Source organism: Jiangella alkaliphila (assembly GCF_900105925.1).
In the GTDB taxonomy this organism is placed as follows: Bacteria; Actinomycetota; Actinomycetes; order Jiangellales; family Jiangellaceae; genus Jiangella; species Jiangella alkaliphila.
In genome coordinates this window covers 5,127,177-5,183,729 of record NZ_LT629791.1, presented here as the reverse complement: position 1 = coordinate 5,183,729, position 56,553 = coordinate 5,127,177, and the positions used below count along the sequence as shown (strand labels likewise).

52 protein-coding genes and 1 pseudogene (1 of these 53 cut by a window edge) are annotated in these 56,553 nt (G+C 70.4%); 26 read left to right on the top strand and 27 right to left on the bottom strand.

Annotated elements, in window-relative coordinates:
• From BLV05_RS23790 to BLV05_RS23770, 5 genes are all read right to left on the bottom strand, one after another.
• On the bottom strand, positions 1-78 hold the beginning of the coding sequence (locus BLV05_RS23790) for a hypothetical protein (protein ID WP_052762591.1). It extends 246 nt beyond the left edge of the window; the window shows 78 of its 324 coding nt (coding positions 1-78); the start codon lies at positions 76-78; the stop codon falls past the left edge of the window.
• A 15-nt stretch (positions 79-93) separates the two neighbouring features.
• Entirely contained in the window at positions 94-231 is a 138-nt protein-coding gene (locus BLV05_RS35985) for a hypothetical protein (RefSeq protein ID WP_157524291.1), read from the bottom strand.
• Positions 225-1,232: a hypothetical protein gene (locus BLV05_RS23785; RefSeq protein WP_157524289.1), complete on the bottom strand. Its 1,008-nt coding sequence runs from the start codon at positions 1,230-1,232 to the stop codon at positions 225-227. The genes BLV05_RS35985 and BLV05_RS23785 overlap by 7 nt, the downstream gene beginning before the upstream one ends.
• 594 nt (positions 1,233-1,826) lie before the next feature.
• The gene (locus BLV05_RS23775; protein ID WP_083421368.1) at positions 1,827-2,351 is read right to left on the bottom strand and encodes a hypothetical protein; all 525 of its coding nucleotides are present in this window, start codon (positions 2,349-2,351) and stop codon (positions 1,827-1,829) included.
• A gap of 2 nt (positions 2,352-2,353) precedes the next feature.
• Positions 2,354-2,758: a hypothetical protein gene (locus tag BLV05_RS23770; RefSeq protein WP_157524287.1), complete on the bottom strand. Its 405-nt coding sequence runs from the start codon at positions 2,756-2,758 to the stop codon at positions 2,354-2,356.
• Positions 2,759-2,937: 179 nt separating this feature from the next.
• Here BLV05_RS23770 and BLV05_RS23765 point away from each other — a divergent pair, with 179 nt between their 5' ends.
• The 5 genes from BLV05_RS23765 (at position 2,938) to BLV05_RS23750 (ending at position 7,336) form a co-directional block, all read left to right on the top strand.
• Positions 2,938-3,267 carry a GntR family transcriptional regulator gene (locus BLV05_RS23765; protein WP_046769586.1) on the top strand — a complete coding sequence of 110 codons (330 nt, stop codon included), beginning with the start codon at positions 2,938-2,940 and terminating at the stop codon, positions 3,265-3,267.
• 126 nt (positions 3,268-3,393) lie between these two features.
• Positions 3,394-4,608, top strand: a complete 1,215-nt coding sequence (locus BLV05_RS23760; protein WP_046769572.1) for a helix-turn-helix domain-containing protein — start codon at positions 3,394-3,396, stop codon at positions 4,606-4,608.
• The gene (locus tag BLV05_RS23755) at positions 4,605-5,174 is read left to right on the top strand and encodes a flavoprotein (protein ID WP_046769571.1); all 570 of its coding nucleotides are present in this window, start codon (positions 4,605-4,607) and stop codon (positions 5,172-5,174) included. The genes BLV05_RS23760 and BLV05_RS23755 overlap by 4 nt, the downstream gene beginning before the upstream one ends.
• 371 nt (positions 5,175-5,545) lie before the next feature.
• Complete coding sequence (locus BLV05_RS35980) at positions 5,546-6,751, top strand: hypothetical protein (protein ID WP_152690810.1); 1,206 nt, start codon at positions 5,546-5,548, stop codon at positions 6,749-6,751.
• Positions 6,752-6,760: 9 nt separating this feature from the next.
• On the top strand, positions 6,761-7,336 hold the full coding sequence (locus tag BLV05_RS23750; RefSeq protein ID WP_152690809.1) for a hypothetical protein: 576 nt from the start codon (positions 6,761-6,763) through the stop codon (positions 7,334-7,336).
• Positions 7,337-7,982: 646 nt separating this feature from the next.
• Here BLV05_RS23750 and BLV05_RS23745 read toward each other — a convergent pair.
• The 5 genes from BLV05_RS23745 to BLV05_RS23725 form a co-directional block, all read right to left on the bottom strand.
• Positions 7,983-8,273, bottom strand: a complete 291-nt coding sequence (locus tag BLV05_RS23745; RefSeq protein WP_197683286.1) for a hypothetical protein — start codon at positions 8,271-8,273, stop codon at positions 7,983-7,985.
• Complete coding sequence (locus tag BLV05_RS23740) at positions 8,270-8,542, bottom strand: hypothetical protein (protein ID WP_197683285.1); 273 nt, start codon at positions 8,540-8,542, stop codon at positions 8,270-8,272. Before BLV05_RS23740 ends, BLV05_RS23745 begins: the two co-directional genes overlap by 4 nt.
• A 91-nt stretch (positions 8,543-8,633) precedes the next feature.
• Positions 8,634-8,951 carry a hypothetical protein gene (locus tag BLV05_RS23735; protein WP_152690808.1) on the bottom strand — a complete coding sequence of 106 codons (318 nt, stop codon included), beginning with the start codon at positions 8,949-8,951 and terminating at the stop codon, positions 8,634-8,636.
• The gene (locus tag BLV05_RS23730; RefSeq protein ID WP_046769566.1) at positions 8,948-9,499 is read right to left on the bottom strand and encodes a hypothetical protein; all 552 of its coding nucleotides are present in this window, start codon (positions 9,497-9,499) and stop codon (positions 8,948-8,950) included. The genes BLV05_RS23735 and BLV05_RS23730 overlap by 4 nt, the downstream gene beginning before the upstream one ends.
• A 270-nt stretch (positions 9,500-9,769) precedes the next feature.
• On the bottom strand, positions 9,770-10,000 hold the full coding sequence (locus BLV05_RS23725; protein ID WP_267884875.1) for a tyrosine-type recombinase/integrase: 231 nt from the start codon (positions 9,998-10,000) through the stop codon (positions 9,770-9,772).
• 451 nt (positions 10,001-10,451) lie between these two features.
• Here BLV05_RS23725 and BLV05_RS23720 point away from each other — a divergent pair, with 451 nt between their 5' ends.
• The 4 genes from BLV05_RS23720 (at position 10,452) to BLV05_RS23700 (ending at position 16,487) form a co-directional block, all read left to right on the top strand.
• Positions 10,452-11,774, top strand: a complete 1,323-nt coding sequence (locus tag BLV05_RS23720; protein WP_046769564.1) for a DUF4241 domain-containing protein — start codon at positions 10,452-10,454, stop codon at positions 11,772-11,774.
• A gap of 631 nt (positions 11,775-12,405) precedes the next feature.
• Positions 12,406-15,237 (top strand): TrlF family AAA-like ATPase, encoded by a 2,832-nt coding sequence (locus BLV05_RS35975; protein ID WP_407717015.1) that lies wholly within the window; start codon positions 12,406-12,408, stop codon positions 15,235-15,237.
• A 399-nt stretch (positions 15,238-15,636) separates the two neighbouring features.
• Positions 15,637-16,020, top strand: a complete 384-nt coding sequence (locus BLV05_RS23705; protein ID WP_046769585.1) for a helix-turn-helix domain-containing protein — start codon at positions 15,637-15,639, stop codon at positions 16,018-16,020.
• Between the two features lie 23 nt (positions 16,021-16,043).
• Positions 16,044-16,487, top strand: coding sequence for a hypothetical protein (locus tag BLV05_RS23700; RefSeq protein WP_052762588.1), 444 nt, complete (start codon positions 16,044-16,046; stop codon positions 16,485-16,487).
• A gap of 31 nt (positions 16,488-16,518) precedes the next feature.
• Here the strand turns inward: BLV05_RS23700 and BLV05_RS23695 are convergent, their stop codons facing one another.
• Positions 16,519-17,751: a hypothetical protein gene (locus BLV05_RS23695; protein WP_046769561.1), complete on the bottom strand. Its 1,233-nt coding sequence runs from the start codon at positions 17,749-17,751 to the stop codon at positions 16,519-16,521.
• Entirely contained in the window at positions 17,748-18,272 is a 525-nt protein-coding gene (locus tag BLV05_RS23690; protein WP_046769560.1) for a SigE family RNA polymerase sigma factor, read from the bottom strand. The genes BLV05_RS23695 and BLV05_RS23690 overlap by 4 nt, the downstream gene beginning before the upstream one ends.
• Positions 18,273-18,543: 271 nt before the next feature.
• Here BLV05_RS23690 and BLV05_RS23685 point away from each other — a divergent pair, with 271 nt between their 5' ends.
• The 10 genes from BLV05_RS23685 (at position 18,544) to BLV05_RS23640 (ending at position 32,530) form a co-directional block, all read left to right on the top strand.
• Positions 18,544-19,299, top strand: coding sequence for an AfsR/SARP family transcriptional regulator (locus BLV05_RS23685; protein WP_046769559.1), 756 nt, complete (start codon positions 18,544-18,546; stop codon positions 19,297-19,299).
• A 101-nt stretch (positions 19,300-19,400) separates the two neighbouring features.
• On the top strand, positions 19,401-19,607 hold the full coding sequence (locus BLV05_RS23680; protein WP_152690806.1) for a hypothetical protein: 207 nt from the start codon (positions 19,401-19,403) through the stop codon (positions 19,605-19,607).
• 72 nt (positions 19,608-19,679) lie between these two features.
• Positions 19,680-22,307, top strand: a complete 2,628-nt coding sequence (locus tag BLV05_RS23675) for a hypothetical protein (RefSeq protein ID WP_152690805.1) — start codon at positions 19,680-19,682, stop codon at positions 22,305-22,307.
• Positions 22,300-23,565 (top strand): hypothetical protein, encoded by a 1,266-nt coding sequence (locus BLV05_RS23670; RefSeq protein WP_046769556.1) that lies wholly within the window; start codon positions 22,300-22,302, stop codon positions 23,563-23,565. Before BLV05_RS23675 ends, BLV05_RS23670 begins: the two co-directional genes overlap by 8 nt.
• Before the next feature lie 12 nt (positions 23,566-23,577).
• Complete coding sequence (locus BLV05_RS23665) at positions 23,578-23,898, top strand: hypothetical protein (RefSeq protein WP_046769555.1); 321 nt, start codon at positions 23,578-23,580, stop codon at positions 23,896-23,898.
• A gap of 2 nt (positions 23,899-23,900) precedes the next feature.
• The gene (locus BLV05_RS23660; protein ID WP_052762587.1) at positions 23,901-25,085 is read left to right on the top strand and encodes a hypothetical protein; all 1,185 of its coding nucleotides are present in this window, start codon (positions 23,901-23,903) and stop codon (positions 25,083-25,085) included.
• 98 nt (positions 25,086-25,183) lie between these two features.
• On the top strand, positions 25,184-27,403 hold the full coding sequence (locus BLV05_RS23655; protein ID WP_046769554.1) for a D-alanyl-D-alanine carboxypeptidase family protein: 2,220 nt from the start codon (positions 25,184-25,186) through the stop codon (positions 27,401-27,403).
• Between the two features lie 75 nt (positions 27,404-27,478).
• The gene (locus tag BLV05_RS23650; RefSeq protein WP_046769553.1) at positions 27,479-27,937 is read left to right on the top strand and encodes a cupin domain-containing protein; all 459 of its coding nucleotides are present in this window, start codon (positions 27,479-27,481) and stop codon (positions 27,935-27,937) included.
• Between the two features lie 47 nt (positions 27,938-27,984).
• On the top strand, positions 27,985-29,151 hold the full coding sequence (locus tag BLV05_RS23645) for a winged helix DNA-binding domain-containing protein (RefSeq protein WP_046769552.1): 1,167 nt from the start codon (positions 27,985-27,987) through the stop codon (positions 29,149-29,151).
• Between the two features lie 106 nt (positions 29,152-29,257).
• The gene (locus BLV05_RS23640; RefSeq protein WP_046769551.1) at positions 29,258-32,530 is read left to right on the top strand and encodes a family 78 glycoside hydrolase catalytic domain; all 3,273 of its coding nucleotides are present in this window, start codon (positions 29,258-29,260) and stop codon (positions 32,528-32,530) included.
• A 6-nt stretch (positions 32,531-32,536) separates the two neighbouring features.
• Here BLV05_RS23640 and BLV05_RS23635 read toward each other — a convergent pair whose 3' ends face one another.
• Positions 32,537-33,250: a DJ-1/PfpI family protein gene (locus tag BLV05_RS23635; protein ID WP_052762586.1), complete on the bottom strand. Its 714-nt coding sequence runs from the start codon at positions 33,248-33,250 to the stop codon at positions 32,537-32,539.
• Between the two features lie 389 nt (positions 33,251-33,639).
• On the opposite strand from BLV05_RS23635, the gene BLV05_RS23630 reads away from it, so the two are divergent.
• Positions 33,640-35,787, top strand: a complete 2,148-nt coding sequence (locus tag BLV05_RS23630) for a DEAD/DEAH box helicase (RefSeq protein WP_046769550.1) — start codon at positions 33,640-33,642, stop codon at positions 35,785-35,787.
• Between the two features lie 9 nt (positions 35,788-35,796).
• Here BLV05_RS23630 and BLV05_RS23625 read toward each other — a convergent pair whose 3' ends face one another.
• Positions 35,797-36,447 (bottom strand): PIG-L deacetylase family protein, encoded by a 651-nt coding sequence (locus tag BLV05_RS23625; RefSeq protein ID WP_046769549.1) that lies wholly within the window; start codon positions 36,445-36,447, stop codon positions 35,797-35,799.
• 70 nt (positions 36,448-36,517) lie between these two features.
• On the opposite strand from BLV05_RS23625, the gene BLV05_RS23620 reads away from it, so the two are divergent.
• On the top strand, positions 36,518-37,462 hold the full coding sequence (locus BLV05_RS23620; protein WP_197683283.1) for an SMP-30/gluconolactonase/LRE family protein: 945 nt from the start codon (positions 36,518-36,520) through the stop codon (positions 37,460-37,462).
• Between the two features lie 16 nt (positions 37,463-37,478).
• Here BLV05_RS23620 and BLV05_RS23615 read toward each other — a convergent pair whose 3' ends face one another.
• Both BLV05_RS23615 and BLV05_RS23610 read right to left on the bottom strand, forming a co-directional pair.
• Positions 37,479-38,030, bottom strand: a complete 552-nt coding sequence (locus BLV05_RS23615; protein WP_046769547.1) for a nucleosidase — start codon at positions 38,028-38,030, stop codon at positions 37,479-37,481.
• Positions 38,031-38,039: 9 nt separating this feature from the next.
• A complete protein-coding gene (locus BLV05_RS23610; RefSeq protein WP_046769546.1) occupies positions 38,040-38,687 on the bottom strand; it encodes a TetR/AcrR family transcriptional regulator in 648 nt (215 codons plus the stop codon).
• A gap of 62 nt (positions 38,688-38,749) precedes the next feature.
• Between BLV05_RS23610 and BLV05_RS23605 the strand changes: the two genes are divergently transcribed.
• Entirely contained in the window at positions 38,750-40,093 is a 1,344-nt protein-coding gene (locus BLV05_RS23605; RefSeq protein WP_052762585.1) for a glycosyltransferase, read from the top strand.
• 159 nt (positions 40,094-40,252) lie between these two features.
• Positions 40,253-42,055, top strand: coding sequence for a glycosyltransferase family 2 protein (locus BLV05_RS23600; RefSeq protein ID WP_052762584.1), 1,803 nt, complete (start codon positions 40,253-40,255; stop codon positions 42,053-42,055).
• On the opposite strand, the gene BLV05_RS23595 is transcribed toward BLV05_RS23600, so the two are convergent.
• Positions 42,009-42,851, bottom strand: coding sequence for an SDR family NAD(P)-dependent oxidoreductase (locus BLV05_RS23595; protein WP_046769545.1), 843 nt, complete (start codon positions 42,849-42,851; stop codon positions 42,009-42,011). The two genes, BLV05_RS23600 and BLV05_RS23595, sit on opposite strands and share 47 nt — an antisense overlap.
• 44 nt (positions 42,852-42,895) lie before the next feature.
• Between BLV05_RS23595 and BLV05_RS23590 the strand changes: the two genes are divergently transcribed.
• Positions 42,896-43,531 carry a nucleoside/nucleotide kinase family protein gene (locus BLV05_RS23590; protein ID WP_046769544.1) on the top strand — a complete coding sequence of 212 codons (636 nt, stop codon included), beginning with the start codon at positions 42,896-42,898 and terminating at the stop codon, positions 43,529-43,531.
• Between the two features lie 95 nt (positions 43,532-43,626).
• On the opposite strand, the gene BLV05_RS23585 is transcribed toward BLV05_RS23590, so the two are convergent.
• From BLV05_RS23585 to BLV05_RS23565, 5 genes and pseudogenes are all read right to left on the bottom strand, one after another.
• The gene (locus BLV05_RS23585; RefSeq protein WP_172860689.1) at positions 43,627-44,310 is read right to left on the bottom strand and encodes an IS5 family transposase; all 684 of its coding nucleotides are present in this window, start codon (positions 44,308-44,310) and stop codon (positions 43,627-43,629) included.
• Positions 44,311-44,356: 46 nt separating this feature from the next.
• Positions 44,357-45,586, bottom strand: a complete 1,230-nt coding sequence (locus BLV05_RS23580; RefSeq protein ID WP_083421479.1) for an IS256 family transposase — start codon at positions 45,584-45,586, stop codon at positions 44,357-44,359.
• 136 nt (positions 45,587-45,722) lie between these two features.
• Positions 45,723-45,911 (bottom strand): annotated as a pseudogene (locus tag BLV05_RS23575) (transposase); the annotation flags it as partial.
• A 576-nt stretch (positions 45,912-46,487) separates the two neighbouring features.
• Positions 46,488-48,320 (bottom strand): ABC transporter ATP-binding protein, encoded by a 1,833-nt coding sequence (locus tag BLV05_RS23570; RefSeq protein ID WP_046770139.1) that lies wholly within the window; start codon positions 48,318-48,320, stop codon positions 46,488-46,490.
• Complete coding sequence (locus tag BLV05_RS23565) at positions 48,320-50,104, bottom strand: ABC transporter ATP-binding protein (RefSeq protein ID WP_046770138.1); 1,785 nt, start codon at positions 50,102-50,104, stop codon at positions 48,320-48,322. The genes BLV05_RS23570 and BLV05_RS23565 overlap by 1 nt, the downstream gene beginning before the upstream one ends.
• Positions 50,105-50,198: 94 nt before the next feature.
• Between BLV05_RS23565 and BLV05_RS23560 the strand changes: the two genes are divergently transcribed.
• Entirely contained in the window at positions 50,199-50,582 is a 384-nt protein-coding gene (locus BLV05_RS23560) for a BlaI/MecI/CopY family transcriptional regulator (RefSeq protein ID WP_052762690.1), read from the top strand.
• Positions 50,579-51,478, top strand: coding sequence for a M56 family metallopeptidase (locus BLV05_RS23555; RefSeq protein WP_052762689.1), 900 nt, complete (start codon positions 50,579-50,581; stop codon positions 51,476-51,478). Before BLV05_RS23560 ends, BLV05_RS23555 begins: the two co-directional genes overlap by 4 nt.
• An 84-nt stretch (positions 51,479-51,562) precedes the next feature.
• On the opposite strand, the gene BLV05_RS23550 is transcribed toward BLV05_RS23555, so the two are convergent.
• The 5 genes from BLV05_RS23550 to BLV05_RS23530 all read right to left on the bottom strand — a co-directional run bounded on the left by BLV05_RS23550 (position 51,563) and on the right by BLV05_RS23530 (position 56,203).
• Complete coding sequence (locus BLV05_RS23550) at positions 51,563-53,068, bottom strand: CehA/McbA family metallohydrolase domain-containing protein (protein WP_046770136.1); 1,506 nt, start codon at positions 53,066-53,068, stop codon at positions 51,563-51,565.
• 110 nt (positions 53,069-53,178) lie between these two features.
• Positions 53,179-54,657 carry a glutamate--cysteine ligase family protein gene (locus tag BLV05_RS23545; protein ID WP_046770135.1) on the bottom strand — a complete coding sequence of 493 codons (1,479 nt, stop codon included), beginning with the start codon at positions 54,655-54,657 and terminating at the stop codon, positions 53,179-53,181.
• Positions 54,658-54,696: 39 nt separating this feature from the next.
• The gene (locus tag BLV05_RS23540) at positions 54,697-55,269 is read right to left on the bottom strand and encodes a hypothetical protein (protein ID WP_046770186.1); all 573 of its coding nucleotides are present in this window, start codon (positions 55,267-55,269) and stop codon (positions 54,697-54,699) included.
• Positions 55,266-55,667 carry a hypothetical protein gene (locus BLV05_RS23535; RefSeq protein WP_046770134.1) on the bottom strand — a complete coding sequence of 134 codons (402 nt, stop codon included), beginning with the start codon at positions 55,665-55,667 and terminating at the stop codon, positions 55,266-55,268. The genes BLV05_RS23540 and BLV05_RS23535 overlap by 4 nt, the downstream gene beginning before the upstream one ends.
• Positions 55,668-55,780: 113 nt before the next feature.
• Positions 55,781-56,203, bottom strand: a complete 423-nt coding sequence (locus tag BLV05_RS23530) for a VOC family protein (protein WP_046770133.1) — start codon at positions 56,201-56,203, stop codon at positions 55,781-55,783.
• Positions 56,204-56,553: the final 350 nt, after the last annotated feature.

Genomic DNA, 56,553 nt, shown 5'->3' with positions numbered 1-56,553 from the left:
CAGCACCATCTCGACCTCGGACGCGGTGTCCAACCTGAGCGCGACCTTGGTGGGGAACAGGTTGCGGGCATCGACCACGGACTTGCGGGGATCCTAGACGAACGCGAGCACCGAGACGCCGGCGGCGCGACCCTGAGATAGGACGACCTTGAGGGCCTTGTTGAACTGGTGCTTGAGCTTGGTGTCGTCCTGGTACTCCGTCAGGTAGGCCAGCTCGTCGATGATCAGCACGACGAACGGCTCATCGGGCGTGGGGGTGTGTTTGCGGCTGTGGCCCCGCAGCTGCTTCGAGCGTGCCCGGACCAGGTCGGCGGCCTCGACGACCAGCTGGACCATGTCGCCGGGCTCGTCGTCGGCGGTGAACCGGGAGAACAGCGCCCGGCCCATGGCCAGCTCGATGCCACCCTTCGGGTCGGCACCCACAGCTCGACGACACCGGACGGGACGGCAGGCGCGAGGGCACGCACGGTCGACCACAGCGCGGAGCCCTTCCCGGACCCGGTCGCGCCGGCCGTCAGCACGTGGCTGTAGAGCAGCCGCAGCCGATACGGGCTGGCGTCCTCGGTGAACCCGACCGGTAGCGCCTCGAACTCCACGTCCGTTGCGTCCAGCGTCATCGCCGGGATCGGGTCGGTGAGCATGTCGCCGGTACTGAACAGCAACGTCACCGTGCCGGGCTGGTCGGACCGGACCCGGACCTGCGTGGCGCCGAACGCGTGCGCCAGAGCGTCGGCGCGGTCGGCATAGTCGGCGGGCGACTGGCCGGCGAACAGGCGCACCACCACGGCATCGGCTGCGGGGTGGCCGATCACCCGCACCAGCTCGGGCGCGACCAGGCGGCCGAATGGACCAGCCACGGCGAGGCCGCACCCGGCGGCGACGGTGGGCCAGTGCTTGCGGTAGATGCGCCGGTACCGCCACCGTCCCCGCACCAGCGCGGCGACCCGCTCCGCAGACTCGGGGTGCGCGAGCCGCCACACCACCCAACCGACCGGCGGGAGTACGAACAGCAGGACCAGGCCACCGCCGCCGAGCACCGAGTAGGCGAGCAACAGGACGCAGCCGGCGGCGAACACCAGGGGGAGCTTGCGCAGCAGCATCAGCGGCGTCAGCGTCACCCAGCCCAATCCGCGCAGCAGCCGCCGGATCAGCGAGTCGTGATCGAACAGGTTCTGCACGAACGTCGCGAGGATCTTGACGTTCTTCGCGGTCAGCACGGGTCGGGGCGTCATCGAATCAGTCCTTGGGAAGCTGTCAGGGCCGCGTGCCGCAAGTGGGCGGCGGCATGGCAGAGGTCGCAGACGGTGTCACCGGTGCCCGGGTGGAACCACGCCTGAACGGCGGCCACCGAGCGGCCACAACCAGAGCACCTCACGAGTGCGGACATCAGGTCGTCGCCTTACCGGGTCGACGCCGGGTCGCGATCTTGCGCTTGGCCGGCGGCGCAGCAGGGGGGCAGGCGTCACAGACGGTGTCGGGCCGGGCCGAGTCGGTTCGGCCGCATGACGGACACGGGAACGAGTACGCGGCTTCGCCGGTGCGGAATGGCAGCACGCCGAACAAGACCGGCTGCCCGTTCACGAGCGATCACCACAACGAGTCACCGAGGCGTCGCGGACCATGTCGGACCGTTCGGCGCTGACCTCGTCGGCGCCAACCATGAGGACGGCCACGGTCAGCAGCTGCGCGAGGATGACGCCAAGGGCAGCGAGTGGGCGTCGCCAGGTCGTAGGGTTGGACACACCGATCCCCTCCATTCGGGGGTGTTGATTGGGGCCACCGGGGATGGGCGGTTTCCTAGGCCTTGACCCGTCCCCGGTGGGGTCTCATCGCGAGACGGCGCGAACCTCGCCGTTCGTCGCGTCGTTCACTGCGGCCAGCCGCACGATCAGCGCGTCATCGCTGGCCGCCGGATACATCGAGGCGGGGAGTTGGGCGTGCACGATCGCGAGCCAGTCCGCGAGCACGGCGGCGCCGCGCTGGTCGAACGACACGTCCAGCGGTGACCACCCCAAGCGACCGCCGAGGGTGGCGACCAGGCGGATCAGCCTCTTCTCACCGCCGGACATGACGCCGAACGCTCGGACGGGCGGTGCGGGCTGCGGACCCTGCGCGTGCCACTCCCAGAACGCCGCGTCCTCTGCCGGTGCCGGATGCCGGCGCTCGTACTCCACCCACGCGGCACCGTCGCCGTCGCTGTCGTTGACGGCCTGGGTGAGCACGTCGAGCCAGTCCTCACGCCGGTCGACCGGGCCGGCGATCCGTTCGACCAGCTGGCGAACCCACGGATGCCGGGCGGCGAGCCAGTCAGCGGCGAGGTAGGCGTCGGTGGGGATCTCGATGACGGTCATGGTCAGGCCGCCTTGTCGCCGCTGCCGGAGGTGGTCTTGCCGGCGTCCTTGCGCGGCGGCGTGTGCGACGCGATCCCGCCGGCCCGCCACGCCTCGACCAGCTGGCCGGCCTTCGTCGCCCGCGGCGACGCCATCAGGTCGCCGAACTCGATCGGGGAGTAGTCCGCGATCTCCGGCTTCGACGGTGCCGGCACCGTCACCAGTGCGCGAGCCGTCAGTTCCCTGTCGAAGGACATCGTCCGGTAGTTGACCTCGACCGCCCACAAGGGCATCCGTGTTTCCTCGTCGAGCGCCTGGCGCTCGGACTGCCGACGCCCGTCCGGGGTGTCCTCCCACTCGTGCACCGAGTTGACCACGCCGGTCGCCGTCATCATCTGCCGATTGCTGTCCACTGCATAGGTCGCCATGACCTCTCCTTTCGTAGCCGGGGACTCTCCCCGATCCCGCACTCGGAGGCGTGCGGGACGTCTTCAGAGTGCACTATGTCGACATAGTGCGTCAAGATGGCTTGTAGGTTATGGCCTTAAGGTGTTCAGACCGGCTGCACATAGTGCGGCAACAGGTCCGGATGACACGGAGGATGTCGATGTCGAGCGCACCCGCGTTCCGGCAACTCGCGGATGAGCTGCGCGCGCGGATTGCCTCGGGGGAGCTGTCGCCTGGAAGCCAGCTGCCGTCGATGACCCAGCTGCGCGCGCAGCATGGCGTGTCCAGCACCGTCGTGCGGGACGCGCTCAACGAGTTGCGCGGAGATGGGCTGATCGTCGGCCGCCAGGGCAAGGGCGTGTTCGTCGCCGACGACGTGAGCGCTGCGGCTCGTCGACCCGGCGACACCCAGGCCCGGCTTGATCGCCTTGAGGACGCCGTGCGGACCCTGACTGAACGGGTCGACGACCTCACGGCCGGCCGCGAGTGACCATGGGCAGGCGTGCTTCGTTCGCTGGTGGGGGCTGTCACACCACCAGCAGAACCCGCCCCGCAAGTGGACGCCCGGACAAACTGTCCGGGTACATGACTGACCTGCTGACCTATCGTTGACACCATGCGTGGAGCAGGGGACACCCTCAGCATCGGAGAACGCATCGCGTTCTACCGAGTGCGGCGCGGCCTGACCCAATCCGTGCTCGCGAACCTCGTGGGCCGCTCCGAGGATTGGCTCAGCAAGATCGAGCGCGGTGAGCGCGAGATCCGGCGACTCGACATCCTGGCCGAGCTGGCGCGTGCCCTGCGCGTCACCCTGGCCGACCTTATCGGCCAACCGGTCCTCGTCGAGGATGATCGTGAAAGCGACGACGTGCCTGCCATCCGCGATGCGCTGATGAGCCCACGCCGGCTCTCACAGTTGCTGTTCAACCAGACCGCCATCGCGCAGATCGACGTCACGCACACCGAGCGGCTGACGGTGACCGCTTGGGACGACTACCAGAACGGCGGCCTCGGCCGCACCGTCGCCGTCCTGCCTCAGCTGCTGGCGTCGGCTCAGGCGCTCGAAGCGGAGGGGACGCGGGCCGGTTGGCGGGTGTCTGCCAGAGTGCACCACCTGGCGGCCACGACGCTGAGCAAGATTGGTGAGGTCGACCTCGCCTGGATCGCGGCCGAGCGAGCGATGAGCGCAGCGGGCCAGTCCGAGGACCCGCTCGCCCTCGCCTCTGCCGCGCGCGCCGGTACTCACGCGCTCCTGTCGGTCGGTCGCTACGACGACGCCCTTCAAGTCGGAGACGCTGCCCGCAGCTGGCTGATGAGCACGGTCCGGGCCGGCGAGCCCGAAGCGCTCAGTCTGCTCGGCATGCTCGACTTACGCATGGCTGTGGCTGCTGCCCGACGGCAGGACCGCGCGACAACAACGGACCTCCTCGACCGAGCAACCGAGGCAGCGGCGCGGCTTGGCCACGACGCGAACCACTGGCAGACCGCGTTTGGTCCGACCAACGTCCACGTGCATCGCGTTTCGACAGCCTTGGACCTCGGTGACGTCGCCTACGTGGCCGAGCACGGCCCGCGGATCGACCCGAGCCCGCTTCCCATCGAGCGGCAGGTCTGTCATCGCATCGACGTGGCCCGTGCCTACAGCCACCTTGCCCAGGACGAGGAAGCCGTCGACGCCTTGCTGATGGCCGAGCAGCAGGCACCGCAGTTCGTTCGCCACAACCCGGCCGTCCGCGAGACCGTGCGCGCCATCTACCGACGATCGCCCGTCACCATGGGCGGCCGTCAGTCCGTCGTCATTCAGCTCGCTGAACGCTGCCGAGCCGTATGACCGGCCCCGTCCTCGGACTCATCGCCTGCGCTGCCGGCGGCATCGAAGACCTCCGGACCGAGCTGATCGAACCCATGCAGCGCGACGGCTGGACCGTCGCCGTCACCGTCACACCGACAGCGGCAACCTGGCTACGAGCATCGGGGGAGTTCGACAGGATCGAGGACACCACGGGCCAGCCTGTGCGCGATCGAGGCCGCTTGCCTAGCGAGGCGAGTCCGCATCCGCAGGTGGACTGCTATGCGGTTGTTCCTGCGACTGCGAACACTGTGGCCAAGCTCGCCCTCGGCATAGCCGATAACCACGCGCTCACGGGCGTGAGCGAGGCGATAGGCAACAGGGCACCGCCGATCGTCGTCTTCCCTCGAATCAACGCCGCGCACGCGGCGCACCCAGCGTGGCACGGATACATGAACACACTGGGCAGCGTCGGAGTCCGCCTTGTGGTAGGCGATGACGTCTGGCCACTGCATGCGCCGCGCAGCATGCCGGGGCGCCAGCTGCCATGGAGCAAGATACGGAACGCCATAGACGAGGAGACTCGAAGAGTGCGGGATTCCTGGTAAGTCCTTAGCCCAGCACGTTGGGGGCCGTCGCGCGTCGCGCCCTCACGCTCGCCGGTACTCCATTCGCACAAGGACCGGGTGGCGAACCGGGACTCCCACACAACATGTGCCTCACACGATCCATTGTGCCAATTTGTCGTGCATAGCCCACTGACAGCGCAACACCGTCGACGACGGCCGGGCACGCTGGGGCCAGCCGCATCGACGCTGAGCATTGCCACGTTCCTGCATGCCAGCGCGCTCCGGCATGTGACGCACGTCACATTCGCTTCTGCCTGCCTTCCGCTAGTATCAGGGCTAGCTAATAAGGCGACATACGCCTACATGGCGGATTGTCGCTATCTATTCGTGCGGGGCGAGGGGGCAATCTTATGAAAGCCATCGTTGCAGGTGCGCTTGTGATCATGCTAGCAGGCATTCTGCCCGCATCTCCAACCGAAGCCAGTGCGGACGCAGAGAGTACCGCGACACCGAATTCGTTGAAAGTGCGACTAGTTCGAGATGGGGTGCCGGTCGCTGGCGACGTAGTGGTTGACGTCTGGCCGACTCCCGAGGTCGAGAGCACTCTGCAGGACGGAGACGCGATCCCCACCCGGACCGTCGGCGTGCAGGCGACGGGATCGGACGGCGTGGTCGAAATCGTTCTGGATCCTGCCATTGCAGATTCGGACCAGGAACTAGACCTTGAAATTAATGTTGCTGACCACACATCGCAGGCCAGTTGGTTCCTCACTCTCAAGAACCATGGTGGCACAAGGTGGCTTCCGGCCAACTACATGCCGGGCCAGGAAAAGATTATCCTAATCCAGACGGTTGTGACCTTCGATCTGGCCACCGGTCTTGTGACAGATCCGTCCATGCCGCGAGATCAAATGGTCGACCTTGATGGAACGGAGTTGTCGGATTCAGCTGCACGTGCAGCCACCACGACCCAGACGCAACCCCGAAATTCGGGATTTGAACGGCGTATCGCCGCCGCGCGCGGCCTTGAGCCGAGGTGCCCTTACTATGTCGTTGCCAACCTCAACGGCTTAGCTGAGCGATTCGCAGTGTTGCAGGCTTGGTCCGGCGCCCCAGGGACGATCAACCAGGGTGTGGGAGTAGATCATACACTTGGCGTCGCGTTTCAGCCGACCAGCGGACAAGGTGCCTCATTTGGTGGATCTATCAAGATTTCGCACAATGCGTCAAGTTCAGTGGGTGGCTTTACCGCAGGAGGCTCAGCAATTCACAACAGGGTCAACTATAAAAAGTATAACGACTGGTGCAATTTGCGCTATGTGTACAAGCCAATTAGCATGCACTCCCTTCTGACGCACTGGATCGGAGTCGCCCGCAAGGCACACAATCCCCCTGGAGGCTGCACGCCATACACCAGTGGAACCCACCGGAAAGGCAGCGCCAAGAACGTTACGTTCACCGGAGGAATTGACGTCGGCCCCATCAGTGTTTCTGCTCAGTCGGGCTGGAATGTCGAAACAAACATGGCCTTTGTCGTGCGGCAACCGACCAATATCTGCGGCAACACCAGTTCAGGTTGGGTCAGCTCGCCACTGATCGACGTGCGCTCGCGGTAAACTAATTCCATGATGCCAGCCAAGAGCCTAGGGGTCTCGTTCATCGTTTACATTCTCCTGGCCGGATGCACCGGGGATGCTGGTCGGCGTGCGGACGAAACTCCGGACTCCGGCCAGCATCCAATGCTTGCCTCGGGAGACGACATGGGAGCGACATCCACGTTTTCTGATGTGGCCGAAGGAACGCCCTTCACCTACACGACGCTACCAGTGTGCGTCGATGGCGAGGGCACGATAGAGGTTACGACGGTGGCGCCCATTGACGATCAGAACATCACCATTAAGAGGTTCGCGGTAGTGGAATCTGCCGATGGGATCCTCGGCGCGGACTACGCGCCAATGGAGGAACTGGGTATAGATCCGGAAGTCACCGTCGTCACCCGACCATGCGATGAAGACAAGGGGCCCGCTCTGGTCGCGGTGGAGCTGGTCAGGACCGGCGCGACGACAGGGTGGTCGGATGGCTTCGAAGTCCACTACGAGGCTGGCGACAGTGAAGCCACAACGACCGTTCACGTCAAGGTTGTGCTGTGCGCGCCCGGTGACGAAATGACGCAGGATTGCTCAATCGCGCCAACACCGTAAGTACGCCGGACCACGGCGCCGCCTACCGCAACGGCGGCGCGGCAGGGGACCTATCGGAACGGGTCCGAACGAGCCACCGGGCCGACCCTCGCCAACCACCATCCCATCGCGACTCAACCACGAGCTGGTGCCGGTTCCACGGCCAGTTCCGGCCACAGGATGTGCCATGTCTCGTCACCGAACCCCCGGTCCGGTGACGCTGGGGTGGCGACTTGGCCCGTCGACGCGCGACCTTGGGTTGCTTTGTGTCGTGCGTGAGAACTTTCTGTACTCCGTCAAGGGCGGCGCGCAAGCGCGCCGCCGCGCACCCGGCCACGCGCCGGGCATGCGGCCTAGCGGCCGTTCCGGGCGCGTGACCGGGCGCGGCGCACGAGCGGCCGACACCGACTCGGGCAACGTGGATACGTCACCGAGCGCCGTCCCCCTCATCGCGGCCATTCTTTGGCCTCCACTCCGGGCGTCAAGGGCGTCAAGATCGTTCGCCAGGCGAGCCGGCATGTCGCCCTGAGTCGACGACGGGGCGAACCATCTTGACGTCGCTGCGCGATGGCGCAAGCGCCACCCTTGACCCCCTGCACTCCGGTCAACGATCGGCAGCTATGAGGTCGACGCCGCAGAGTGGGGACGGCTGGCGGTGGGACCGGGCCTACGAGGCTCGTTTGGTGTTGGCTCGGGAACCGTGGCGCTCGTGGGCGGATTGGCGGCTGACGCCGAGTGCGAGGCCGATGCGAGCCCAGGAACGGCCGTTTACGCGAGCTGTATGGACGGCGGCGCGAAGTCGTCGCTCCGCGAGGGCCACCTGGTCGGCGGCCTCGGCGATGGCCTTGAGGTCCGCGGTGTCTTCCGCCGGCGTGGTGGCGGGGTCGAGTCCGTCGAGCCATGCCTCGGCGTCGGCGGCTCGCTGGTCCTTGTCTGGCTTGTTGGTCATGTGCTTCACCGCCCCCAAGGCAAGTACGCGTAGAACTTCGGCCGGAGAGCCATCGCATGGATGATCACCGGATCGGTGTCCGGGTCGAGCACCACGACCTCCAACAGGCTGCCGTCGAGCCCGGCCCCGATGAGCAGAACACGGTCGCCCTGCCCAACTTCGGCGATCGCATGTCGCGCCGCGTGCACCATGTCCTCATCGGACACGCCGTGCTTGCGAGCGCTCTCCGCGATCACCACTCCACCGTCAGGATACCCTGACAGTCGCTTGTCGTCCACGAATGTCCTTCCTGCCACGCGAGCGGCCGGCTCTCGCCCGGCTCGACACTGAGCGAGCGAGAGCCAGCCGCCCCTTGCAAGGCGCTATCGATCAGCCGCGCCGGCCACGGGTCGTGCTGTCGAGCTCCGCAGCGCGTTCGGCTGCCTCGGTCAGCGCGGCCGCGATCTCCTGTACGGACGCAGCGGCGAACAGGTGGCCGGCCGTCGACGCCCACGGCGTGGTCACCGTCAGCTCCACGCACACCGACGCGCGCGGCTGGACGCGTTGCGCGAGGTTCACGCCGACCAGGCCGCCGCCACGAATCCCGCCGGGCACCGACGCCACGTACTTGCGATGCACCTTGTGCGTGCCGGCCTCGTCGCACCACTTCACCGAACATGCCGCATTGCGATCGACAGGCCCGGTCACGACTGGTACTCCTGCTCAGCGATGTACAGCTGTCGTACGTCCTCCAGCGACGAGCGCAGCTCCGCTAGGCGATCGGCCAACTCCGGGACGCCGGACAGCCTCTCCGCGTGCTCCTCGACCAGCGCCGCCGAGCGTTCCAACGTCTCTTTGTGCACTTCGAGGGCGAGCGCCAGGCCGGCACGGCGATCCAGCCGGCCACGGAACCCGATCACGAGTCCGCCCCAGCGGCGGTAGAGCCGGTCCAGGCGCTCGATGATCTGCTCGTCGGTCATGCCCGGCAGATACGCCCGAGCGTCCGACAGGATGATCGGGGTCCAGCCGGCCCGCTGAACGATGGTGCCGATGCGGTGCAGCTCGTCGGCCAACTCGTGCGCGCCGGCCGCGGTGAGACCGAACTGCGCGTACTCCTCGCTGCCCTCCGGTCGGATCGTCACATCGATGGTCGGGCCCTCCTCGTCGTGGTACGCGACGATCTCGCCGACGTGGGGATGCACGAACGGTGCGCGGGTGATGATCTCTCGCTTCTTCGACTTCGGTACGGTGACCATGGGTCTCCTCCTGCTACTACAGGTTGGGATCAAGTCCCCGACCGGTGTTCGCGCACCGGCCGGGGGCGATTACAGATGGCGCTGAGCGACGGACCAGAAACGGACCAACGGCGGACTCCACTCCGCACGCGACGCACGATTGCGCCTGGCTCGTCACACCGTGCTCAGCAGGCTGACCTGCGTGTTCGCAACAGCAGAGAGCTGGGGGTCAGGGGGTCGCAGGTTCAAATCCTGTCAGCCCGACCAATCCATCACCCTCGTTGACACAGGTCAGCGGGGGTTTTCGTGGCCGGCGCCGCCGCCGACCAGCCGCAGCCGGGGTGACCTTGGACCGGGGTTGGACCACCACGCCGAGAACGACTCCGCGGCGGCCTGTAACGCCGACAGATCCGGGTGCAGGTAGCGCGACGTCACGTCGGGCGACTGGTGGCCCGCGACCTTCTGCAACACGTCGAGCGAGATGCCGGCGTAGGGCATCCACGTCAACGCGGTGTGCCGCAGCCCGGCGGCCCAGGAACAGTCTGATGGCGGCGATCATCTCGGCGGCGACGAGGATGCCGACTGGGCGACCTCGCGGGGTGATGTGACGTGGGAGTGACATAGCCAATGCGGCGAGCAGCTGTCGCCGGGCACTGGAGGGCCAGAGGGTCCAGGCGGCGAATGTCATGGACAGGCGCAGCGCGCGCATTGCGGGATCAGGTACGTCGTGGCGGCGAGCGCCACGGAACGCTATTGGAGCTGCGGGCGGTGAGGCGGGTGAACGTGGTCGGTTCCAGGGCGAGACATTCGTGCGCGCACCTGGGTCTTTCGCGGCGGTATGACGCGTCCGCTGCCGCCGTGCGATGCCGTTTCCAAGCGGGCCGATGCGATTGATCGACGCGGGCCGCGGTGTCGACCATGAGGCTTGCCCGGATTCGGATGTGATGGGTGGCTGGTCTGTAACCTTCCGACCGTGACTGATGAGATCGTCGCCCGGGTAGAGGCGTTCGTTGCCGACTTCCACCAGAGTTGGGAGCGGTACGGCAGGCCACCGACCGGATCGTCGTTCGATCCGGCGGACTACGAACGGTGGGTTCGGGAGCTGTCCGTTCTCATCGACGTGCACGGTGTGCCTGGAGGTAGCACCGGCGCGGAGGGCGTGATGTCCTCGTCCCCGGCGCATGGTCCGGCCCTTGAGCGGATCACCACCGTCGAGGTGGACGGCGACGAGGCCACGGTGCGCTCGATAATCGACGTCGGCATCCTGCCCACCTACTACGAGTACCGGCTCGTGCGCCGAGGCAGTGAGTGGCGCATCGGTCAGATCCTGTCGTTCCTTGATCCACCCGGCTCGCTACTTGTCGATGACGCCGAGGCGGCGCGGCTCTTGGCCGGCTCGACCGAGGAGGCGCCGTTGTCGGACATCGATCCGGGTCTCGAGCTCGATCTCCCGGCCCTGTTCAGCGCCGGCCGTCAGGTCGTCTTCTTCGAAGAGCCGGCCACGATCGAGGTCACCGAACTGGGCGAGATCACCTGTCACCTGGGCGCGCTGACCGTCCGCGACTTCGGGTACGGAGACTCTGATCTCGAGCCTCTTGGCCGTCGCGTGCCGGCTGGCAGCTATCCGGTGGAGGTCGCTACCGTCGGACGGACCAACGTCGCTGTGCGCGTGCGTCTGTCCGAGCTGCCGCCAGTCAGCTGGCATCCCGCGACGCGCACGAACGGCTCCCATGTCGTGGGCGTCGATTACGGCAACGTCGCGATCCTCGATCTGGCCAGTCTGGTGCGCTGCGATGCGCAACACGTGGAGGAACTCTTTGAGGCCCAGGCCCAGCGGCTATCGAATGCACCCGGGACCGTCTTCAGCCTGAATGGAGAGACGAATGACGCCGCCATGGTGACCAGCGGCTACGGCGACGGCGGTTACCCGTGTTACTGGGGTGTGGCGGCCGATGGCACGCTGGCGGCGCTCGTCGTGGACTTCCTGGTCCTGGTCGAGGCCAAGGTCTCCACGATCACCGTTCCCTGGCGGTCCGGCCCGGCCTCGGCGCCCGAACTCTCCGGGTGTGATCTCGCGATCACCGACGATGGGGGCTCGTTCACCGTCGAATATCGCGGCCGGAACATCGACAAGATCCGCGTACTGGCGCCCAACGGCGTCGTCCTCGTCGACGGATACCGCCTCGGACTCTCCGTGACCGGGGACTGGCACCGCCAGACGTGGCGGCCAGCCGCACCACCCCCATCCGGGTCTGTCCTCGAGGTGACCATGGACAACGGATACCGGCATACCTGAGCACAGGGCCCTCCACAAGCGGTGCAGCGTCGCTGGCCGCGTCGACCAGACCGTACGCGGCGATATGACGCGGTCGGACATGTCGTTCAGCGAACGCAAGCGAAAGCGCCGGGGTGAATTGAATCGGATTTCACACGGGAGCGATCGTGCATTCGCGTCGGTTCGCAGAGGGTTGTGTCGGGGGTATCTGCCACCCTGGGCTCTTATTGAAAGGAGTTGACGCATGCCTACCTACTGCGTGAACAGCACTGCCCAGTCGAACGGCGACCACGAGGTCCACGACGTCACGGCCAACAAGTGGTGCCTGCCGACGCCCGCCAACCGGGTGGACCTCGGGCACCACGGAACTTGCTCCGCGGCTGTGCGGGCCGCCAAGAACCACTTCAGGCAGGTGAACGGCTGCCGTTGGTGCGCCCCGGGCTGCCACACGAGCTAGCTGTCACGGGCCGCGGCGGCCAGAGTCACCACGGGCTCCAATCCGGATCCGAGCCAGCCGTACACGCGGCGAAGTGACGCGCGTCGGACTCATTGGATTGCACTAGTCTCCCGCCGACGAGCAACGTGGCAGCTACGGTATGGCGACAATGCGAGTGGATGGCGTGAGGCGAGTTGAATTGGGGGCGGTTGTCCGATGACACGATGGTGGAAGTGCGACTTGCAGATCTCCACGCCGTGGTCGCCGGACTTCACCGGCGAGCCGGGGTGGGACCTTGAGACGGGAGCAGGGCGCGAGGCTGCCGCGGATGTGTACATGGCCCGCGCCCGCGAGGTCGGCCTTGAAGTCGTGGTGCTGGCTGCGCACAACACTGCCGACGGTGCAGAGCTGCTCGTTCGGGCCGGCGCAAAGCATGATGTCGTCGTCTTCCCCGGATTTGAACTTACGAGCGGCCCTGGTGCAGACGGCATTCACGTCGTCGTCTTCGGTGGACCCGAGACGACCGAGGCCGAGCTAACTGCGCTCCTCACTGGCTGCTGCGGTTTTGATCACGACAATCCTCCATTCGATCCAACTGACCCAACGCGACCGATGCCATCACCATTTACCTTGCCTCAGATTCTAGACAAGCTGCCTGAGCGTTACCTCGTCGTTGCACCTCACGTCTTCGGAGACAACGGGCTGACGAATGGCAACACCGCCAAGGGATCGATTCGCTGGAAGGCCATCCATCATGCTCGCCTTGGCGCGATCGACGTCGGTGACCCAGGAACCATCGATAATCAAGCCTCCTGGCGAGCACGATTCACACGCCGCGAACTGACCGACTACCCCTGTCTCGCCGACCTTCCTTTCGTGTCGACCAGTGACGCTTACGCGCTGCAGGACCTTGGTGGGCGGTACACCTGGATCCGCATGGAGACACCGACGATCGAGGCGCTGCGTCAGGCGTTTCTCGACCATAGCGCGCGAATAGCTTGCGATTGGGATCCCCGCTTCGCTCCGGCGGATCGATCGCCCAACGATGTCTCTCACGCCTGGGTTCAATCCATTCATCTCGCCAACCTGTCTACCGCGAACGAGCCGCTCCAAGCGGCTCTTGATCCTCATCTCAACGTCATCATCGGAGGAAGAGGTTCGGGCAAGTCGACTCTGGTCTCAGGGTTGCGGCTCCTGTACGGCAACATCGAGTCGCTTCCACCAGCTACTCGGGAGGATGCTGAGCAACTGCGCGACACCGTCTTCTCTCAGGCGGCAGTCACTGGGACGCACCACCTTGCACACAGCGGCGAGGTCCAGAGCAGTACTTGGACGATGGCGTCCGGATCCACGACGATACGACGGGACTCTCGTCAAACCCCGACCGACTTCCGCGTTCGTGTGGTGGGCCAGAAGGAGCTGTTCGAGCGTGCGGCCAGTTCAAAGGACAATCCGTTCGTCACGTCTCGGAACCTGCTCGTGCTCGTCGATGACGCATTGGCAGGCCAAGACATTCAGTCGGGAGATCGGGCTGCTTTCGACGCCGCACTCGACGAGGCCCGGACTTCATGGGTTGGGGCAGCACGACGTCTGTACGGCGAGCGCGCAGCCGTGTCGCAACTGGCTGCCGTTGAGGAGCGGGTTTCGGAGCTGCGTCGGCAAGTCGATGCCTTTGACAGTGAAGCGAGTCGAGCCCGCCGAATGCGAAACGACGCCCTTCTCGAAGAGTCGCGCCTGGTAACCCAGGAGCATCTGGGGCTCCTCCGTGGCCTGGACGCCATCCAGACAGAGGCGTCGAGTGCCACGGCGCCAAATACGCTCCCTGACACCACCGACCGCTCCGGCGGTGCGTCTGCATTGCTCAGACGACTTGGTGAGTTGAGGGAGGAGATCGCTGGCACGCTGCGGTCCGCGCTAGATGCCGCAAGATCGACCGTCGAATCGCTCTATGCCGAGAGTCCTGACTTCGCCGAATGGCGCAGCTCTGTTGGCGGAGCCGCAGCGGACGCAGAACAGCTGGTCCGAGAGTTGGCGGAGCTCGGCCTCGATCCCGACGCATACGGTCGAATTCGGGCCCAACTCGCGGTGCAAGAGGCGACCGAACGTGATCTTCAGTCAAGGCGCTCCGCCTTGCCAGAACTCGAAGCAGATGCAGGCGCGGCCTGGCGAGCAGTCCTTGCGCTTGTCGATCAGCGCCGCGTCGATCGGACGGCTCTACTGCGGCAGGTCCAAGCCAGGAGTCAAACTCTGCGCTTTACCATTCGAACCCTGGCCGATACCGCGTCGTGGGTTGAGCAAACTCGAGTCCTGCTCAACCTTCGATCCGACGGTTTCCTCGAGGACGTGCCAGCCCTCGCGTCGTGGATCTGGGAAGACGAAGAGCATCGCGATCACCGCGTGGATGCGTGGCGGATGGCGTGCATCTCAGGAGACTTCTCGGGCCTCGCCTCAAGAGCAGCAATGCGACCTGCCTGGGCCAGTCGGTTGAGCGACGTCGACCCCTTGATCCGGACACGCTTGGCAGCCGAACTGCCAGATGACGAAGTCTGCATGCGCTTCCTTCGTGACGACGGCGATGCCGACAGAGATGAGGATTGGCAGCCCCTGACGACCGGCTCACCTGGGCAGCGCAGTGCCGCGATGCTGGGCTTCGTCCTCCACTATGGTGAAGAGCCGCTCGTTCTGGACCAGCCTGAGGATGATCTGGACACCGAATGGATCAGCGAGCTCATCGTGCGCCAACTTAGGCGAAGTCGATGGGCGCGACAGCTGATCGTCGTTACCCACAACGCGAACATTCCGGTCAATGCGGACGCCGAACGCGTGATTGTTCTTGAGAACGAGAGTGGTTCCCTCAAGATTCGATCCACAGCGATGGGCGATGCCGGCCAAGTCGAGCACTGCGGCCCCATCGAGAACCAGCTCGTGCGGACGGACATTCAGAAGATCATGGAGGGCGGCGTTGACGCTTTCGTGCGACGTGAGCGGCGGTACAACAATGAGCTCAACTCCTACCGGATCGCGATGGAGCGCGTGAACCCTTCTTGACGCGTCCTCCACGCGCAACTGACCCTTCGTGCATTTATCGTGTGCAGGATCCGCTCCAGCCACTCTCGCCCTCGAGATTGAAGCAGCGTCCATGAATAGACAGGCGAGGTCGCGTCACGCGCCGGGTCCGTGCTTGTGTGGCGCGCGACACGGCCTCGATCACGTCATTCTGGGCGGAACGACGCGATGTCCTGGCAGTGTTGCGCCGGCTTCGCGCTGATCCCATGACCGTCCGGTCATCCGAAGGATCGACGGCCGGGTCCGAGTGTGGGGGCGCGGTGCTGGTGCCACTGGCGACGACGGTGGCGCCGGAGCCTGCCGATGTCGATCAGTTCGTCGCACAACCCAGGCGGTACAGTTGTTGCAGATGGAGCAAGTAGAGCAGATGGAGGGGTGCTGATGACGGAGATGCTCGCTCGTGACGTAGCGGCGGTCCATCGTGCTCTGGATGCCGGCGGTGACGAGGTGCAGGTTTCCCTCTCGCGGGAGACGGCCGAGTTGCTCGCGCGTGTGGTTGATGCGCGTGCCCGCGGCCAGCAGGTTCTCCTCACGCGTGGGCACGCCGAGGTCACCCCGAGCGAGGCCGCTGAGCTGCTGGGGATGTCACGGCCGCAGGTCCGCAAGCTGATGGACCAAGGCGTGCTCGACTTCCGTATGGTCGGCGCCCATCACCGCGTCCGAGTCTCTTCGATCCGGGCGTTCCTTGACGCCGAGCGTCCGCGCCGTTGGGCAGCCTTGGGGGAGCTTGCCGATCTGCAGGACGAGCTGGGCCTCACCGAGTAACCGAGGATCTCGACCTGCCCGGAATGGTCCGGGCCGTCCTCGTCGACGCCAACGTTCTGTACTCGCGCGCGCTGCGTGACTATCTGCTCGATGCCGCTGATGAGGAGATCATCGCCATCGCGTGGAGCCGGGAGATCCTCGATGAAGTGCCTGATGATGACGACCGCCATGTACTGGCCGCTGCCATCGCTGCAGAGGCAACAATCCTGTGCACGGCAAACACGAAAGACTTCCCGGAGGACGTAGCGGCCCCGCTCGGGTTCGAAGTGATGACACCCGATGCGCTGTTGAGTCTTCTGATCGCCGAGTACCCGGCCCAGATGCTCACCGTACACACGACCTCCGTTGCTCGGCTGCGCGGCGCCACCGACGCATCGACCATCGCGGCCCTGCAGCGTGCTGGCGCGCCGGTTGCCGCCGCCAGGATGGTGCCCCTGCTGGAGGCGGCCGGCCTAGCTCTCGACTGAGACCGCGCCCTCCACGGGGCAGCGGGACGGGCTACATCCCCTCGACCGGCGGGTACCGGTCGTCGCCGAGGAAGGGCACGGCCTGCATGGCCGCGACGTTTGCCCTGACGACGGCTTCCTCCAGCTCCGGGCTTCCCGCGTCGGTCCGGACGAGAAGGAAGCCGCGGTGGCCGAGTGTGCCGCCCGAGCCGGAACCAGCGGCGGAGCCGCCGTCCCCGACAGAGGCCACAGCACCGGGGAACGTGATGCACTCGTCGTAGTGCTCCACGCACATCGGCTGGTAGAGGCGGTCGCGCTGCCAGACGGCGACGTCGACCCGGGTCCCGTCGGCGGTGGCGTAGGCGGCCGACACCAGACCGGTCTGGACCTGGACGCCCTCGACGGTCTCGGTCACGTCGCCGTCGACCGGGGTGACCACCGTCAGCGGTCCGAACGACTCCTCGAGGGCGGCCTTGATGTCGGGCCAGGCATCGTCGGCCGTTGCCCGCAGGTCCACACCGCTGACCAGCTCGGCCGGCGTGTGCTGCGCCCCGACGGACCAGACGGCGTCGGCGATGCGGTCCGCCTCGTCGGCGGTCAGCGGGGTCTCGGTCTCGATCGGCATGCCGTTGTCGTCGACCTCGTCGCCCTCGTAGTGGACGCCCCAGCGCAGCGCGACCGCCGCCGGGCCACCGTCCAGGACGAGCTGGGTGTTCAGCCCGTCATCGCCGATCGCGCGCCAGCGGCCCTCGTCGTCGCTGCCCTGCTCGCAGTTCGCCCACCGGCTGGACGGGACGAGCGGCAGCACCGGTTCCGTGCACGGGCGGAAGTCGGGCAGGTCGGGCCGGGAGTTCTGCATCCAGACGCTGAGGCTGAACCGGACGTCGCCGCGCTCCAAGCTCAGATACAGGTTCGGTCCCGGCCCGGAGTCGTAGACGTAGGAGTTCTCCACCAACCGCACGTCGCTGGGCAGGACGTCGTCGACGGCTTCCCACATTGCCAGCTTGAGCGGATCGTCGGCCACCTCGGGCGAGACCACGGCGTCGGCGCGCGAGCCGCCGGTGGTGGGTGCCTGCGCCACCTCGGCGTCGACCACCGAGATCGGCGACGACGGCAGCACCAGCGCGGCCGCGACCGCGGCTGCCACCAGCACGCCGCCGCCGGCCCGGCGCCGCAGCGCCCGCGCCCGGCGGGCCCGGCCGCGTGCCACGCGCTCGGCCACGGGTACGTCCTGCGCCGGCTCGCCGGCCAGCGCGTCCTCGAACAGGGTCTTGAGGTCGTTCATCGCTGCTCCTCGATGGTGGCCAGCATCTGTGGACCCAGTACGTCGCGCAGCTGTTGCAGGCCGCGCGACGTCTGACTCTTGACGTTGCCGGTGCTGCATCCGAGCAGGTCCGCGACCTGCTCCACCGACTGGTCCTCCCAGAACCGCAGCACCAACACCGCCCGCCTTCCGGCCGGCAGACCGGCCAAGGCAGCCAGCAGCTGACCGCGGGCGCCCGGATCGGTGCCGTCGGCGGGATCGCCCGCCCCGGCCTGCTCCGGAACCACGTCGACCGAGCGCTCGCGCCGCCAGGGCCGGCGGGTGCTGTCGATATAGGCGTTGAGAAGCGTCTTGCGTGCGTAGGCTTCGGCATTTTCGCAGCGAAGGACCCGGCGCCAGGCCACGTACAGCTTGGCCAGCGTCTCCTGCACCAGGTCCTCGGCCAGGTGCCAGTCACCGGTCAGCAGGAATGCGGTCCGAAGCAGCGCCCGCTGCCGCCCGCCGACGAACTCGCCGTACGACGCCTCGTCGATCGCCAGCATGGGCCGCCTCCGTGGTACGCGGTTACGAGCTTCTCACCCCGCCAACGGAGCGCCGCGTCGAACGGGTTGCTTCCCTGGCACCTGGGTGGGCAACCCCGGGAAGGAATTCGCCCACTGCTCGCGGCGCCACAGCACTGGGCGTCGGAGCTCGTCGGTACGAGAATCATGATGAGGGGCGGTGGCTCGGTGATGCGCCGGTGACGCATCGGTGACGGCTGAAGATCGATGCTGTCCGCTCCCGGGCGCACCTTGTGGGGGGACGTGATCGGTGATGTCCGTGGCGGTGCTTCGGCGCGACGTCGGCAGGGCGAGCGGGCGGCTCGAGCGCAGCCTCCGTCTACTGGCGGAGTTCCAGTTGGTCGTCGATGGGCGAGTGGTGACGCTTCCGCACAGCGTGGAGCGCGTCCTCGCGTTCTTGGGGATCAGCCGCGCGCCGATCAGCAGGGCACAGCTGGCGGGCACGCTCTGGCCGGAGGTCGCCGATCACCGCGCCAACGGCGACCTGCGCTCGGCACTGTGGCGTCTGCGGCGTATCGCCGGGGTGGTGGACGCCGAGAACCATCGGCTCACGCTGGCGGCGGACGTCGGAGTGGACGTCGCGGAGATGGCCGACCTCTCGAGTTCGCTGCTCGACGAGCCGGAACCCGGAGAGCTCGGCCGCGTGCCGGAGCTCGTCCGGGCGTCATCCCTGTTACCGGGCTGGGACGAGGAGTGGCTCGTCGTGGAGCGCGAGCGATACCGGATGACCCGGCTGCGCGCACTCGAGCGGTCCGCGACCGAGCTCCTCGCCGCCGCGGACTACACGAGCGCGCTCATCGCCGCCTCGGCCGCGGCCGAATCCGAGCCGTTCCGTGAGACGGCGCATCGGCTGGTGATCCAGATCCACCTGGCCGAAGGGAACCACGCTCAGGCCGTCAAGGTCTTCCGTGCCTACCGGGAGCTCGTCGGTGACGAGCTCGGCATCGAACCGTCCCCGCTGATGTGCGACCTCGTCGCGCCGCTCACCGGCATGACCGCGATCCGCTGACCACCTGGCGCGATGACGGTCCCTTGACGGCGGCGTGACGCCGGACCGCGCAGGCTGCGATGGTGCCCTACCAGCGCGAAGATCGAGTCGGACTGCTCGTCGTGAGGGCGTTCGTCGAGACCACCCCACGGCACCGGCTGCTGGTCAGAGTCCTCGACGTCGGCTTGTCGGGGGAGGACCGCGAGATCGCGGTCGTCGACTCGCGGGATGCCCTGGTGCGAGCGATCGGCCAGTGGCTCGACGCGCTGGTCACCATGACGGACGGCAGGAGCGACGCGCCATGCCGGTTCGACGACGGTGATCGGTGACGGCGCGGTGATGCCGTCGTGACGATCACGTGGCGACCACCGTCGCAGACTGAGCCGGCGAAGGAGGCGACCGTGGCAGCAGCATTCGAGTCGACCGGAGTGGCCGCGCAGTCCCGGGCTCCCATGTCGGCGCCCGAGACGCCGTTTCTCGAGGTACCGACCGCCGGCTGGACGGTGTCGCCCGTCGACCCGCCGGCCGGGGAAGCGCCGTTCCTGCCCGAGGCGCCGTTCCTCAGCGAGTACGCGTCGGGCGATGAAGTGGTCCGGCCCGAGGAGCCGCTGCTGCGCGAACTCCTCGACGAGCTGTATGACGAGGAGTTCGACGAAGCGGTGGCCGATCTGGTCGCCGAGGCCGAGACCTATGTCGCCGAGCTGGGACTCGGCGAGTCCGAGACTGACCAGGTCCGGGCCGAGCAGCTGCTCGAGGCGTGGATCGAGCCGCTGCGGCGCGAGTCCCAAGCCACGCTCGCCGGCCTGGCGGAGGCGCTGGAGGCCGAGGAACCGCAGCTGCTGACGCCCGACCGGCTGGACGCCGCCTTCGCCCGCTTCGAGCCGCGCGCCGGCGAGCACGGCCCGGCCTTCGAGGGCTTCCTGAAGTCGCTGGTGAACAAGGCGAAGAAGATCGCCGGCAAGGCGATCAAGGCGGCGAAGTCGGGCATCGCCGCGGTGTCGAAGATCATGCCCATCGGGATCGTCCTGCGGAAGCTGGCCGCCCTCGCCCGGCCGCTGCTCACCCGGGTGCTGAAGGTCGCGCTCGACAAGCTCCCGGTCGAGTACCGCGACCCCGCGAAGCAGTTGGCCCGCCGCTTCCTCGGTGTCACCGTCGCGGAGTCGCTCGACGAGGCCGACGAGGCCGACGAGGGAGAGCTCGAGGACTCCCTGGAGGCCGAGCAGCCCGCGACAGCGGATCTTCGGCAGCTCCAGGACTTGTTCGACGCCGAGGCGGCAGCGCTCCTCTTCGCGCCGTCGGAGCGGGAACAGGACCTCTACCTGGCCGAGGCGTCCACCGCGAGCGCCGTCGTCGCGCCGTCGCCGCTGGCCGCCCTCGACGCGGCACGGACGCGATTCGTGACCGGGCTGGCTCGCCTCGACGAGGCTGCCGACCCGACCCCGCTCGTGGAGAACTTCCTGCCCGCCGTCCTGCCGGCGCTCCGGCTGGGACTCAAGCTCGCCGGTCGGCCACGCGTCGTACGGTTCCTCGCCCAGTACATCGGCCGGCTGATCGCCCCATACGTCGGTCCGTCCGTCTCACCCGGACTCTCGCGCGCGATCGTCGACGCCGGTCTTCGGGCGATGTCGCTGGAGACGGAGAGCGAGACGAGCGAACGTGCGGGCACGGTAGCGGCCGAGGCGTTCGCGGCGCTGGTGGAGGACACGGTCGCGCGCGTGGCACAGCTCGACGAAGCCGAGCTGGCTGACGACCGCTTGGTCGAGGAGGCCGCCTACACGGCTTTCCAGGAATCCGCCGCGGCCACGTTCCCCGCGGAGGCCCTGGCGCCGGACAACGAGTACCTGGAGGCCGGCCGGTCGCGGGGAACCTGGGTGTCGATGCCGCGCGGCGGGCCGTGGCGCTATCGCAAGTACAGCGCCGTCCCGAACGTCGTGATCCACCCGGCAGCGGCCCGGGCGCTGACCACGTTCGGCGGCCGGTCGCTCAGCGCGTTCCTCCGCGATCGCGTCGGCCGTCGCGGACCGATCCGCGCGCGGGTGCACCTCTACCAGGCGGTGCCCGGATCGTCGTTGGCCCGCATCGCCCGCGCCGAGCGGAACGTCGCGGGCCTGGGGACGTCGACGGCGGATGCGCGGTCCCGGTTCCACCCGCTGACGCCGATGGCGGCGGCCGCGCTGCTGGGCGAGCCCGGGCTCGGCCGCGAGGTGTCGGAGGTGTTCGCCGACGGTGCCGGACCGCTCGCGATCGGCCAGCGGCTCTACTACCTCGAGGTGCCCGCGGCCACGGGCACACCGGCCGCGACCGGGACCGATGGTGGTGCCGCTGCCGGAGCTGCCGGTGCTGCCGGGGCCGCCGCCGACGGCGCCGCGGATGCGGCGACCGGTTCGGGTGTCGCCGCCGGAGCGGCCGCCGCGCAGCCGCGCTCGAGCGACGCGCGCGCCGTCGTCGACCCTGGCGGCGCGGCCGTGAGCGTGACGATCTACGTCAGCGAGGCCGACGCACAGGGGATCGCGGTGCGGCTGCGCCGCCGGGAGCCGCTCGGCGCGAGCCTGGCAGCGCTCCGCCGGATCTACGGTCCCGCGATCGGGCGGGCGGCGGGTACTGGGCGCGCGCAGCGGGTTCGGGTCCGGTCCGAGGCGGAGGCCGGCGAAGCGGCCGGTGACGAGGTCGCGACCGAGGATTACGTCCGCCGTTCGATGCGCGGCGCTCGGTCCGCTTACGCCGGCCGCCGCCGAGTGGCCAGGCCGCTGCTCGCTCGTCGACGGGTCTACGGCGCCCGCCGTCGGCGTCCTCGATTCGTCCGGCGCCGGTTGCTCGTGTCGTGGATCGGCCGAGCCCTCGCGGCGGAGCTCGACCGGAGCCGCGACGCGTTCCTCCAGGCGGCCGACGCCGATGCGGACGGTGTCACCATCGTCGTCCGCCTGCGACCGCCGGTCGGCCGTGCCCTGACGACACGGGCGGTCCAGTCTGCCGCCGCCGCGCCGGGGCCGGCTCAGGTGGAGATCCATCCGGGACCACCTCGTGGCTGACGACCTCGCCGCCGTCCGCTTGCAGGTCGCCCGTCAGGTGGCGCACTGGAGGGCGGCGGTGCTCGCGCTGGCGGACCTGGACAACTTCGCGTCGCCGGAGGCGTGGCGCCGGCTCGAGCGGTACCTCGGCCAGGCGCTGCGGGCCAACCTGAGCGGGGCGGTCGACCGCCTCGCGCGCGACGGCGACGTGCTGGCGGCGGAGCTGCGGGCCGCCGAGACCGCGGACGAGCTGGAGGCGGTCCGGCGGCATGTCGTGCGGTTCCGGCGGCGGTTCCTGCGCGTCGAGACCGGCCTCGAGTTCTACGGCGGGGCCGTGAACGACCGCTCGTCGCCACGGCTCGGCGCGCTGCTCGCCGCCTGCGACGTGTTGGCGAACCGGGCCCTCGAGTCCGTGCTGACGCCGCTCGGCCGGCCGGTCCCGCCCGTACTCACGTACCTGGACAAGGGCCTGGGCGCCTCGATCCTCCGGGCTGGGCTGCGGCTCTGGGATGGCCGGACGTTGAGCGCGGCGGCAGCCATCAAGCTGACCCGGCACAACCTCAACGGCAGGCCCACCGCGTTGCTGCACGAGGCCGGCCACCAGATCGGTTTCACGCTGGGATGGAACGACGAACTCGCCGACGAGTTGCGCCGCGAGCTGCGGGACGACCCCGAGCTGGCGGGCGCGTGGAGCGGCTGGAGCTCCGAGGTCGTGGGGGACTGCATCGCCTTCGTCCATGCCGGCTACGCGGCCGTCGCGGCGCTGCACGACGTGATCGCCGGCGAGGCCGTCAACGTCTATGCGCTGCGCCCGTTCGACCCGCATCCGATCGCCCACCTGCGAGTCCTGCTCGGCACGGCGATGGCCACCCGGTTCTTCGGCGAAGGACCGTGGACCGGGCTGGCCCGCGCCTGGCTCATCGCCCATCCCGTCGGCCGTGCGCCGGCGGACGTCCGCCCCCTCATCGAGCGGTCGGTGCCGCGTCTGCCGCGGATCGCCGAGGTCTGCCTGCTCGCCCCGATGCGGGCGTTCGGCGGGCGCCCGCTGACGGCGCTCGTCGACCCGTCGCGCGTCCGGCCGGACGCGCTCGTGGCGTTGGCGCGGGACGCGGGAGCGTCGCTCGGCGTCTCGTCGCACTGGCTCTGGAGCGAGAGCCTCCGGCTGCTCGCCCTGTCCGGATATCGAGCGGCGACGGAGCCCGACCGGGCACCGGAGATCGCCGCGGAGTTCGAGGCCTGGATGCTGCGGCTCGGCCGCGGCGTCCAGTTGGCCGCCTAGGAGGTACGCACCGTGAACGAGCAGTCCAAGCGTAAGGCGCAGGCCCCGGAGGCCGACCAGGTCCGCGGGGAGGGTCATGGGCTCCGCGACCTGCTGGGATTCGACGGCGGCCTGCAGGCCGACCCCGTCCTGACACAGCGCATCACGAACCTCGAGATCGCCCTGCACGGGACCACGGTGAGCGGCCGTCGGCGTCGGCTCAACTGGAGCGGCATCAACGAGACCGGCGTCGTCTTCACGTCGATCGAGGACGCGTTGACGAAATCGGCGCCGCCGGACCGGCCGGACACGGACCTGCCGGACGGCCACGACCCGTCGTACTCAGGAGGCTAGTCATGTTCCTCGCGCTCGCCCACCGCGCGACCGGCGCGGCCGAGGCCAACGCCCAGCAGCTGCTCTCGCTGGACGCGGCGACCGTCTCCTACCTCATGGAGGCGGCCTGGTCGCACGGCGGACCGGGACTCCTGACCGGGGTGGGCGGTCCCAAGATCGCGGCGCCGCCTCCCGCTCCGGTCGGGATCACCTTGGCAGGCGCGAGGCTCAGCCGGGTCTGGACGCCGGTGTGGGATCACCTCATCTACGCCTACATGATCGAGAACACGCGCGTGTACGAGATCATGGGCCGCGTCATCGCCGAGTACACCCAGGGCGAACGGCTCGGCATCCTCCGCACCGACGCCGCCTACCAGTGGCTGCGCACCACCGAGGAACTGTTCTACAAGGACGCCTCGCCGCTGCAGCCGTACAACCTGGTCAGCCGGGTCCGCCCGGACATCGCCGCGACCCGGCGCAACGCGTACTACCGCATGTTCGGCATGGACCTGAACCACGGACGCGACGGCGCACCCGCGTACCCGTACATCAAGCCGCCAGTGGCGAACCGGGAGTTCGTCACGACGTTCGAGGAGTTCCTGCGGCAGGTGTGGCGCGCGATCGAGAACGCGCGGAACTTCCTGGCGGGCAACCCGACCGACTTCGCGGCGATCCAGGACCTCGCGGACCGGCTGGAGAACATGCTCACTGCTCGCCGCGGTGGCGGTCCGGACCGGCCCAACCTCTCCCGCGAGGAGTTCCTGGCGGTGGCCCTGTTCGCCTGGCTGCACCTCACGCTGGCCTTCGACACCGCGATCGTCCAGGAGCTCGCCGCGGCCGGCCCGAGCCCGGAGGAGCGGCTGCGCCAGATCGGCGAGCGGGTGGGGCTGCCCGCGCACGGCCGGTCGCACAGTTATTTCCTCCTCGCGCCGCGCGTGTCCACCCTGCTCGTCGCGATCGAGCGTGGCGACTTCAACGATCCAACCGGTGCCCGGACGCTGGCGGCACCGGGCCCGGTCCGAGACCTGGTCTCAGAGATCATCCACCACTGGTCGCAGGTCAGCGGCCGCAGCCTCAAGGCGATGCCGGTCGCCTCCGATGCGGCCATGCCCGTCGCGGTGTCCGGGGGAACCATGCCCGGGCCTGCGCCGTCGGCGGTCGCCGCACCCGCGGCGAGCAACGGCAAGGTCGCGGCGGAGCTGTCGTGACCACGCCGTCCGTCGACCACTGGGCCTTCCAGGTCGACAGTCCCTTCCGTGCTCCGGCGGAGCTCCGCGAACTCGCTGGACGGGCTCCCGTGCCTGGAATGGAGCTGACGGTCGAGGAAGAGGCCGAGGAGTTCGAGGCGTACGACGCCTTCGAGCCCAGTTTCGAAGCCGACGCCTATGACGAGGCCGAGTCGGCCGAGGACCGCCTGCTCGAGGAGGCCCCGGCCGGCGAGCATCCGCTGGCCGCTGTGTTCACGCTGCCACGGCTCGCCTTCGACGCCATGGCCAGGGGCGGGTGGGCGACCGCGGTCGCCACCGCGGCCGGCGCCGGGCTGCGTGACGTCAACCAGCTGACGAACATGGTCTTCTGGTTCCGGCACCCACAGCTGATCGGACAGAAGCTCCGCCCCGACCAGCGCGACCTCGCCCGCGAGTGGCTGCGGATCCGGGACGAGGTCGTCCGGCCCGCCCTCGCGGGTGACCAGCGTCCCGCCCCGACGCCGTCACCGTCGCCAGCAGCACCGCTGACACCGTCGGCCGGAGGGAGGACGTCGATCCCGCCCGACGGGCTGGAGTGGTTCGGCCCGCCCGGCCAGAAGACGCCCGAGCTGATGGCGTTCATGCGCAAGGTCTACGACCTGCACGTGCGGCGGTCACGGGGAAACTTCGTCGACACGCTGCCGAGGTCGGCGCTCGACGATGTCGAGGACGGACACAAGGCGCGCAAGGACGCCGCCGCCAAGGCTCGCGAGCTGCTCGCCGCAGCACGTGCCAAGCTCGCGGCCGAAGGACGCAGCGGCGAGATCCGGATCGGCGTGCTCAGCGGCTACCGGTCCGCCGACCGGCAGTTCGCCATCTGGCAGGGCCAGACGACCAAGGGCAGGGGCGGCTTCCCGCACTACTACGCGAAGACCCGCGAGGCCCGGCGCAGCGCGAAGTACGGCGGCGAGCACAGTGACGCGGCCGCCGCCTACCTGGCGCAGTACATGGGCCAGTATGTAGCCGCGCCCGGGTACAGCAACCACCAGGACGGGCTGGCTCTCGATCTCGGGATCGGCGCGGCGACCGGCCGGCTGGGCCGGCTGTCCGAGCGGTCGTGGCTCTACAAGTGGCTGAAGGACAACGCCCACATCTACCGGTTCAAGCCGCTGGCCAGTGAGGCCTGGCACTGGACGTTCCAGCCCGCGGGCGGCAGCCAGCAGGAGGCCGTGCAGGGGTCGTCGGAGGCGCCTGCGTCGTCCGCCATCCCGGCCGGCCGGCTGGAGGTCGACCGGCTCCCGCTGCTGGCCGCCCATCGCGGCCAGGCGCCGGACCTGGTCCTGCGCTGGAACGACATGCCGGCGGTCCCGGCCGAGATCGACGTCGCCGTACACCTGCACGGCTACTCGTGGGCGAAGATGACCCTTCCCCAGCACATGGAGGTCTGGTCCGGGCTCGACCTCGCCGCCGTCGACGGCGCCAGCGGCACCGGGCGGACGCGGCCGACGCTGACGGTCCTGCCGCGCGGCCACTTCACCGGGGTCAAGTCCGGCCGGATCTACCGGTACACGTTCCCGGCGCTGGTCACCGAGGACGGGCTGCCCGCACTCGTGCGGGCGGCCCTGGACCGGTTCGCCGCCCGGGTGGGCGGCACGCCGCCGAAGGTGGGCCGGCTCATCCTCACCGCCCACTCCGGCGGCGGTGCGCCGCTGATGCAGATCCTCCGGCGGCACGACCCGCACGAGGTCCACGTCTTCGACGGCCTCTACCAGGACGCGAGCGCTCTCGCCGACTGGGCCCGGCGCCACATCAGAGCGGATCGGGCGACAGTCCAGGCTGGCGGCGCGCCGGCGGGTGCGATGCGGGTGTTCGCCGGACCCTCCACGAAGGGCTACAGCCTTCGCCTGCACGGGGCGATCGCGGCCGAGCTCAGGGCCGCACCACCGTCCGTCCAGGCCCGCTACCGCGTCGAACTGAGCCGCCTCGGTCATTGGCAGATCGCGCGCCAGTACGGCTGGCGCATGCTCGCCGACCCGTCCGCCGACGTGCCCGACTCGGCCCGACCGGCGCCCGCCCGCGGCGCGCCGGCCGGCGAGCTCGAGCTGGACACGACGGAGATGCCCTTCCTTCCACAGGAGGCCGAGGAGTTCGGGGAGGACGAGGACTGGGCGTCCGCCGATGAGGAGACGGAGCTCGAGACCGAGGGTGCGGCCGGATTCGGCGAACCCGAGTTCGAGGAGCCGCGGTTCCAGGGCGCGGAAGGCGAGGAGCCCGGGTCCGGCGAGGCCTGGGGCACCGGCCTGGAGGAGCTCGAGCCCACGAGCGGCGAGTGGCCCTAGGCTTTGCGTCGACGCCTGGGGCCTAGGGCCTGCTCGTGTGCGGCGTGGAGCCGGAAGGACGAGCGGAGGACGGCGATGACCCACGAACACGCTGCGCCTTCGGAGCGGCCGGAGCTGGCCGCGACCCTCGACCTGGCGCCGCACCCGGAGGGCGGCTGGTTCCGAGAAACCTGGCGTTCCGGCGTCGAGTTCGAGCCGCCCGGCTACGGGTCGCCTCGGCCGTCCGCGACGGCGATCTACTACCTGTTGGTGCCGGGGGAGCGGTCGCGGTGGCACCGGGTTCGCTCTGCCGAGCTGTGGCTGTGGCACTCTGGCGGGCCGCTCGAGCTGCGGTTGGGCGGAGCTGGCCCGCGCCCAGCCCAAGAGGTCGACGTCGTCCTGCTCGGGCCGGATGTGGACCGAGGTGAGCGACCGCAGGCGATCGTTCCTGCTCGCACGTGGCAGACCGCTGAGCCGCTCGGCGCCGAGCCGGTTCTGGTCACCTGCATCGTCTCGCCGGGCTTCGACTACGCCGACTTCGAGATGCCGCAGTAGTCGTCAGAAGGTCAGAGCCTGTCCTAGATGCACGCGATGCTGGACGTATGACAGCCACCCCCGCATGGAGTGACGTGTCCGCCCGGCGCCTGGAGCGCAGCGCTCTCGCGGAGCCGTCCGCCACCGCGACCCCCGCCGAGCTGGTCCGGGCCGTGTGCGGTGCGCACGCCCAGGTCCTGTCGGCGGCGGAGCTCTCGGTCGGCCTCCGGGCCACGGCCCTGACCCGCAAGGACGTCAGGGCCGCGCTGTGGGACGAGCGCAGCCTGGTCAAGACGCACGGCCCGCGCGGCACGGTCCACCTGCTGCCGACGGCCGACCTGCCGCTGTGGATCGGCGCGCTGTCGACCATCCCGCAGCAGGCCACCCCGTTCCCGGAGCACGTCCGGCTGACCGACGAACAGACGGAACAGGTCGTCGAGGCGATCGGGACGGTGCTGGCCGACGCGGAGCTGACCATCGACGAGCTGAGCGAGGCGGTCGTCGAGGCGACCGGGACGTGGTCCGGCGACCTCGTCATGCCCGCGTTCCAGGTCATGTGGCCGCGCTGGCGGCAGGCGGTGACACTGGCATCGCACCGCGGCGTCCTGTGCTTCGGCCCGAACCGGGGCCGCAAGGTCACCTACACCAACCCGCACCGCTTCCTGACGCGCTTCGAGCCCGTCGACGGACCGGCGGCCCAGGCGTGGCTGCTGGAGCGCTACCTGCACGCCTACGGACCCGCCACCCCGCAGCACTTCGCCCAGTGGCTGAGCGCGCCGCGCGGCTGGGCCACCGACCTGTTCGGCGCGCTCGAGGCTCGTGGCCGCCTCGACCGGGTCGACGTCGAGGGCGGCGCGCCCGCGTGGGTCAACGCCGGCGACACCGTGTTCCCGGAGGGCACGCCGAGCGGCGTGCGGCTGCTGCCGTACTTCGACGCCTACGTCGTGGCCGCCCAGCCGCGGGACCGCCTCTACCAGGGCCGGGCCGCGCAGCGCGCCCTCAGCCCGAGCGGACAGGCGGGCAACTACCCGGTGCTGCTGGTCGACGGCGCGGTCGCCGGCGTCTGGCACCAGCGGCGCTCCGGCGCCAGGCTGGCCGTCACGGTCGAGCCGCTCGTGCCGCTCGACGCGGCCCGGCGCGCCGCCCTGGACGAGCAGGTCGAGCGTGTCGCCACGGTGCTGGAGGGCCGGCCGGAGCTGACCATCGGGACGGTCACGGCAGGCCCGCACGCCTGACCACGGACGCCGCCCGAACAATCGCAACTAAGGGTTGACCTTTCGCCGGGCCCCGCCTAAAGTCCAGGCCACCGGGGCCGCGTGAAACGATTCACCTGGAGGCGCCATGTCCGACCAGAGGCATCCGCTCAGCCGGCGCACGTTGATCAAGGGCGCGGCGGCCGGCGCCGGCGCGACGGCGTTCGGCGCCGCCCACGGCGCGGGACCGGCCGGAGCGGAGCCGCTGCCCGGCGGCGGACCGCTGCGGGTCGAGCGGACCACCGTCGAGTACGCCGAGCAGCTGCTGGGCACCGACGTCACGGCGCCCCGGCTGTCGTGGGTGCTGACGGCGACGGGGCACGGCGCGCGGCAGAGCGCCTACCAGGTGCGCGTCGCGTCGACGCCGAACCTGCTGGACCAGGGCGCTGACGTCTGGGACAGCGGCCGGGTGGAGTCGGCGCAGACCGTCGGCGTCGTCTACACCGGGCCGGCGCTGCTGCCGAAGACCCGCTACCACTGGCGGGTCCGGGTCTGGGACGCGTCCGGACGCCCGTCCGAGTGGAGCGAGCCGTCGTGGTGGGAGACCGCGATGTTGTCGCAGCCGTGGACGGCGAGCTGGATCGGCCACGCCCCCGTCGACGACGATCCGCCCGGCTTCGGCGGGACGTCCTGGATCTGGTTCCCGGGCGCCACGACGTCCGACGCGCCGGAGGGGCCGCGCTGGTTCCGCGCGGCGCTGGAGCTGCCCGCGGGCGAGGTCGAGCGCGCGCAGCTGGTCATGACGGCCGACGACGACTTCACCCTGTTCGTGAGCGGCGAGCAGGTCCTGCACGAGCCGGTGACCGTCGACGGCTGGCGGACCGCGCACCTCGCGGACGTCACCGCGCAGGTGCGGGCGTCCGGCGGGCGCGTCGTGCTGGCCGCCGTCGCGACGAACCGGCCGGGCGCGACGCTGAATCCGGCGGGCCTGCTGGGCCGGCTCCGGGTCGAGCTGGCCGGCGGCGGCGTCGCCGAGCTGGTGACGGGCGCGGGCTGGCGCAGCGCCGACACCGAACGGCCCGGCTGGACCGAGCCCGGCTACGACGACTCCGGCTGGCCGGCCGTCACCGTCCTGGCGCCGTACGGCAGCGGGCCGTGGGGCAGCGGCGTCACGCTCGCCCGCCCGGAGCGCCCGGCGCCGCTGCTGCGCCGCGAGTTCGCGCTCGACGCGCCGGTCGCGCGGGCGCGGCTGTACGTGTGCGGGCTGGCCTACCACGAGGTGCGCGTCAACGGGCAGCGCGTCGGCGACGCCGTCCTCGACCCCGGCTTCACCGACTACGACGACACCGTGCTCTACGTGACGCACGACGTCACCGGCCTGCTGGCCGAGGGCGCCAACGCCGTCGGGGTCGAGCTGGGCCGCGGCTTCTACGGCATGACCACGCCGAACGTCTGGAACTGGCACGTGCCGCCGTGGCACGGCGAGCCGCGGCTGCTGCTGCAGCTCGAGGTCGAGCACACCGACGGGTCCCGGACGGTGCTGGCCTCGGACGGGTCGTGGCGCATCGCCGACGGCCCGACGCTGGTGAACTCGCAGTACACGGGGGAGACCTACGACGCCCGGCGGGCCGTCGCGGGCTGGGCCGAGCCCGGGTTCGACGACTCCGGCTGGGCCGCCGCCACCGCGCTGGACGCGCCGTCGGGACGGCTGGCCGCCCAGCAGCACGAGCCGATCCGGATCACCGAGACCGTCCGCCCGGTGGGCGTGACCGACATCGGCGCCGGCCGCCACGTCGTCGACTTCGGCCGCACCACCGCCGGCTGGGTCCGGCTCTCCGTCGACGTCCCCGCGGGCACCTGGGTCAGCGTCGTGCACGGCGAGAAGCTGAACGACGACGGCAGCGTGAACGCCGTCACCGGGCACGTCCCCGGCGGGCGGTTCCAGCGCGACGAGTACGTCGCGGCCGGCGGCGGGCGCGAGACCTGGGAGCCGCGCTTCACCTACAAGGGCTTCCGCTACGTGCAGGTCGAGGGCCTGCCGTCGGTGCCCAAGGCGGACGACTTCCGCTGCCGGGTGCTGCACAACGACGTCGCCACCACCGGCACGTTCAGCTGCTCGGAGCCGATGTACGAGCAGATCGACGCGGCCATGCGGCGGACCGTCCTGAACAACCTTCACGGCATCCCCACCGACACGCCGATGTTCGAGAAGAACGGCTGGACCGGCGACGCCCACGTGGGCGCGCCGACCATGGCCTTCGCCTTCGACATGGCCCGGTCCTTCACCAAGTGGGCCGGCGACCTGTCCGACAGCCGCGCGGCCAGCGGCCAGGTGCCGGTGATCGTGCCGAGCGGCGGCTGGGGCTACACCGACCTCGCGCCGTCGCCGGAGTGGACGACGGTGTACCCGTTCCTGGTCCGCGAGCTGTACCGGTGGTACGGCGACCTCCGGCTGGTCGAGACCCACTTCGCGGCCGTCACCGACTACGTCGACTGGGAGATCGGCCGGCGGGTCGGCGGCCTCGCGCCGACCGCGCTGGGCGACTGGGTCGCGCCGGGCTACCAGGGCACGCCGCCGGAGGACCCGCGGCTCACCGCGACGTCGTACCTGCACCGAGGGCTGCTCGCCACCGCCGACTTGGCCGACCTGCTCGGCCACGACGGCGACGCCGCGCGGTACCGGGCGGTCGCGGCCGAGTCCCGCGACGCGCTCAACGCGACGTTCCTGGACACCGCCGCCGGGCACTACCGCACCGCCCGCGACCCCGGCTACCGGCAGACGTCCAACGCGATCCCGCTGGCCTTCGGCCTGGTCCCGGCCGAGGTGGAGGCGTCCGTCGTCGCCAGCCTGGTCGCCGACATCGAGCGGCGCGGCAACCACCTGAACACCGGCTGCCTCGGCACCAGCGTGCTGCTGCCGGTGCCCAGCCGGTACGGGCACGCGGACGTCGCCCACGCCATCGCGACACAGACGACGTATCCCAGCTGGGGCTACTGGCTGGCCAACGGCGCGGACACGATGTGGGAGATGTGGGAGCTGAACTCGCGCTCCCGCGACCACTACTTCCTCGGCACCGTCTCGCAGTGGTTCTACGAGAACGTCGCCGGGCTGCGTCCGGGCGACAACGGCTACCAGCGCTTCGTCGTCCGCCCGGACGGAAGGGCGGGCGTGCGGTGGGTGCGGTCGGAGCTGCGGACGGTGCGCGGGCGCGTCGGCGTCTCGTGGGCCGACGCCGGCCGGGCGTTCCATCTCGACGTCGAGGTGCCGGTGGGCGCCGAGGCGGAGGTGCACGTGCCGGCCTCCGGGCCCGACGCCGTGCACGTCACGCCCGCGGCCGGCGCCGGGCTGGTCCGCACCGAGCCCGGCTATGCCGTCTTCACGGTCGGCCACGGCCAGTGGCGGTTCGCGTCGCGGCCGTGACGCCGCTCAGCGCTCGTCGGTGCGCCGGTCGCCGAAGGGGGTGATCACCCCGAGGTCGAGCGGGTCGAGGTCGTCGAGCGCCCGGTCCAGCGGCGTGGGCTCCGGTGGCGCCGAGTGCTGCCCGCGGACCGCGCCGCCGATGCGGGCCCAGAGGCTGCGGTGCTCGGGCCGGACCCGCTCCTGGCGTGCGGTCGCGGCGCCGGCGGTGATGCCGGCGATCAGCTCGGCCCCGCCGTAGTGGCCCGCGACGACCAGGGCGGCGCGGAAGGCGGTCGGGCCGCCGGAGCAGGTGATGATCCGGCCGTCGACGACCAGCGGCTCGGCGGACGGGTGGGCTCCGTAGTGTTCGAGGAGAGGGCCGGCCAGCCAGTGGGTCACCGCGGTGGCGTCGTCGAGCAGGCCGGCCGCCGCCAGCAGCGTCGACCCGGTCGAGCTCGCGAGCAGCCAGCGCGGCGACACCCGGCGCAGCCAGGCGGCGATCTCGGGATGCCGGTCGGTCCCGACGCCGCCGGGTACGGCGACCACCTGGGGCGCGTTGACCTGGTCGAAGGTGGCGTCGATGAGCTGGACGCCGCCCGGGCCCGCGACCTGGCCGAGCGCGGTGCCGATGGTCACAGTGCGGAAGCCGGGGAGCTGGGACAGCACGTAGCGGAAGATCTCCGCCTCGTCGGCGGAGACACCCTGGTAGGCGACGATCGCGGTCGTCGAAGTGGCTTCCATCGGGCAGCTCCTCGCCAGTGTCCACTTTAGCCGGTCCGGGAATACGACGGGTGCCGCCGCGGCTTGACCATTATGGAGAAGTCGCAACGCCGTGCACCGTCTTGCACGTATTGCGGCTCGATGAGCGGTACTCTGTAGAGAGCTGTGCCGCAGTGGGACCCGTCGAACGGGTCTCTCCGCCGCGGTCAGCGACGAGGGAACCGGCCACTGGTCGGCACGTTCGCACCGCGACAGTAGGCGCCAGGCTCGCCGGATCTGCAGGCCGAGCAGCGTCATTGGGGGAGAGCAACAACGCGCCGCGACAACGGCGCCCGGCCCGCCGCCCGAAGGCGTGGCCGTCCCCATCGCTGTCGCGCACCGCGGACGTGGCACCACCAGAGGAGGAACATTTGGCGAGAGACGCCAGGCGCCGGCCAGGCGCCAGCCGGACCGCGAACCGCACCCGTCGGCGCGCCCGGGCCCAGGACGACGAGGGCATCATGTCGGTGCTCGCCCGCGCCGTGCGCGAGGTCGAGGGCAGCATCCAGCGCGGCTCGCTGAAGCCGTCGGTACGCACCAAGTTCCAGGTCATCGCCCTGCTGGTGCGCGAAGAGCGCGCCCAGGTCAAGGCCGAGGAGTCGCGCAGCGAGGCCTACCGTGCCGAGCAGCTCAAGCGGCTCGACGGCATCGCGACGATCCTCGCGAAGGTCGCGGTCCAGGACGCGACGCTGCTCGGCCTGCTGGCCGAGGACGCGCCGGTCACCGACGCCGCCAGGGCGCTGCGGCGCGAGATGATGCTGGCCGCCGGGCGGACGCCGCCCGTCGAGGAGGTCCCGGCCGCTGCGCCGGCCGCCGCCACCGCGGCGAAGCGGCAGGTCGTGCCGCAGGCCGTCATCTCGCGGCAGCTGGCCAACCCGTTCCTCGCCCCCGACTACGACTCCGCCGCGATGCGCCCCGCGCCGAAGGCCGCCGCGCGGCCGCGCCGGCTGGTCAACTGGGAGCTGATCGGCCCGCTGCTCAGCTCGTTCGAGAACGCCACCGACGGCACCACCGCCTCCATGGCGCTGCCGCCCGCCGCCCCCGTCAAGACGCCGGACGGCCTCGAGCTGATGCCGCACCAGTCCCGGCTGGTCGCCGCCACCGAGGCCGGGCACCGGACCTTCCTGCTCGCCGACGAGCCGGGCCTCGGCAAGACCGCGCAGGCGCTGCTGGCCGCGCGGACCGCCGACGCGTATCCGCTGCTCGTCGTCGTCCCGAACGTGGTCAAGACGAACTGGGCGCGCGAGGCGAGCCTGTGGACGCCGGACCACCCGGCGACCGTCATCCACGGCGACGGCGACACCATCGACGGCTTCGCCGACATCATCGTCGTCAACTACGAGGTGCTCGACCGCCACGTCGGCTGGCTCGGCGACCTCGGCTTCCGCGGCATGGTCGTCGACGAGGCGCACTTCATCAAGAACAAGCGGTCGCAGCGCTCGCAGCACGTCCTGCAGCTGTCCGAGCAGCTCCGGTCCCGCGCCTTCCGCCCGCTGCTGATGGCGCTCACCGGCACGCCGCTGATCAACGACATCGACGACTTCCGCGCGATCTGGCAGTTCCTCGGCTGGATCGACGAGAAGAAGCCCGGCCGGGAGCTGATGGAGGCGCTGGAGGAGACCGGCCTGACGCCCGTCGACGCCGGGTTCTCCTCCGCCGCCCGCGGCTGCGTGATCGACCTCGGCATCGTGCGACGGCGCAAGTCCGACGTCGCCGCCGACATCCCCGCCCGCCGCGTCGCCGACCTCCCGGTCGAGCTGGACGACGCCGCCGGCCGTTCGATCCGCGCGGCCGAGCGCGAACTCGCCGACCGCCTGGTGGCGCGCTACCGGGCCGCCCTCGAGGCGCGCGGCGAGGCCGCGGCCGTCGGTGCGGCCGTCGACGCCGACCTCGTGCGCCGCGTCGCCGGCGCGGAGCTGGCCGACAAGTCGACGAAGACCGGCGAGAATGTGTTCAGCATGATCCGCCGCATCGGCCAGGCCAAGGCCGGGCTGGCCGCCGACTACGCCGCGCAGCTGGCCCGCAGCGTCGGCAAGGTGGTCTTCTTCGCCAAGCACATCGACGTCATGGACGCGGCCGAGGCGATCTTCGCCGAGCGCGGCCTGCGGTACGCGTCGATTCGCGGCGAGCAGACCACGCGCAAGCGGCAGCAGAACATCGACGCGTTCGTCAACGACCCCGACGTCGCGGTCGCGGTCTGCTCGCTGATGGCCGCCGGCGTCGGCATCAACCTGCAGGTCGCGTCGAACCTCGTGCTGGCCGAGCTGTCGTGGTCGGCGGCCGAGCAGACCCAGGCCATCGACCGCGTCCACCGCATCGGCCAGGCCGAGCCCGTCACGGCGTGGCGCATCATCGCCGCCCAGACCGTCGACACCCGCATCGCGGAGCTGATCGACGGCAAGGCGGGGCTGGCCGCCCGCGCGCTCGACGGCTCCGACGACGAGGTGTCGTCGGCGGCTGACGTGCAGCTCGAGGCGCTGGTCGCGCTGCTGACCGATGCTCTGACGACGGCCCGGTAGGCCGGGCGGTCAGGCGTTCCGGGCGAACACGGGGGTGGTGGTCCGCTCGCTGCGCAGCACGACCAGCCGCTCGCTGCGGTCCTGCTGCAGCTGCCAGCGGCGGCGCAGCGGGTCGTCGGGACCGAGGCCGGTGTGGCAGGCGGTGGCCGCGCGCTGCCGTTCGCGGTCCACGTCGACGACGAGGACCTGGCGGCCGCGGAAGGCCTGGCCCGGCCGCAGCGTCCACGCGTAGAGCGTGCTGCCCTGCTTGGACGCCGCGCGGTAGGCGGCCCGCATGGCGCGGACGTGGTCCGGGTGCGCGTCGTCGCCGGTCGCGTCGACGGTGAGCATGGCGTCGGCGCTCTGCCGGATCGTCAGGATCTCGTCGGCCAGCGCGTCCAGGCTGGTCAGCGCCAGCGTCCCCGGAGCGTGGTCGAGCATCGTGACGTCGTCGGCGCCGAGGTGCCGGGTGGCGCGGCCGAGGTCGCGGGCCCGGTCGATTCGCCGCCGCGGCCGTGGGTCGGGCGTGCGGCCGTGCGTGAGGCACAGGATGTGGACGGACGTCCCGGCGCAGGCGAACGCGGCGATGACGCCGCCCAGCGCGAACGTCGCATCGTAGGGATGCGCGCACACCACCATGAGGGTGCGGACGGCCGGCACCGGCCTCACGTACTTGCTCATGCTTCAGGATCGGGCCGTCCGATTCGTCACCGTAGGGCCGGAAAGACCGCGATCACGGGACCTTCGTCCCATGACGGTCCGCGGTGAGCTGCGCCGCTGGCGGCCGGGTGGCGCCGTCGGGCAAGGTGGGCGGCATCGCGAGACCCCGGAGGACGGAGGGCCGATGAAGGCCGAGCAGCTGACGGCGGACGTGTGCGAGCACGGCGAGGGCCCGGTCCATTCGCCCCGCTGGGTCGGACCGCGCTGGGTCGACATGCTGGCCGGCGAGGTGCTCGAGCTGAGCCCGTCCGGCGAGGTGGCCCGGCGCGACGTCGGCAGCAAGGTCGCCGCGGTCGTCCGGCCGCGGCGCGGCGCCGGCTGGCTGGTCGCGACGGAGCGCGCGGTCGCGCTGGCCGACGGCGACGACCTCGACGCGGCGCTGACCAACGGGCCGGAGCTGTGGACCGACACCGGCATCCGCTCGAACGAGGGCGGCTGCGCCCCTGACGGCGCGTTCTACCTGGGCACCATGGCCTACGACGAGACGCCGGGCGCGGGCACGGTGCACCGCATCGACCCGTCCGGCGCCGTGACGACGGCCTTCGGGAACGTCACGGTCTCCAACGGACTCGGCTGGTCGCCCGACGGCACCCGCGCCTACTACGTCGACACCGACACCGGGCGCATCGACGTCTTCGACTGGACCGCGGACAACGGGCTGACCGGACGGCGCGCCTGGGCCGACGTGCCGGGCGGGCCCGACGGCCTCACCGTCGACGCCGAGGGCGGCGTGTGGGTCGCCACGTACTGGACCGGCGAGGTGCGCCGCTACGACGCCGACGGCCGCCTCGACGCCGTCGTCGATCTCCCGGTGCGGCGGGCCACGGCGGTCGCGTTCACCGGCGCCGGCCTCGACCAGCTGATCGTGACGACGTCGCGGCTGGACCAGGACACCCCCGGGCCGGGCGACGGCGCGCTGTTCGGCATCGTCGAGCCCGGCGTGCGAGGGCTGCCGGTGCTGGAGTTCGGCGGCTGACACCGGTCGGTCGGCGTCAATCGGCCAGCTCGGTGCCCAGCCACGCGCCGAGCACCCGCGCGCTCGCGTCGACCACCGTGGGCCAGTCCATCGCCGACTCGTCCGCCGCGTCGGAGACGTGCTTGACCAGCCGCACCGGCACGCCCAGCCGCCGGCACGCGTACGCGACCGCGTAGCCCTCCATGTCGACCAGGTCGGCCCGCTGGGCCAGCTCGTCGCGCAGGCGCGAGTCGGCGACGAACCGGTCGCCGGTCGCGAGCGTGACGCCGTCGCCGACGGGCAGCTCGATCAGCTCTTCCGGGTCGAGACCCAGCGCCCGCACCAGGTCGGCGTCGAGATCGTGGTTGAGCACTCGGCGGGGCGTGAACAGGCCGGTCAGCCCGGGCCGCAGTGCGCCGGCGGTGCCGATGTTGACGACCACGAGGTCGTCCGGTGCACGTCCGGCCAGCGCCTGGGTGGTCGCGGTCGCCGCGGCGGTCTTGCCGATGCCGGTGATGACGACGGGCAGGCCGGCGGGGACGTAGCGTGCCTCGGCCTCGGTGGCGCTCACGATCAGGTAGCTGGTCACTGAAGGAACCTACGCGCGGGGGAGGACGGCGGCGCACATGGCCTCGCCGATCCACTGCTCGTAGTCGTCGCCGGACCAGCCGCGCACGCCGGTGAGCAGGTCCCACACCTCGATGCTGTTGAGGGTCCAGACGCGGTCGCGCGCGGCGTCGACCGTGAGGTCCGGCCGCAACGCGCCGAGCTCGTCGACCCGGCGGGCGACCATGCCGGTGCCGATCAGCCGCTCGCCGTTGATGGTCCGGACGTGCGCCGTCAGGTCCGGGTCGCCGGCGGCGGCGCCGGCGAGCGCGACGAGGACCAGCGGCCCGAGCCGTTCGTTCAGCTGCCGCCCGAGCGCGGCGTAGGCGCGCAGGAACCGCTCCGGGTCGGGGTCGGCGTACATCGCGATGACCTCGGGGCGCCGGGCCAGCGGGATGTCCTCGTCGTCGCCGCCCAGGACAACGTCGTGGGTGCGCTTGAGCAGCGCAGCCTTGCTGCCGAACGCGTTGTACACGGTCTGCGCCGACACGCCGGCGGCCGCCGCGACCGCCGCCATGGTCGTCGGGCCGTAGCCCTGCTCGACGAACAGCCGGTGCGCGGCGTCGACGATGCGCCGCTGCGTCAGCCGGGCCTGCTCGGCGCGGAGCGTGCTGGTGTACGTCCGCCTCTCATTATTCATTTGACTCTCTCTAAAATGAAGTTATTCTGACTACATCGAAAGGCTACCCCGGGGGACACACCATGGCCACCTTCCTGATCGCGTCGATCGCGGTCGAGGCACACACCACCAACCCGCTGCCCATCGCGGCGCGGCTGATCGAGCGCGGGCACACCGTGCTCTGGTACGCCGGGCGGGCGTTCCACGAACGCATCGCCCGCACCGGCGCCACGCCGCTGCCGTACGTCGACGCGCCCGACTTCAGCGGGCAGGACATCGACGAGTTCTTCCCGCAGTTCCGCGGCAAGTCGGGACCGAAGATGATCGGCGAGGCATTCGACCAGATCTTCGTCGGCCACGCGCCGCAGCGGGTCGCCGACCTGCGCCGCATCGTCGCCGCGCACCCCGTCGACGCCATGCTCACCGAAGGGCTGAGCTACGGCGTCGGCATGGTGTCCGAGCTCGAGGACATCCCGTGGGCGACGTTCGCCGACGGACCGCTGCCGTACGAGGACGCCGACACGCCGCCGTTCGGCCCCGGCCTGCTGCCGATGCGCGGTCCGGCCGGCCGGCTGCGCAACCGGCTGGTCGCCGCCGCCGCCGACCGCCTGATCTTCCGCGCCGCCGAGCGGAGGTACGAGAGCATCCGCGCCGGCCTGGGGCTGCCGCGCGATCCGGGGTCGGCCCGGCTGGCCGGCGCCTCGTCGCTGCTGCACCTGCAGGCGTGCACGCCGTCGTTCGAGTACCCGCGCCGCGACCTGCCGCCGCAGATCCACTGGATCGGCGCGCTGCGGCCGGACCCGCGGCCGTGGCAGCCGCCGGTCTGGTGGGACGACCTCGGCGCCGACGGCCGGCCCGTCGTGCACGTGACGCAGGGCAGCCTGCGCCCCGACCTGACCGAACTGGTGCTGCCGGCGGTCCGTGGCCTGGCCGACGAGCCGGTGCAGGTGGTCGTGACGACGGGCGGCGCGTCGCGGGCCGACCTCGAGCAGGCGGCCGGAGCGGCGCTGCCGGCGAACTGCCTGGTCGTGCCGTGGATCCCGTACGACGAGCTGCTGGCCCGCGCCGACGTGTTCGTCACCAACGGCGGCTACACGGGCGTGACGCTGGCGCTCGCGCACGGCGTGCCGATCGTGCAGGCCGGCACCACGGAGGAGAAGGCCGAGAACGCCGCGCGCATCCAGTGGTCCGGCGTCGGGCTGCGGCTCGGCAAGACGCACCCGGCGCCCGCGAAGGTGCGTGCCGCCGTTCGCCGGGTGCTGGACGAGCCGTCGTTCCGGACGGCGGCGCGGCGGATCCAGGCCGAGATGGCCGAGCACGACGCCGCCAACGAGGCGGCCGGCCTGCTGGAGCGGCTGGCCCGCACCCGCCGCCCGGTGCACCGCGCCGACGCGGCCGCGGGCGGTGACCTCCCGGTCACGGTCTGACCGCCGCCCTTTGCAATGAGCACCTATACGCACCGGTGCGTAGAGGTGCTCATTGCAAACGCGGCTCGCATGAGAGGGTTCTCAGCCCACTCGAATGGCCGGCTCATCCGGTGTGTCGATCGTTGAGGCGTCGCGCCCCGACGAGAGGAACGCCTCCCGATGCCTGCCGGACCGCTGCCCGGAACGCCGACCCTTGCCCCCGGAGCCGCGACTGCGCCGCCTCCACCACCGCTGCCCGCGCCACGGCACCAGCACGAGCCGCGGCGGGTCCGGCAGGCCGGGTTCCCATGGTGGCTGCCGAACGTCGGGGTCGCGGCCGCGGCCGCGACGCTGTTCGCCGTCGTCGTCGGCACCGGGGTGCAGGGTCCGTCCGCCGGCACCACCGCCTGGTGGCTGCTGACCGCATCGATGCATCTGCCGGTGCTGCTCATCGCCGCGTTCCTGGCCGGTGGTGTGATCGAGCGGCTGGGCTACTTCTGGCGCGGCCGGGCGCCGGAGCGGCCCGGCCGGCTGCCGTACCGCTACCCGTCGGTGTGCGTGCAGCTGCCGATGTTCAACGAGCACGCCGTCGCCCGCCGGGCCATCGAGGCGGCCTGTGCACTGCGCTGGCCGAGCGACCGGCTCACCGTCCAGGTGCTCGACGACTCCACCGACGGCGACACGCGGGCGCTGGTCGACGCCGTCTGCGCGCGGCTGCGGTGGGAGACCGGCGTGGACGTTCGCGTGCTGCGGCGCCCGCACCGGCACGGCTACAAGGCCGGCGCGCTGGAGGCCGGGCGCCGGCTGACCGACGCCGAGTTCATCGCGATCTTCGACGCCGACTTCCTGCCGCCGCGCGACTACCTGCTCCGCGCGATCCCGCACTTCTTCCGTCCCGACGGCGTCCCGGACCACGGGCTCGCGCTGGTGCAGGCGCAGTGGGGACACCTCAATCACGACGAGTCGGCGCTGACGAGGGCGCAGTCACTGTGGGTCGACGACCACCACACGCTGCAGATGTCGTGGCGCTCGGCGATGTGGCGGTTCGTCAACTTCACCGGCACCGCCGGCGTGTGGCGGGCCGCGTCCGTCGAGGCAGCCGGCGGGTGGCGCGCGGCCAGCCTGGTCGAGGACTGCGAGCTCAGCTTCCGGCACCTGTTCGCCGGCTACCGCACCAAGTTCGTCAAGGAGATCGTCGCGCCGGCCGAGCTGCCCGCCACCTACACCGCGTACAAGGCGCAGCAGAAGCGGTGGACCCAGGGCTGGGTGCAGGTGCAGCGGCTGCACCTGGGGACGCTGCTGTTCCGGCACCGCGCGTCGCTCGCCCGCCGGGCGCATCTCGTCTACCACATGTGCACGACCTGGCAGTGGCCGCTGTGGGCGGTGTGGATCACGGTGCTGCCGGCGCTGATCCACTCCGGGCTGTGGTTCGGCGCGCTCGGCGCCGGCGCGGGCCTCGCGCTCTACGTGCTGCCGAGCCTGCTGTGGCTGACGCTGGTGACGAGCCTGGCGTCGGCCGAGACCCGGCACACCTACCCGGAGCGGACCACGCCGTCGGTGTTCCGGCGCCGGTTCACGCGGATCGTGCCGTACCTCGTCGTCAACACCGGCATGCTTCCGCACCAGTTCAGCGCGTTCACCGAGGGCCTGTTCGGGCCGCTGCACAGCGAGTTCGAGCGGACGCCGAAGGCCGGCGAGGCGGGCCGCGCGGCCACCGAGCGGCGGCGGGACCGCGTCAAGGTGCATTGGCCGTACGTGGCGGCCGAGCTGTTCTGCGTCGCCTACCAGCTGGCCTGGGCCGGGGTGTTCCTGGCCGAAGGGCTGTGGTGGTGCGCGCTGGGCGCCGGTTACGTGGCGGTGTGCGTGGCGTCGCTGCTGGTCAGGTACGGCGACCACGCCGGGAAGGTGCTGTTCGTGCTGGACGCGCCGCGGCGGCTCACGCGCTCGCGGCGGGCAGAACGGGCGCCAGCACCCGCAGCGTGATGCCGTCGAGCAGCTCCTGGGCGACCGGGTCCAGCGCGATCGGGTTCGGCGTGGCCGGGCGCCGCTCGTCGTAGTACGTGCCGTTGTCGTCGTCGCGCTGGGCGACGGCGAGCAGGTTGGCGGCCGCGTGCTCCGGGGTGTCGCCGCCGATGGAGAACATCGCGTGCAGCAGCTCGGTGGCGATGACGCCCGGGTGCACGCTGACGAACTCGATGGTGGGCCGCGGCCGGCGCCCGGCGAGCCGGCAGGTCCACGTCACCAGCGCCAGCTTCGACCGCGCGTACGCCGACGCGGGGGAGTAGCCCGACCTGGCCAGCTCGAGATCGTCCAGCCCCAGCTCGGCCGAGAAGTGGGTGGCCGACGCGACGTTGACGATGCGCCCGGCGCGGCCGGCGCCGATGACGTCGAACAGCAGCGTGGTCAGCGCGACCGGCGCGAAGTAGTTCGTCTGCAGCGTCGCCTCGTGGCCGTCGGCGGTCAGCGTGCGCGTCCGCGGCCCGGGCCGGGCGGCGTTGTTGATCAGCAGGTCGACGCCGTCGGGGCAGGCCGCCCGCACGCCCGCCGCCAGCTCGGCGACCTCGTCCAGCACGCCGTAGTCGGCGGACAGGTAGACGACCTCGCCGGTCGAGCCGAGCGCGGCGTCCAGCTCTTCGACCAGGCCGGCCGTCTCGGCGGCCGGCTGCGGGCCGTGCACCACCAGCCGCCGGGGCCGTGCGGCCGCCAGCTCCAGCGCCGTCGCCCGCCCGATGCCCGACGTCGCGCCGGTGAGCACGATGGTCGATCCCGCCAGCCGCATGCGGTCACAGTAGGGCACGGGTCGGACGGTGGCAGCATGGTCTCGTGCGGGTGCAGCCGGTGACCGAGGACGTGCTGGTGGACCGCATCGTCGGGCTCGTCCTGGCGGCTTCGGTCGCGGTGGCGGCCGGCGCCGTCCGGCTGGTGGTCGACGGTCACCCGGCGGCGCATCCGGAGCGGCTGGCCGACGCGCTGGTGGAACCGCTGCGGTCGGCGGGCCGGCCGGTCGCGCGGATCCGCGTCCGCGACTTCCTGCGGCCGCGGTCGCTGCGGCTGGAGCAGGGCGCGCACGACCCGGACGCGCTGCTGGACGACTGGATCGACGCCGCCGCGCTGAACCGTGAGGTGCTGGAGCCGGTCGGGCCCGGCGGCTCCGGCCGCTACCTGCCGAGCCTGCGCGACCCCGACACCGACCGCCCTACCCGCGCCGCCTACGTCGACGCGCCGCCCGGGCTGGTCCTGGTCCTGGACGGCGCCCTGACGCTGGGCCGCTGGCTGGACCTCGATCTCGCTGTTCACTTGGCGCTGCGGCCGGCCACACTGCGCCGGCTCACCCCGCCGGAGGATTCGTGGACGCTGCCGGCGTACGAGCGCTACGCCGCCGAGACCGTCCCGGAGACCCTCGCCGACCTCGTCGTCCGCGCCGACGACCCGCGGCACCCGGCCCTGGTGGTCGGCTGAAGGCACACGCCGGGAGTGCGGGGTTCGCCGAGTTGGTCGGGGGTTTGCGACAGTTGGCCGTCCCCTGCTGCCCATGGTCTTAGAGGGCGTCTGGTCTAGATCTGTGGGGGTGCGCCTGAGTTGGCTGGTTCGTCGTGCCAGGTTTGGGTGGTTTCGCCGGTGATCCGGCGGCTCATGTTGTCGATCATCGCCCAGTGGATCATGGTGCGGGAACGTTCTGGGAGCGTCTCGTAATCTCGGACTAATCGACGATGCAGCATCAGCCAGCCGAAGGTGCGCTCCACGGGCCAGCGCAGAGTCGGGTGGAAGCCCTTCAGCCCGGGGTCTTTCTGGACGACCTGAACGTCGATACCGCGATCGACACCACGCTGGGCGACGCTGGCGCGGTAGCCGCGGTCCACCCAAGCCTTGGACACGCCCGCGTGGCGATCGGCGAGGCGATCAACCAGGTCACGCCCACCTGCGGTGTCGTGCACGCTGGCCGCGGTGATCAACACCACCAGCAGCAGCCCCAGCGTGTCGGTGGCGATATGCCGCTTGCGTCCCTTGATCTTCTTGCCCGCATCGATGCCCTGATCGGACTCGGCCACATTCGACGACGTCTTCACCGACTGCGCGTCCAGGATCGCCGCGCTGGGCTCACTGGCCCGCCCGGCCGCTGCGCGCGCCGTGCCGCGCAGCAGGTCATGGATCTTCTCCGTCGTCCCGTCCTTCTCCCACTTGGCGTAGTAGTCATAGACGGTCTTGAACGGCGGGAAGTCGTGCGGCGGGCCTGTCAAGTTTTTCGTGTAAGACAGGGCAAACCTTTACCTTGATGTGACTTTTCTAGGTGAGTCGTCCTGGGAATTCCACGACCAGGAAGTTGAGTGCTTTCTTCCATCCGTGGGTTCCGGTGCCTGATGCTCCTCCTCGTTTCCGGCTGATGTTACGGATCCCGAGAAAGAGCAGCTTCATGGCGGCGTCATCGTCGGGGAAGTGGCCGCGGGTCTTGGTGATCTTCCGTAGCTGGTAGTTGATTGATTCGATCAGGTTCGTCGTGTAGACGATTCGGCGTAGCTCGGCCGGGTAATCCAGGAACGGGATGAACTCGTTCCACGCATTCTTCCACACCTCGATCGCGCCGGGATACTGCTGCCCGAAATTCTGCTCGAATTCTTTCAACGCGATCTCGGCCGCCGCGACGCCGGGAGCGGTGTAGATGTGACGCATCGCCGTGGCGACCTTTTTCCGGTCGCCGTAGGAGATGAACCGCATCGTATTGCGGATCACGTGCACCACACAGGTTTGCACGGTGACCTTGTCGAACACGCTGCGCGCGGCGTCAGGCAGCCCGGTCAGCCCGTCGCAGCACAGGATGAGGACGTCGCGCAGGCCCCGGTTGCGCAGCTGCGTGAGCACGTGCGCCCAGAACTTCGCGCCCTCCTCCGCGGCGATCCAGATCCCCAGCACGTCCTTCAACCCGTCGACGTCGACGCCCACGACCAGGTGTGCGGACTTCAGCGTGACCGAGCCGCGGTCGCGGACCCGGATCCGGATGGCGTCGACGTAGACGATCGGGTAGACCTCGTCGACCGGCCGGTTCTGCCACAGTGTGATCTCGTCCACGACCACGTCGGTGATCTTGGAGATCAGCGCCGGCGACGTGTTGATGTCGTAGATCTCCTTCAGGTGCGCCTCGATCTCCCGGGTCGATAGCCCGCGCGCATACAACGACAGAATGATGTCCTCGATCGCGCCGACACGCCGGGAGTGTTTCGGCACGATCTGCGGGGCGAATGTCGAATTCCGGTCTCGTGGCACGGTCACGTTCACCGGGCCGGCCGTCGTCGCGACCGTCTTGGCCGAACGCCCATTCCGGGAGTTCCCCGATCCGCGCCCAGCCGGATCACCGGGCTCATAACCGAGATGATCGGTCATCTCGGTCTCCAACGCCCGCTCCAGAACTCTCGACGTCAACCGATTCAACAACCCATGAACACCATCAACCGGTGTCCCGGACGACTCGGCATCCGCCAACAGATTATCAATCGCCTCATCCGACAACACCGCCGCCAACCGACGAGCTGCCTCATCCGAGGAATCGACAACCTTCTCCTGCTCCGACACAAAGAATCCTCTCGCGGCCACGACGCAAACACGCCCGGACCAATCCTGGCCCACCCGGCCTTACACGAAAGATTCAACACGCCCCGTGCGGCAAGTACTCCCAGGCGATGCCGGTCCGGTTCACGTACAAGATCGCGTTGACGATCTCTCGCAGGTCATGGACGGGCTCACTGATCCCCAGCCCGCGCCGGGCCGCACGCCACCCGGACATGACCGGCTCGATCAGCGCCCACCGGGCATCGGACAGATCGCTACGGTACGGCGCCCTGGACATCACAACGACGAGCCCTACCACACCACCCGCCCAAGAACGAGGACCCGAACACCAGCCAACCTCACAACCAGAACATCAACGGATCAGACGCCCTCTTAGCCGCGAGGGTGCGCCTCAAGTCCGCGCCTCTGCTGTTCATTGTTCGCTGTGGTTGGGGGCTTGGACTTGACCCGCACCCTCGCGGTCTAAGAACTGGCAGCTATCAGGGGTACGGGGGGAGTGTGACGACGGGCGGGTCCTGGTCTGGTGTGACGTCCTGGTCTGCCGTTACGCGAAACGGCGGATTCGGGGCTCGCGGCGTGACTGGAGACCAGGACGTGACGGCAGACCAGGACCCCGGCGTTCATCAACCTGGGTGTGGAGCGCGTCCTGGGTGTGAGTCGCGTTTCCAGGCCCATTTCGGCGGTTCAGCGCGACTCACACCCAGGACGCGCCTCACACCCAGGAAGCCAACCGGGCAAAGCCAGGCGAACGGCACGAATCCGACGGGCTGTGCCCGGTTCTTCCCCGTCCCCCTGATAACTGCCTAAGAACGGGCAGCAGGGGACGGCCAACGTCCGCTCGACGAGTGCCGAGTCAGTCGCCGGCGCCGGCCGGGATGCCGACGAAGCCGGTGCCGGGGCGGTAGTCGGGGGACTGGTGCCGGAAGTAGGTGTTGTAGACGTCGCAGTAGGCGCCGCCGGCCCGGAGCAGCGACGCGTGTGTGCCCTCCTCGACGATGCCGCCGTCGCGCATGACGATGATGCGGTCGGCGTGCTCGATGGTGGACAGCCGGTGCGCGATGACGATGGACGTGCGGCCGGCCAGCGCGACGTCGAGGCCCTCGGAGATCTGCGCCTCGGTGAGCGGGTCGACGCTGGCGGTGGCCTCGTCGAGGATGACGATGGCGGGGTCCTGCAGCAGCAGCCGGGCCAGCGCGACCAGCTGGCGCTGGCCCATCGACAGCGCCGAGCCGTGCTCGCCGACCTCGGTGGCGAGGCCGTCGGGCAGCGCGTCGAGCCAGTCGCCGCCGGCCACCGACCCGGCGGCCGCGCGCACGTCGTCGTCGGAGGCGTCGGGGCGGGGGTAGCGGATGTTGTCGGCCACGGTGCCGGAGAACAGGAACGGCGACTGCGGCACGACGCCGAGCTGGTGGCGGTAGCTGGTCAGCTCGACGGAGCGGATGTCGGTGCCGTCGACGAGGATCTGCCCACCCTGGAACTCGTAGAAGCGCACCAGCAGCCGGCCGATGGTGGACTTGCCTGCGCCGGTGTGCCCGACCAGCGCGACGGTCTCGCCGGCCGCGATGGTGAGGTCGAACCCGTGCAGGACCGTGTGCTGCGGGGTGTAGCCGAACGTGACGTCGCGCAGCTCGATGCGCCCGGCCAGCCGGCCGACCGGCTGAGGGTCGCGCTGCACCACCAGCGGCTCGGCGTCGATCAGCGCGAACACCCGCTCGGACGCGGACAGCCCCTGCTGGAACTGCGACCAGAACGACGCGATGGACGTCAGCGGCAGCCAGAACAGCGCGACGCTCTGCAGGAAGAGGTACCAGTCGCCGGCCGAGATGTCGCCCTCGATCACCCGTCCGCCGCCGACCCGCACCAGCATGACCGTGGCCAGCCCGGCCACCGCGAACAGCGCCGGGAAGATCGCGCCGAACACGAAACCCTGCTTGAGCGTGACCTGGTAGTTCTGCCCGTTGATCGGCTGGAACTCGCCGTAGATGGTCTGCTCCTGGCGGAAGTTCTTCGCCACGGAGATGCCGCCCATGGTCTCTTGCAGCGTCGCGTTGACCTTCGCGAGCGACCGTTGCTGGTGCCGCGTCGTCTCGCGGGCGATGCGCCGGAAGCCCAGCGCCATCGCGACGATGACCGGCACGACCGCCATGACCAGCAGCGCCAGCTCGACGTTGCGGGTGAACAGCAGCACGGTGACGAGCCCGACCAGCAGCACCTGGCTGATGAGGTTCAGCGTCAGCGTGACGACGGTGGCGAAGTCCTCGGTGTCGGACGTGACCCGGCTGACCACCTTGCCCGACGCGTGCTCGTCGTAGAAGGACATGTCGCGGTCGAGGACGGCGTCGAAGGCGTCCTCGCGCAGGTCGAGCACGACGTCGCCGACGACCGTCGCGGTGTACCAGCGCTGCACGAAGTTGAACACCCAGCCGAGCACGCCGGTGACCAGCACCGCCGACACCAGCGCCACGACCAGGCCGGTGCTGCGGTCGTCGACGATGCGGTCGAGGCCTTCGCTGACCAGGATCGGGAACGCCGCCTGCATGAGCGACTGCAACACGATGGCGCCCGCGATGAGCCCCATGACCCGCGTCTTGGACCGGAAGTAGCGCAGGATGCGGCGCAGCAGGTCGCGGTCTTCGTAGGTGCGGTCGTACGCCTCGGCGTCGAGGCCGTCCATGATGAAGGCCATCAGCCGCTCACCTCGTCGTAGTGGGCGAAGATGCGCCGGTAGAGCGCGCAGCGGCCGAGCAGCTCGTCGTGCGAGCCCTCGTCGACCAGCCGACCGCGCTGCAGCAGCAGGACCTTGTCGGCCCACCGGATCTGCGACAGGCGGTGGGTGATGAGCAGCGTCGTGCGGCCCTCGAGGACGCGCTGGATGGCCCGCTGGATCTCGTCCTCGGTGGCGCTGTCGATGGCGCTTGTGGAGTCGTCGAGCACCAGGATGGCGGGGTCGGTGAGCAGCGCCCGGGCGATGGCCAGCCGCTGGCGCTGGCCGCCGGAGAGCGTGACGCCGCGCTCGCCGATGACGGTGTCGTAGCCGTCGTCGAGCGCCGTGACGAACTCGTGCGCCTGGGCGTCCTTCGCCGCGCGGACGACGTCGTCGCGGGAGGCCTGCTGACCGAGGCTGAACGCGATGTTCTCGTGGACCGGCCGGCTGAACAGCACGATGTCCTGCTCGATGGTGGAGATCTGCGAGCGCAGGGAGTCGAGGTTCCAGTCGCGCACGTCGACGCCGTCGACCAGGATGCGCCCGGACCCGGTGTCGTAGATGCGGTTGACCAGCTTGGTCAGCGTGGTCTTGCCCGAGCCGGTCTCGCCGACGACGGCGACCGTCTGGCCCGGCTCGATGCGGAACGACAGGTGCTCGAGCACCGGCTGGCCGCCGTAGCCGAACGTGACGTCCTGGAACTCGATGGCGCCGCGCATGGGCGCGACGTGGCCGGCCTCGTTGTGGTCGAGCTCGGTCTCTTCGCGCATCAGCGTGAGCAGCCGGTTGGCGCTGGCGATGCCGTTCTGCACCAGTGAGAACGAGAAGATCGAGACGAACGCCGGGAACCCGAGCAGGCCGAGCAGCCCGATGTAGGTGATCAGCCCGCCGACGCTCAGCTCGCCGGCGTCGAGCAGCCACAGCCCGTGCAGCAACCCGCCGGCGGTCGCGACGGACAGCAGCAGCGTCGGCAGGTAGCGGGCCTGGATGAGGCCCTGCTGGACGTAGGCGTCGCGGTAGCGGCGGGCGTTGCGGCCGAACTTGCCCAGCTCCTGGCGCTCCTGGCCGGTCGCCTTGACCACCTCGATGCCGCGGATGGTCTCGTTCAGCCCGGCGTTCAGGGTGCCGTAGTCCTCGCGCAGCCGGGCCGACACCGGCGCCAGCTGCCGCATGAACCGGCGGATCGACCACACGAACGCGACCGCGAAGATCAGCGGCGCCACCAGCAGCCGTGGGTCGAGGAACGCGATGAACACGATCGGGACGATGCCCTGTGTCAGGGAGTCGACCAGCAGGTCGATGCCGGGGCTGAACATGGTGCCGAGCTGGCGGACGTCGTTGGCGCCGCGGGCCATGAGGTCGCCGACGCGCTGCCGGTTGTGGAACGTCTGGCTCTTGCCGAGCAGGCTGACGTACAGCTCGTTGCGCGCGTCGCGTTCGATGCGCTTGGCCAGCACCTCGGTGCACAGCCGGGCGACGAAGTCGAGCGCCGACCGGGCGAGGACGACGACCAGCAGGATCAGCGCGATGGTGCTCAACTCGGCGCCGCGGTCGGCGGTCTCGTCGAGGACCGTGTCGAAGGCGTCGCCGACCAGCCCCGGGATCATGGAGTTGAGCACCACCATGGTGACCGAGCCGAACAGGAAGCCGGCCAGGTGCCACGGGTTGCGCAGCTGGTGCGACACGATCCAGCGCACCGGGCCGCGCCGGTCGTACTCCGGCTGCCCGGCGACGGTGAACTCGGTGCGCGTCGCGGTGGTGGTCATCGTCCGCAGTTCTAACACGCGGCACCGACAGACCTCATCCGGTTAAACCCCGGGGCCTATGCTTCGGTCCAACCCGGACTGGGGAGGAGTGCCGATGGCGAGGAGCCGGCTGGGGTCGCTGGAGGCGGCCGTCATGGACGTCATGTGGAGGTCGCAGACGCCGCTGACGGTGCGCCAGGTCGCCGAGACGCTGCAGCCGTCGCGGCCGGTGGCCTACACCACGGTGCTCACCGTCATGGACAACCTGTTCCGCAAGGCCGTGCTGGCCCGCGAGCTGACCGGACGGGCGCACGTCTACCGGCCGCGCACGTCGCGCGAGGACTTCGCCGCCGACCTGGTCGAGACGGCGCTGTCGGACAGCCCCGACCCGGCGGCGGTGCTGATCAGGTTCGCCGACCGGCTCGACGACGCCGACGTCCGGCGGCTGGTGGAGGCGCTGGAACGGCACCGGGAGCGCGGCGGGGACGCGACGCCGTGACGGCGTTGGCGGCGGCCGCGCTCGGGCTGGCCGGGCTGTGGCTGCTGCCGCGACCGCTGGCGGCGGCCCGGTGGACGTACCGGTTCCCGCGCGCCGGCATCGCCGCCTGGCTGCTGCTGTTCCCGGCGACGGCCGGCACGCTGCTGGCGGCCGGGCTGACGATGGCGCTGCACCTGCTGCTCGGCCCTCGCGACGAGCACGTCGACGAGCACGTCGGCGGGCCGGCGCTGGACGGCGTCATCGCGGTCGCCGAGACGGCGGTCGTGCTGGGCGGCGCCGTCGCGGTGGCGATGACGGTGCACCGCGCCGCCGTGGCGCGGCGGTCGCACCTGCGCGACCTCGCCCTGGTCGCCCGGCCGACGGCGCACCTCGACGTCCTCGTCGTCGACGCCGCTCAGCCGGCCGCGTACGCCGTCCCCGGCCGGCCGGGCGCCGTCGTGCTGACGACGGCCGCCCGCGACGTGCTGAGCCGGCCCGAGCTGGCCGCCGTTCTCGAGCACGAACGGGCGCACCTGCGGGCCCGGCACGACCGGCTGCTCACCGTCGCCGGGACGTTCGCCGCCGCGGCGCCGTGGATCCCGGCCGCGCGGGTCGGCCATCGAGCGCTCCGAGTGCTCGCCGAGATGCACGCCGACGACGCCGCCGCCCGCCGCACGTCCCCCTTCACGACGGCGTCGGCGCTGGTCAAGCTGGCGGGGACGGCGCGGCCGGCGGGCTCGCTGGGCGTCGCCGGCACGGACGTCGCGGCGCGGGTGGAGCGCCTGCTCGGCCGTGCCGCCGAGCCACGCACGCCCGGCCGGTGGCCGATGCTCCTCGGACTCGCCGGCCTGACGGTGCTCGCGGCCGTACCTGGAGGCGTGGTGGCATTGGCCGTCGCCGCGGCCACCCAAAGTTGATCTTGGAGTAAGCGGGCAATTGCGGTGGCATTTGTCCGATAGATGGCCGCTTTACTCCAAGATCAACTTGGGCGGGGTTGGGGGTCAGCGGATGCGGACGAACACCGGGTTCGAGTAGAACCAGAGGTCCTCCCACGGGCTCTCCAGGCCGTCCGCCGCGGGCTCGAGCTCGTCGGTGCTGGTGCCGCGGACCCGGGCGTAGAAGCTCGCCTCCGCGTCGCGGACGGTGTGCCGGACGACGTACTCCTCGCCCTGCCGCTGCCAGTCGCCCGGGCCGAACCGGGCGACGACCTGGGTGGTGGGGTTGGTGGCGGCGTCGAGGTCGCTGACCGGGCCGGTGACCTCGCCGACGATGAGGTCCACGCGGGTGACCTCGGGCCGGTCACCGTTGGCGTTGGTCCCGCCGAGCGGCCGGAACCGGATCTCGATCTCGACGTCGTTGCGGGCGCGGCGGTCCAGGGTGAGCGTCTCGCCGACGGCGACGGTCTTGCGCCGGCTGGTCGCCGACACGTCCAGCGACCTGACCAGGTCGCCGGTCGTGACGAAGATCCGGCCGGTGCGCAGGCCGTCCATGATGTCGGCGTAGTCCTGCTTGGCGTGCACGTAGGTCTTGCTGTACTCGCCGGGCCAGAAGTCCGAGCCGCCGCGGGTCCAGTGGACGTGCGAGTCCGACGTCGCGGTGATCCACCACTTGCGGCCCTCGCCGAGCAGCGAGTCCCACAGGCCGCCGACCTGCGCGGTCATCTGGTCGTAGCCGCCGTGCGTCGGGTAGTTGCCGTAGCCGCCGCGGGCGCCGCCGTTGAGCGGGCCGGCCTGGTGCCCGGGCGCGCCCTCGAAGCCGACGTAGATGTCGGGCGCGGCGTTGTTGCCGTTGCGGAACTCGTGCGGGGTGTCCTGGCCCCAGACGCCGAGGCCGGACGCCGAGCGGGCCGCGTGGTGGGCGATGACCAGCGGCTTCGGGCTCATGCCCTTGGCCACCTTGAGGAACTCGACCATCTTCGGCTCGGTGTCGCGGCCCGGGTCGGACGGGAACGCGTCGTGCTTGGCGAACCGGCTCTCCAGCTCGAACAGCATCCGCGCCTCGTCGTCGTGGCGGGGGATCATCAGCGTGTGGTGGTCCATGGCCGGCGCGTCGAACTCCATGCCCCAGAACTGCAGCACGTCCGGGACGAGCCGGCGCGACAGCAGCAGGTCGGGGTAGGCCTGCTCGAGGTTGACCTTCGAGTGCGTCGGTCCTCCGTGGTCGGTGCACATCGCCCAGGTCAGGCCGAAGTTCTTGGCCATGATCGCGTTGGTGACGATCGGGTAGACGGCGTCGGCGCCCTTGTGGAAGACGGGCGGGTTGACGGACGTGTCGAACTCGCCGCTGTACTCGGAGTGGATGTGGTGGTCGCCGGCTCGCCAGGCGCGGCCGCGTGAACCGCCCGACCCGCCCGACGACGGCGCCGCGCCCCGGTCGTCCTCGTCGGCCCAGGAGGCGTTGCCGCCGGCGACGGTGGACGCCGCCGCGAGCGTCGCGCCGACGCCCGCGTACTTCATCAGCTGGCGCCGCGACAGGCCCGGCTCCGGACCCTCGACCCGCTCGCCCATGGATGCCTCTTCTCTACTAACGACGGCAGTACTAACCCGCATAGTTTTGACGTGGGTCCTGAATGGGCGATGAACGGCCCGGGAACGACGGCACGCGGCGGGACGAAGGCTCAGTCGACGGCCCAGGTGTGCACCGGCTCGTTGGTGTGCATGTGGTCGACGTAGGAGCGCAGCATGCCGCGCAGTGCGTCGTAGCGCTCCACGGACGTGCCGTCGAACCGGCGCCGGAACGCGGCGACCTGCCAGTCGGAGCCGTTGCGGTGCTCGGCGCAGCGCCGCTCGACGATGCCCAGCAGCCGCTCCTGCTCCGCGGTGTCGACGCCCCAGTCGCGCAGGCCGTCGTAGGCCATCGGCAGCAGCCGGCGCAGCACCAGCTCGGCGACCGGGACGTGCCCCAGCCCCGGCCAGTACACCTGGGCGTCGAGGCCCTCGCGGGCGCAGGCGTGGAAGTTCTCCTCAGCGGCGCTGAACGACATCTGCGTCCACACCGGCCGGTCCTCCTCGGACAGCTTCCGCACCAGCCCGTAGTAGAACGCGCCATTCGCCAAGGTGTCGGCGACGGTCGGCCCGGCCGGCAGCACGCGGTTCTCGACCCGCAGGTGCGCGCGCCCGCGGACGACGTCGTAGACCGGCCGGTTCCAGCGGTAGATGGTGCCGTTGTGCAGCCGCAGCTCGGCCAGCTCAGGGGTGTCGCCGCGGTCCAGCACCGCGATCGGGTCCTCGTCGGCGACGATCGGCAGCAGCGCGGGGAAGTACCGCACGTTCTCCTCGAACAGGTCGAAGATCGAGGTGATCCACCGTTCGCCGAACCACACCCGTGGCCGCACGCCCTGCGCCTTGAGCTCCTCGCTGCGGGTGTCGGTGGCCTGCTCGAACAGCGCGATGCGGGTCTCGGCCCACAGCTGTTTGCCGAGCAGGAACGGCGAGTTCGCGCCGACGGCGATCTGCACGCCCGCGACGGCCTGGGCGGCGTTCCAGACGGCGGGGAACTGCTCCGGGCTGACCTGCAGGTGGAACTGGGTGCTCGTGCAGGCCGCCTCGGGGACGATGGTGTCGCACGAGACGCGCAGCCGCTCGGCGCCGTCGACGGCCAGGTGCAGGTCCTCGCCGCGGGCGGACAGGATCTGGTCGTTGAGCAGCTCGTAGCGCGGGTTCACCGACAGCGCGTGCCCGGTCATGTGCTCCAGCCGCAGCGTGGGCAGGATCCCGATCATCGCCAGGTGCGCGCCGACGGCGCCGGCCTTCTGCTCGGCGGCGTTCAGGCTGGCGCGGACGTCCTCCTCGAACGCCGTCACGCCGGCGCCGTCCAGCTCGCGCGGTGCGAGGTTGATCTCCAGGTTCCACTGGCCGAGCTCGGTCTGGAAGGCCGGGTCGGCGATGGCCTCCAGCGCCTCGGCGTTGCGCATGGCCGGGTCCTGGTGCTCGTCGACGAGGTTCAGCTCGATCTCCAGCCCGGTCATCGGCCGGTCGAACTCGAACTGCGCCTCACGGAGCATGCGCTCGAAGGCGTCGAGGCCCCGGCGGACCTTGGCGCGGTACTTCGTCCGGTCCGCCCGGCTGAACTCCTGCCTGCCGACGTCCTCGCCCATGTGACCTCCAGCGGCTCGTCAGCACAGTATTACCCCGACTCAGAGCTTGAGCAGCAGTTCGATACCGATGACGACGTCGATGATCGCGCACCACTCGGCGAACGACCGCGCGACCACTTTGTCCAGCTTCAGGTGGACGACGTCCCAGACGCCGTGGAAGAACCAGCCGGCCGCGACCAGGTAGCGGCCGACGTCCGGGTCGATGATCAGCCCGGCCAGCCCGAGCCCGCCGAACACCAGCATCCCCACCGCCTGGGCCTGCAGCACCCCGTCGCGCCACAGCCGCCCGCCGACGGCGGTCCACACCAGCGTGACCAGCGCGATCGCCCAGAACACGACGGCGGGGGAGATCAGGTCGAGGCCTCGGAGCAGGAACACCAGCGCGAACCCGACGACGACCAGCGGCCAGGTCGCCCGGCGCCGCTCCAGCGTCGCGACGACCACGTAGAGCAGGGGGAGCATCGGCAGGATCTCGGCGAACGAGTGCATGCCGTCGACCGTCTCGGCGCCGCCGAACGTCAGGACGGTCATGACGACGGCGAGCGCGGCGGGCCAGCGCGCGGCGACGTGCCGGTACCAGGGGACGGACGGGGCCGCCGTCGCTGCCGTCATCGCGTCCACCGCCCGTACTCGGCCGGCCGGCGCAGCATCGCCAGCCACATGAGCGGCAGCATGACGACGTGCTCGGCCAGCAGCAGGGCGTCGGCGCCGAACAGGCCGAGCCAGTGCAGCGGCGCCAGGACGGCGACCGGCGCGACCATGACGCCGGCCATCTCCAGCGTCGCCGGCCAGCCGTGGCCGCGGATCCGCATCCAGACGACCATCGCGACGGACATGTCGACGGCCATCAGGACGGCGCCGGTTCCGGCTCCGGCGGACGGCTCCAGCCCGGCGGCCGAGCGCAGCAGCGGGCCGAGCATCATGCCGGCGGCCATGGCCACCAGCATCTCGAGGTAATGACGGACGAACGCGCGTCGTCCGTGGCGGTGGGTGGTGTGCGTCAGTGTCATACCCGCAGCCTCGGCCGGTTCCGCGCACGGCCGTAGATGCACGGTGTCACCGGTGCACCGTGCGGTCTGCACGGTCCAGCCGTGCACCGCCGCCTATCGCGACGAGCTGGCCGCTACTGCGGCGGCTTCGCCCCCAGGATGTTGACCATCCAGCTGACCCCGTACGGGTCGACGCACATGCCGAAGGTGTCGCCCCACGGCGCCTTCTCCAACGGCACGGTGACGGTGCCGTCGCCGGACAGCGCCTCCCAGTAGCCGCGCAGCGTGGGCTCGTCGTCGCCGCTGAGCGAGATCGAGACACTGCCGCCGGGCGTGTACTCCATGTCGCTCGGCGTGTCGGCGGCCATCAGCACCAGGTCGTTCTCGGTCTCCAGCTGGCCGTGCATGATCTTGCCCGACTCGGCCGGGTCGTGGCTGGCGCCGAGGTCGGCGAACGTGCTGAGCTGCAGCTCGCCGCCGAAGACCGACTGGTAGAACTCCAGCGCCTGCCGCGCGTTGTCACGGAACCCGATGTACGGGTTGAGCAGCGTGCTCATGGTCCGACCTCCTCGTCGGGAGACTCCGGATCCGCGGACCGGACCCGGCACCGTCCGACATTAGACCCGCCTCCGGTACGCGGGCAGGGCTGTGCGGGTGAACAATCGATATCTCCGCCTTCCCCATGATCACCAATGACCTGACCCCCGACAGAGCCTGTTGCGCTTTCGGCTGTCGCCGCGCTGGGCCGGGAGATCTTCGAATGCGCGTCTCGCACTGACGGCCCGGTGCCGCCCTTGGCAAGGCTGGTCGTCGTGACTGCGCCCGATATGCCCGGCCTGGTGCGACGACCAGGCTGGCCAAGGTGCTTGGGCGGGCACCTCGCTCGGCTGGTGTGTACCTCACTCGT

Excerpts from the sequence above, each read along its gene's own strand:
- BLV05_RS23785 (WP_157524289.1), bottom strand. The coding sequence starts at position 1,232 with ATGACGCCCCGACCCGTGCTGACCGCGAAGAACGTCAAGATCCTCGCG.
- BLV05_RS23775 (WP_083421368.1), bottom strand. The coding sequence starts at position 2,351 with ATGACCGTCATCGAGATCCCCACCGACGCCTACCTCGCCGCTGACTGG.
- BLV05_RS23770 (WP_157524287.1), bottom strand. The coding sequence starts at position 2,758 with ATGGCGACCTATGCAGTGGACAGCAATCGGCAGATGATGACGGCGACC.
- BLV05_RS23765 (WP_046769586.1), top strand. The coding sequence starts at position 2,938 with ATGTCGAGCGCACCCGCGTTCCGGCAACTCGCGGATGAGCTGCGCGCG.
- BLV05_RS23760 (WP_046769572.1), top strand. The coding sequence starts at position 3,394 with ATGCGTGGAGCAGGGGACACCCTCAGCATCGGAGAACGCATCGCGTTC.
- BLV05_RS23755 (WP_046769571.1), top strand. The coding sequence starts at position 4,605 with ATGACCGGCCCCGTCCTCGGACTCATCGCCTGCGCTGCCGGCGGCATC.
- BLV05_RS35980 (WP_152690810.1), top strand. The coding sequence starts at position 5,546 with ATGAAAGCCATCGTTGCAGGTGCGCTTGTGATCATGCTAGCAGGCATT.
- BLV05_RS23750 (WP_152690809.1), top strand. The coding sequence starts at position 6,761 with ATGATGCCAGCCAAGAGCCTAGGGGTCTCGTTCATCGTTTACATTCTC.
- BLV05_RS23730 (WP_046769566.1), bottom strand. The coding sequence starts at position 9,499 with ATGGTCACCGTACCGAAGTCGAAGAAGCGAGAGATCATCACCCGCGCA.
- BLV05_RS35975 (WP_407717015.1), top strand. The coding sequence starts at position 12,406 with ATGACACGATGGTGGAAGTGCGACTTGCAGATCTCCACGCCGTGGTCG.
- BLV05_RS23705 (WP_046769585.1), top strand. The coding sequence starts at position 15,637 with ATGACGGAGATGCTCGCTCGTGACGTAGCGGCGGTCCATCGTGCTCTG.
- BLV05_RS23700 (WP_052762588.1), top strand. The coding sequence starts at position 16,044 with ATGGTCCGGGCCGTCCTCGTCGACGCCAACGTTCTGTACTCGCGCGCG.
- BLV05_RS23695 (WP_046769561.1), bottom strand. The coding sequence starts at position 17,751 with ATGAACGACCTCAAGACCCTGTTCGAGGACGCGCTGGCCGGCGAGCCG.
- BLV05_RS23690 (WP_046769560.1), bottom strand. The coding sequence starts at position 18,272 with ATGCTGGCGATCGACGAGGCGTCGTACGGCGAGTTCGTCGGCGGGCGG.
- BLV05_RS23685 (WP_046769559.1), top strand. The coding sequence starts at position 18,544 with ATGTCCGTGGCGGTGCTTCGGCGCGACGTCGGCAGGGCGAGCGGGCGG.
- BLV05_RS23660 (WP_052762587.1), top strand. The coding sequence starts at position 23,901 with ATGTTCCTCGCGCTCGCCCACCGCGCGACCGGCGCGGCCGAGGCCAAC.
- BLV05_RS23655 (WP_046769554.1), top strand. The coding sequence starts at position 25,184 with ATGGAGCTGACGGTCGAGGAAGAGGCCGAGGAGTTCGAGGCGTACGAC.
- BLV05_RS23650 (WP_046769553.1), top strand. The coding sequence starts at position 27,479 with ATGACCCACGAACACGCTGCGCCTTCGGAGCGGCCGGAGCTGGCCGCG.
- BLV05_RS23645 (WP_046769552.1), top strand. The coding sequence starts at position 27,985 with ATGACAGCCACCCCCGCATGGAGTGACGTGTCCGCCCGGCGCCTGGAG.
- BLV05_RS23640 (WP_046769551.1), top strand. The coding sequence starts at position 29,258 with ATGTCCGACCAGAGGCATCCGCTCAGCCGGCGCACGTTGATCAAGGGC.
- BLV05_RS23635 (WP_052762586.1), bottom strand. The coding sequence starts at position 33,250 with ATGGAAGCCACTTCGACGACCGCGATCGTCGCCTACCAGGGTGTCTCC.
- BLV05_RS23625 (WP_046769549.1), bottom strand. The coding sequence starts at position 36,447 with ATGAGCAAGTACGTGAGGCCGGTGCCGGCCGTCCGCACCCTCATGGTG.
- BLV05_RS23620 (WP_197683283.1), top strand. The coding sequence starts at position 36,518 with ATGACGGTCCGCGGTGAGCTGCGCCGCTGGCGGCCGGGTGGCGCCGTC.
- BLV05_RS23610 (WP_046769546.1), bottom strand. The coding sequence starts at position 38,687 with ATGAATAATGAGAGGCGGACGTACACCAGCACGCTCCGCGCCGAGCAG.
- BLV05_RS23605 (WP_052762585.1), top strand. The coding sequence starts at position 38,750 with ATGGCCACCTTCCTGATCGCGTCGATCGCGGTCGAGGCACACACCACC.
- BLV05_RS23600 (WP_052762584.1), top strand. The coding sequence starts at position 40,253 with ATGCCTGCCGGACCGCTGCCCGGAACGCCGACCCTTGCCCCCGGAGCC.
- BLV05_RS23595 (WP_046769545.1), bottom strand. The coding sequence starts at position 42,851 with ATGCGGCTGGCGGGATCGACCATCGTGCTCACCGGCGCGACGTCGGGC.
- BLV05_RS23570 (WP_046770139.1), bottom strand. The coding sequence starts at position 48,320 with ATGGCCTTCATCATGGACGGCCTCGACGCCGAGGCGTACGACCGCACC.
- BLV05_RS23565 (WP_046770138.1), bottom strand. The coding sequence starts at position 50,104 with ATGACCACCACCGCGACGCGCACCGAGTTCACCGTCGCCGGGCAGCCG.
- BLV05_RS23560 (WP_052762690.1), top strand. The coding sequence starts at position 50,199 with ATGGCGAGGAGCCGGCTGGGGTCGCTGGAGGCGGCCGTCATGGACGTC.
- BLV05_RS23550 (WP_046770136.1), bottom strand. The coding sequence starts at position 53,068 with ATGGGCGAGCGGGTCGAGGGTCCGGAGCCGGGCCTGTCGCGGCGCCAG.
- BLV05_RS23545 (WP_046770135.1), bottom strand. The coding sequence starts at position 54,657 with ATGGGCGAGGACGTCGGCAGGCAGGAGTTCAGCCGGGCGGACCGGACG.
- BLV05_RS23540 (WP_046770186.1), bottom strand. The coding sequence starts at position 55,269 with ATGACGGCAGCGACGGCGGCCCCGTCCGTCCCCTGGTACCGGCACGTC.
- BLV05_RS23535 (WP_046770134.1), bottom strand. The coding sequence starts at position 55,667 with ATGACACTGACGCACACCACCCACCGCCACGGACGACGCGCGTTCGTC.
- BLV05_RS23530 (WP_046770133.1), bottom strand. The coding sequence starts at position 56,203 with ATGAGCACGCTGCTCAACCCGTACATCGGGTTCCGTGACAACGCGCGG.